The 55,368-nt window shown below is 73.0% G+C and carries 51 protein-coding genes (1 of these 51 cut by a window edge); 13 read left to right on the top strand and 38 right to left on the bottom strand.

The window, feature by feature from the left end:
- The 7 genes from cobA to ACFY2B_RS16295 form a co-directional block, all read right to left on the bottom strand.
- Positions 1-958, bottom strand: partial view of a uroporphyrinogen-III C-methyltransferase gene (cobA, locus tag ACFY2B_RS16325; protein WP_390763782.1) — the 5' portion only. The gene continues 287 nt to the left of window position 1, outside the view; the window shows 958 of its 1,245 coding nt (coding positions 1-958); the start codon lies at positions 956-958; its stop codon lies beyond the left edge, outside the window.
- A gap of 141 nt (positions 959-1,099) precedes the next feature.
- Positions 1,100-5,119, bottom strand: a complete 4,020-nt coding sequence (gene cobT, locus ACFY2B_RS16320) for a nicotinate-nucleotide--dimethylbenzimidazole phosphoribosyltransferase (RefSeq protein ID WP_390763781.1) — start codon at positions 5,117-5,119, stop codon at positions 1,100-1,102.
- A gap of 396 nt (positions 5,120-5,515) precedes the next feature.
- Positions 5,516-6,733, bottom strand: coding sequence for a precorrin-6y C5,15-methyltransferase (decarboxylating) subunit CbiE (cbiE, locus tag ACFY2B_RS16315; protein ID WP_390763780.1), 1,218 nt, complete (start codon positions 6,731-6,733; stop codon positions 5,516-5,518).
- A gap of 158 nt (positions 6,734-6,891) precedes the next feature.
- Positions 6,892-7,530, bottom strand: a complete 639-nt coding sequence (locus ACFY2B_RS16310; RefSeq protein ID WP_390763779.1) for a GNAT family N-acetyltransferase — start codon at positions 7,528-7,530, stop codon at positions 6,892-6,894.
- Between the two features lie 175 nt (positions 7,531-7,705).
- Positions 7,706-8,539, bottom strand: a complete 834-nt coding sequence (locus ACFY2B_RS16305) for a MetQ/NlpA family ABC transporter substrate-binding protein (protein ID WP_390763778.1) — start codon at positions 8,537-8,539, stop codon at positions 7,706-7,708.
- Between the two features lie 91 nt (positions 8,540-8,630).
- Positions 8,631-9,365 (bottom strand): methionine ABC transporter permease, encoded by a 735-nt coding sequence (locus ACFY2B_RS16300; protein WP_390763777.1) that lies wholly within the window; start codon positions 9,363-9,365, stop codon positions 8,631-8,633.
- A complete protein-coding gene (locus ACFY2B_RS16295) occupies positions 9,362-10,405 on the bottom strand; it encodes a methionine ABC transporter ATP-binding protein (RefSeq protein WP_390763776.1) in 1,044 nt (347 codons plus the stop codon). The genes ACFY2B_RS16300 and ACFY2B_RS16295 overlap by 4 nt, the downstream gene beginning before the upstream one ends.
- A gap of 578 nt (positions 10,406-10,983) precedes the next feature.
- Between ACFY2B_RS16295 and ACFY2B_RS16290 the strand changes: the two genes are divergently transcribed.
- On the top strand, positions 10,984-11,343 hold the full coding sequence (locus tag ACFY2B_RS16290; RefSeq protein ID WP_376525149.1) for a hypothetical protein: 360 nt from the start codon (positions 10,984-10,986) through the stop codon (positions 11,341-11,343).
- Positions 11,324-11,770: a hypothetical protein gene (locus ACFY2B_RS16285; RefSeq protein WP_376525151.1), complete on the top strand. Its 447-nt coding sequence runs from the start codon at positions 11,324-11,326 to the stop codon at positions 11,768-11,770. The genes ACFY2B_RS16290 and ACFY2B_RS16285 overlap by 20 nt, the downstream gene beginning before the upstream one ends.
- Here the strand turns inward: ACFY2B_RS16285 and ACFY2B_RS16280 are convergent.
- From ACFY2B_RS16280 to ACFY2B_RS16270, 3 genes are all read right to left on the bottom strand, one after another.
- Positions 11,760-12,257, bottom strand: a complete 498-nt coding sequence (locus ACFY2B_RS16280; RefSeq protein ID WP_390763775.1) for a GNAT family N-acetyltransferase — start codon at positions 12,255-12,257, stop codon at positions 11,760-11,762. The two genes, ACFY2B_RS16285 and ACFY2B_RS16280, sit on opposite strands and share 11 nt — an antisense overlap.
- A gap of 57 nt (positions 12,258-12,314) precedes the next feature.
- Positions 12,315-12,809 carry a sigma-70 family RNA polymerase sigma factor gene (locus ACFY2B_RS16275; protein ID WP_390763774.1) on the bottom strand — a complete coding sequence of 165 codons (495 nt, stop codon included), beginning with the start codon at positions 12,807-12,809 and terminating at the stop codon, positions 12,315-12,317.
- A 74-nt stretch (positions 12,810-12,883) separates the two neighbouring features.
- Positions 12,884-14,056: a glycerophosphodiester phosphodiesterase gene (locus ACFY2B_RS16270; protein ID WP_390763773.1), complete on the bottom strand. Its 1,173-nt coding sequence runs from the start codon at positions 14,054-14,056 to the stop codon at positions 12,884-12,886.
- A 400-nt stretch (positions 14,057-14,456) separates the two neighbouring features.
- Here ACFY2B_RS16270 and ACFY2B_RS16265 point away from each other — a divergent pair, with 400 nt between their 5' ends.
- Positions 14,457-15,128, top strand: a complete 672-nt coding sequence (locus ACFY2B_RS16265) for a lysophospholipid acyltransferase family protein (RefSeq protein ID WP_390763772.1) — start codon at positions 14,457-14,459, stop codon at positions 15,126-15,128.
- A gap of 151 nt (positions 15,129-15,279) precedes the next feature.
- On the opposite strand, the gene ACFY2B_RS16260 is transcribed toward ACFY2B_RS16265, so the two are convergent.
- From ACFY2B_RS16260 to ACFY2B_RS16240, 5 genes are all read right to left on the bottom strand, one after another.
- A complete protein-coding gene (locus ACFY2B_RS16260; RefSeq protein ID WP_390763771.1) occupies positions 15,280-16,803 on the bottom strand; it encodes an MFS transporter in 1,524 nt (507 codons plus the stop codon).
- Positions 16,800-17,351, bottom strand: a complete 552-nt coding sequence (locus ACFY2B_RS16255; RefSeq protein ID WP_390763770.1) for a TetR/AcrR family transcriptional regulator — start codon at positions 17,349-17,351, stop codon at positions 16,800-16,802. Before ACFY2B_RS16255 ends, ACFY2B_RS16260 begins: the two co-directional genes overlap by 4 nt.
- Positions 17,352-17,429: 78 nt before the next feature.
- On the bottom strand, positions 17,430-18,401 hold the full coding sequence (locus ACFY2B_RS16250) for an aldo/keto reductase (RefSeq protein ID WP_390763769.1): 972 nt from the start codon (positions 18,399-18,401) through the stop codon (positions 17,430-17,432).
- Between the two features lie 145 nt (positions 18,402-18,546).
- Complete coding sequence (argH, locus tag ACFY2B_RS16245) at positions 18,547-19,980, bottom strand: argininosuccinate lyase (RefSeq protein ID WP_390763768.1); 1,434 nt, start codon at positions 19,978-19,980, stop codon at positions 18,547-18,549.
- A gap of 115 nt (positions 19,981-20,095) precedes the next feature.
- Positions 20,096-21,289, bottom strand: a complete 1,194-nt coding sequence (locus tag ACFY2B_RS16240) for an argininosuccinate synthase (RefSeq protein ID WP_390763767.1) — start codon at positions 21,287-21,289, stop codon at positions 20,096-20,098.
- A 249-nt stretch (positions 21,290-21,538) separates the two neighbouring features.
- Between ACFY2B_RS16240 and ACFY2B_RS16235 the strand changes: the two genes are divergently transcribed.
- The gene (locus ACFY2B_RS16235; RefSeq protein WP_390763766.1) at positions 21,539-22,126 is read left to right on the top strand and encodes a pyridoxamine 5'-phosphate oxidase family protein; all 588 of its coding nucleotides are present in this window, start codon (positions 21,539-21,541) and stop codon (positions 22,124-22,126) included.
- 3 nt (positions 22,127-22,129) lie between these two features.
- A complete protein-coding gene (locus ACFY2B_RS16230; protein WP_390763765.1) occupies positions 22,130-22,846 on the top strand; it encodes a L,D-transpeptidase in 717 nt (238 codons plus the stop codon).
- A 69-nt stretch (positions 22,847-22,915) separates the two neighbouring features.
- On the opposite strand, the gene ACFY2B_RS16225 is transcribed toward ACFY2B_RS16230, so the two are convergent.
- The gene (locus tag ACFY2B_RS16225; protein WP_390763764.1) at positions 22,916-24,667 is read right to left on the bottom strand and encodes a sensor histidine kinase; all 1,752 of its coding nucleotides are present in this window, start codon (positions 24,665-24,667) and stop codon (positions 22,916-22,918) included.
- A gap of 17 nt (positions 24,668-24,684) precedes the next feature.
- Positions 24,685-25,425, bottom strand: a complete 741-nt coding sequence (locus ACFY2B_RS16220) for a response regulator transcription factor (RefSeq protein WP_376525168.1) — start codon at positions 25,423-25,425, stop codon at positions 24,685-24,687.
- Between the two features lie 171 nt (positions 25,426-25,596).
- Here ACFY2B_RS16220 and ACFY2B_RS16215 point away from each other — a divergent pair, with 171 nt between their 5' ends.
- The 3 genes from ACFY2B_RS16215 (at position 25,597) to ACFY2B_RS16205 (ending at position 28,332) form a co-directional block, all read left to right on the top strand.
- Positions 25,597-26,949: a ferric reductase-like transmembrane domain-containing protein gene (locus ACFY2B_RS16215; protein WP_390763763.1), complete on the top strand. Its 1,353-nt coding sequence runs from the start codon at positions 25,597-25,599 to the stop codon at positions 26,947-26,949.
- Positions 26,950-27,056: 107 nt separating this feature from the next.
- Positions 27,057-27,539 carry an FMN-binding protein gene (locus tag ACFY2B_RS16210; protein WP_390763762.1) on the top strand — a complete coding sequence of 161 codons (483 nt, stop codon included), beginning with the start codon at positions 27,057-27,059 and terminating at the stop codon, positions 27,537-27,539.
- Positions 27,532-28,332: an FAD:protein FMN transferase gene (locus ACFY2B_RS16205; RefSeq protein ID WP_390763761.1), complete on the top strand. Its 801-nt coding sequence runs from the start codon at positions 27,532-27,534 to the stop codon at positions 28,330-28,332. The genes ACFY2B_RS16210 and ACFY2B_RS16205 overlap by 8 nt, the downstream gene beginning before the upstream one ends.
- Before the next feature lie 39 nt (positions 28,333-28,371).
- On the opposite strand, the gene ACFY2B_RS16200 is transcribed toward ACFY2B_RS16205, so the two are convergent.
- From ACFY2B_RS16200 to ACFY2B_RS16165, 8 genes are read right to left on the bottom strand one after another with little or no spacing between them, the layout of a single operon-like run.
- On the bottom strand, positions 28,372-28,935 hold the full coding sequence (locus ACFY2B_RS16200) for an arginine repressor (RefSeq protein ID WP_390763760.1): 564 nt from the start codon (positions 28,933-28,935) through the stop codon (positions 28,372-28,374).
- A 7-nt stretch (positions 28,936-28,942) separates the two neighbouring features.
- A complete protein-coding gene (locus tag ACFY2B_RS16195; RefSeq protein WP_390763759.1) occupies positions 28,943-30,142 on the bottom strand; it encodes an acetylornithine transaminase in 1,200 nt (399 codons plus the stop codon).
- Positions 30,139-31,053 carry an acetylglutamate kinase gene (gene argB, locus ACFY2B_RS16190; protein ID WP_390763758.1) on the bottom strand — a complete coding sequence of 305 codons (915 nt, stop codon included), beginning with the start codon at positions 31,051-31,053 and terminating at the stop codon, positions 30,139-30,141. Before argB ends, ACFY2B_RS16195 begins: the two co-directional genes overlap by 4 nt.
- A complete protein-coding gene (gene argJ / locus ACFY2B_RS16185; RefSeq protein WP_390763757.1) occupies positions 31,050-32,201 on the bottom strand; it encodes a bifunctional glutamate N-acetyltransferase/amino-acid acetyltransferase ArgJ in 1,152 nt (383 codons plus the stop codon). The genes argB and argJ overlap by 4 nt, the downstream gene beginning before the upstream one ends.
- A complete protein-coding gene (gene argC / locus ACFY2B_RS16180; protein ID WP_390763756.1) occupies positions 32,198-33,226 on the bottom strand; it encodes an N-acetyl-gamma-glutamyl-phosphate reductase in 1,029 nt (342 codons plus the stop codon). The genes argJ and argC overlap by 4 nt, the downstream gene beginning before the upstream one ends.
- 54 nt (positions 33,227-33,280) lie before the next feature.
- Entirely contained in the window at positions 33,281-33,739 is a 459-nt protein-coding gene (locus tag ACFY2B_RS16175; protein WP_390763755.1) for a GtrA family protein, read from the bottom strand.
- Positions 33,739-34,689: a glycosyltransferase family 2 protein gene (locus ACFY2B_RS16170; protein ID WP_390763754.1), complete on the bottom strand. Its 951-nt coding sequence runs from the start codon at positions 34,687-34,689 to the stop codon at positions 33,739-33,741. The genes ACFY2B_RS16175 and ACFY2B_RS16170 overlap by 1 nt, the downstream gene beginning before the upstream one ends.
- A 23-nt stretch (positions 34,690-34,712) precedes the next feature.
- Positions 34,713-37,349, bottom strand: coding sequence for a YfhO family protein (locus tag ACFY2B_RS16165; RefSeq protein WP_390763753.1), 2,637 nt, complete (start codon positions 37,347-37,349; stop codon positions 34,713-34,715).
- Positions 37,350-37,816: 467 nt separating this feature from the next.
- Here ACFY2B_RS16165 and ACFY2B_RS16160 point away from each other — a divergent pair, with 467 nt between their 5' ends.
- The gene (locus ACFY2B_RS16160) at positions 37,817-38,290 is read left to right on the top strand and encodes a DUF6314 family protein (RefSeq protein WP_390763752.1); all 474 of its coding nucleotides are present in this window, start codon (positions 37,817-37,819) and stop codon (positions 38,288-38,290) included.
- Here ACFY2B_RS16160 and ACFY2B_RS16155 read toward each other — a convergent pair.
- The 3 genes from ACFY2B_RS16155 to ACFY2B_RS16145 all read right to left on the bottom strand — a co-directional run bounded on the left by ACFY2B_RS16155 (position 38,272) and on the right by ACFY2B_RS16145 (position 40,924).
- Positions 38,272-38,865 carry a histidine phosphatase family protein gene (locus ACFY2B_RS16155; RefSeq protein ID WP_390763751.1) on the bottom strand — a complete coding sequence of 198 codons (594 nt, stop codon included), beginning with the start codon at positions 38,863-38,865 and terminating at the stop codon, positions 38,272-38,274. The genes ACFY2B_RS16160 and ACFY2B_RS16155 overlap by 19 nt on opposite strands.
- 75 nt (positions 38,866-38,940) lie before the next feature.
- On the bottom strand, positions 38,941-39,378 hold the full coding sequence (locus tag ACFY2B_RS16150; RefSeq protein ID WP_390763750.1) for a GNAT family N-acetyltransferase: 438 nt from the start codon (positions 39,376-39,378) through the stop codon (positions 38,941-38,943).
- 112 nt (positions 39,379-39,490) lie between these two features.
- On the bottom strand, positions 39,491-40,924 hold the full coding sequence (locus tag ACFY2B_RS16145) for a PLP-dependent aminotransferase family protein (RefSeq protein ID WP_390763749.1): 1,434 nt from the start codon (positions 40,922-40,924) through the stop codon (positions 39,491-39,493).
- Here ACFY2B_RS16145 and ACFY2B_RS16140 point away from each other — a divergent pair.
- A complete protein-coding gene (locus tag ACFY2B_RS16140; protein ID WP_390763748.1) occupies positions 40,923-41,870 on the top strand; it encodes a DMT family transporter in 948 nt (315 codons plus the stop codon). The two genes, ACFY2B_RS16145 and ACFY2B_RS16140, sit on opposite strands and share 2 nt — an antisense overlap.
- Before the next feature lie 12 nt (positions 41,871-41,882).
- The gene (locus tag ACFY2B_RS16135) at positions 41,883-42,086 is read left to right on the top strand and encodes a DUF1918 domain-containing protein (RefSeq protein ID WP_376525193.1); all 204 of its coding nucleotides are present in this window, start codon (positions 41,883-41,885) and stop codon (positions 42,084-42,086) included.
- A gap of 1 nt (position 42,087) precedes the next feature.
- Here the strand turns inward: ACFY2B_RS16135 and ACFY2B_RS16130 are convergent, their stop codons facing one another.
- Positions 42,088-43,353 carry a glycoside hydrolase family 10 protein gene (locus ACFY2B_RS16130; protein ID WP_390763747.1) on the bottom strand — a complete coding sequence of 422 codons (1,266 nt, stop codon included), beginning with the start codon at positions 43,351-43,353 and terminating at the stop codon, positions 42,088-42,090.
- A gap of 170 nt (positions 43,354-43,523) precedes the next feature.
- Between ACFY2B_RS16130 and ACFY2B_RS16125 the strand changes: the two genes are divergently transcribed.
- Together ACFY2B_RS16125 and ACFY2B_RS16120 are read left to right on the top strand one after the other, a co-directional pair.
- Positions 43,524-44,393, top strand: a complete 870-nt coding sequence (locus tag ACFY2B_RS16125; RefSeq protein ID WP_390763746.1) for a 3-hydroxybutyryl-CoA dehydrogenase — start codon at positions 43,524-43,526, stop codon at positions 44,391-44,393.
- A gap of 193 nt (positions 44,394-44,586) precedes the next feature.
- Positions 44,587-44,844: a hypothetical protein gene (locus tag ACFY2B_RS16120; RefSeq protein WP_376525197.1), complete on the top strand. Its 258-nt coding sequence runs from the start codon at positions 44,587-44,589 to the stop codon at positions 44,842-44,844.
- Between the two features lie 99 nt (positions 44,845-44,943).
- Here ACFY2B_RS16120 and ACFY2B_RS16115 read toward each other — a convergent pair whose 3' ends face one another.
- The 9 genes from ACFY2B_RS16115 to rpmI all read right to left on the bottom strand — a co-directional run bounded on the left by ACFY2B_RS16115 (position 44,944) and on the right by rpmI (position 55,363).
- Positions 44,944-45,480, bottom strand: coding sequence for an NUDIX hydrolase (locus ACFY2B_RS16115; RefSeq protein WP_390763745.1), 537 nt, complete (start codon positions 45,478-45,480; stop codon positions 44,944-44,946).
- A gap of 57 nt (positions 45,481-45,537) precedes the next feature.
- The gene (locus ACFY2B_RS16110; protein ID WP_376525200.1) at positions 45,538-46,878 is read right to left on the bottom strand and encodes a transcriptional regulator; all 1,341 of its coding nucleotides are present in this window, start codon (positions 46,876-46,878) and stop codon (positions 45,538-45,540) included.
- A 193-nt stretch (positions 46,879-47,071) separates the two neighbouring features.
- A complete protein-coding gene (locus tag ACFY2B_RS16105; protein ID WP_390763744.1) occupies positions 47,072-48,190 on the bottom strand; it encodes a PP2C family protein-serine/threonine phosphatase in 1,119 nt (372 codons plus the stop codon).
- 323 nt (positions 48,191-48,513) lie between these two features.
- Positions 48,514-51,069 (bottom strand): phenylalanine--tRNA ligase subunit beta, encoded by a 2,556-nt coding sequence (gene pheT / locus ACFY2B_RS16100; protein WP_390763743.1) that lies wholly within the window; start codon positions 51,067-51,069, stop codon positions 48,514-48,516.
- On the bottom strand, positions 51,069-52,193 hold the full coding sequence (gene pheS, locus ACFY2B_RS16095) for a phenylalanine--tRNA ligase subunit alpha (RefSeq protein ID WP_390763742.1): 1,125 nt from the start codon (positions 52,191-52,193) through the stop codon (positions 51,069-51,071). The genes pheT and pheS overlap by 1 nt, the downstream gene beginning before the upstream one ends.
- A 204-nt stretch (positions 52,194-52,397) precedes the next feature.
- Complete coding sequence (locus ACFY2B_RS16090; protein WP_390763741.1) at positions 52,398-53,555, bottom strand: ATP-binding protein; 1,158 nt, start codon at positions 53,553-53,555, stop codon at positions 52,398-52,400.
- A gap of 65 nt (positions 53,556-53,620) precedes the next feature.
- Positions 53,621-54,481, bottom strand: a complete 861-nt coding sequence (locus ACFY2B_RS16085) for a TrmH family RNA methyltransferase (protein WP_390763740.1) — start codon at positions 54,479-54,481, stop codon at positions 53,621-53,623.
- A gap of 202 nt (positions 54,482-54,683) precedes the next feature.
- Positions 54,684-55,067 (bottom strand): 50S ribosomal protein L20, encoded by a 384-nt coding sequence (rplT, locus tag ACFY2B_RS16080; protein WP_055492778.1) that lies wholly within the window; start codon positions 55,065-55,067, stop codon positions 54,684-54,686.
- Positions 55,068-55,168: 101 nt separating this feature from the next.
- On the bottom strand, positions 55,169-55,363 hold the full coding sequence (gene rpmI, locus ACFY2B_RS16075; protein WP_121888283.1) for a 50S ribosomal protein L35: 195 nt from the start codon (positions 55,361-55,363) through the stop codon (positions 55,169-55,171).
- Between the last annotated feature and the right edge of the window lie 5 nt (positions 55,364-55,368).

The raw sequence follows: 55,368 nt of genomic DNA, 5'->3' as shown, positions 1-55,368 counted from the left end.
GGGACCGCTCGTCGTCCGGGGCGACATGACCGCTGACCACGGTGAACTCATGGGCGACGCCCCGGTGGGTGACCGGGATGCCGGCCACGCCGGGCACCGAGATCGAACTGGAGATGCCGGGGACGACCGTGCACGGTATACCGGCCTCGGCGAGCGCCTGGACCTCCTCCATGCCGCGGCCGAAGACGAACGGGTCACCGCCCTTGAGGCGGACCACCGACTTGCCCTGCCGCGCGTGCTCGACGAGCGCCTGGTTGATCGCCTCCTGGGCCATGGCGCGGCCGTAGGGGATCTTCGCCGCGTCGATCACCTCGACGTGCGGCGGGAGTTCGGCGAGCAGGTCGCGCGGCCCGAGCCGGTCGGCGACGACCACGTCCGCCTCGGCGAGCAGCCGGCGCCCGCGCACCGTGATCAGGTCGGGGTCGCCGGGTCCGCCGCCGACCAGGGCCACGCCCGGGGTGCGGGTGCGGTGGTGCGGGGCGACCAGCGTTCCGTCGCGCAGGCCCTCGACGACCGCGTCGCGGACGGCGGCGGTGTGCCGGGGATCGCGGCCCCGCGCGTCGGTGGTGAGGACGGCGACCGTGACGCCTGCACTGTGGCCGGTGGCGGGGGTCCAGGCGGTGGCCGCATCCGCGTCGTCGGCGCGGACGCACCAGACGCGGTGCCGCTCCGCCTCGGCGGAGGCGGCGGCGTTGGCCACCGGGTCGCTGGTGGCGATGAGGGCGTACCAGGCGTCCGCGAGATCGCCGTCCTCGTACCGCCGCCGCACCCAGGTGATCTCCCCGGCGTCCGCCATCGCCTCGACCGAGGGGGTCGCCCCGGGGGACACGAGGAGGATCTGCGCGCCGGCCGCGACGAGCGCCGGGAGACGGCGCTGGGCGACCTGGCCGCCGCCGAGGACGACCACACGGCGGCCGACGAGGCGGAGACCTACGGGGTAGGCGGGATGTACGGCCATGGCGGACGGCTCCTCGGGCGGGCGGTGCGGTGGGCACGCTGCGACTCCGGAGCGGCCCTGACGTGCGGATTTTAAGGCGTCGGCGGGGTGTACGGCACGGGTGGTCCGGCAGCCGGGCGCCGGACCACCGCGCGGGGGCGCCTACTTCTCAGTTACGCCCGCCGAGTCGAACGTCGCCACCTCGTGCATCGCCCGTGCGGTGCTCTGCACCAGCGGCAGCGCCAGCAGGGCGCCGGTGCCCTCGCCGAGCCGCAGATCGAGGTCGACCAGGGGACGCAGGCCCAGCTTGTTGAGGGCGGCCACATGACCGGGCTCGGCGCTGCGGTGACCCGCGATGCAGGCCGCCAGCACCTCGGGGGCGATGGCGCGGGCCACCAGGGCGGCGGCACCCGCGCTGACCCCGTCCAGGATCACCGGCGTACGCAGCGAGGCGCCGCCGAGGAGCAGGCCGACGATGGCCGCGTGCTCCAGGCCGCCGACCGCGGCGAGGACCCCGATCGGGTCGGCCGGGTCCGGCTGGTGCATGTCCAGGGCGCGGCGGACGACCTCGGTCTTGCGGGCCAGCGTCTCGTCGTTGATGCCGGTGCCGCGGCCGGTGACCTCGGCCGGGTCGGCGCCGGTGAAGACGGCGATCAGGGCGGCCGAGGCCGTGGTGTTCGCGATCCCCATCTCACCCGTGAGCAGGGCCTTGTTGCCTGCCGCGACCAGGTCGCGGGCGGTCTCGATGCCGACCTCGATGGCCTGCTTGACCTCCTCGCGGGTCATCGCCGGACCGGTGGTCATGTCGGCCGTGCCGGCGCGCACCTTCCGGGGGAGCAGACCGGGCGTGGCCGGCAGGTCGGTGGCGACGCCGACGTCGACCACGCAGACCTCGGCGCCCACCTGGCCCGCGAAGGCGTTGCAGACCGCTCCCCCGCCCAGGAAGTTGGCCACCATCTGGGCGGTGACCTCCTGCGGCCAGGGGGTGACGCCCTGGGCGTGCACGCCGTGGTCACCGGCGAAGACCGCGACGGCGGCGGGCTCCGGGATCGGCGGCGGGCACTGCCGGGACAGGCCGGCCAGCTGCGCGGAGATGATCTCCAGCATGCCGAGCGCGCCCGCGGGCTTGGTCATCCGCTTCTGGCGCTCCCATGCCTCGCCGAGCGCCTTGGCGTCCAGCGGCCGGATGCCGGCGACGGTCTCGGCGAGCAGGTCGTGCGGGTCCTCGCCGGGCAGGGCGCGGCGGCCGTACGTCTCCTCGTGCACGACCCAGGACAGCGGGCGGCGCTTGGACCAGCCGGCCTGGGCCAGCTCGGGCTCGTCCGGGAACTCGTCGACGTAGCCCACGCACAGGTAGGCCACGACCTCCAGGTGCTCGGGCAGGCCGAGGGCGCGGACCATCTCGCGTTCGTCGAAGAAGCTGACCCAGCCGACGCCCAGGCCCTCGGCCCGGGCGGCGAGCCACAGGTTCTCCACGGCGAGCGCGGAGGAGTACGGCGCCATCTGCGGCTGGGTGTGCCGGCCGAGGGTGTGCCGGCCGCCGCGGGTGGGGTCGGCGGTGACGACGATGTTCACCGGGGTGTCGAGGATGGCCTCGATCTTCAGTTCCTTGAACTGCTTCGCCCGGCCCTTGGGCAACGACTTGGCGTAGGCGTCGCGCTGACGCATCGCCAGCTCGTGCATGGTGCGACGGGTCTCGGCGGACCGGATGACGACGAAGTCCCAGGGCTGCGAGTGGCCGACGGAGGGCGCGGTGTGGGCGGCCTCCAGGACGCGCAGCAGCACCTCGTGCGGGATGGGGTCGTCGCGGAAGCCGTTGCGGATGTCGCGGCGCTCGCGCATGACCTTGAGGACGGCCTCGCGCTCGGCGTCCGCGTAGCCGGGGGCGGCCGGTCCCGCGGGCGGACGCGCCGGCTCCGTGGCGGTGTCCTCCTCCTGGTCGGCGGCCCTGGTCTCCAGGTCCGCCGCCTGCTGGACGACGTCGGGGGCGTCCGGCGCGGACTGCGCGGCGGCGGGTTCGGCCTCGCGGGGTCCGGGGACCGAGGCGACCGGCTCCGGCTCCTGCGGGGCCGCCGGGACCGGCTGCGGTTCGCCCTGTTCCTGTGCGGGCAGGACGACGGGCTGCGGCGGCGCGGGCGCGAGGTGCGGGGGCGTCGGCACGGTGCCGTCGACCGGCACGAACTGTCCCTGGGTGTGCTCGGTGTCCGGCTCGGCCGCGGCGCCCGGCGGGGGCGTCGGCTCGCCCGGCGACTCGCCGCCGGAGAGGCCGGCGGGGGCCCCGGCCGGGGTCTCGGCGGCGGGTTCGTCGGGACGGGCGGGCTCGGCCGGGACGGCCTCGTCGGGCGTGGGCGCCGGGACGGTGCCGGGCTCGGCCTGCGCGGGCGTCCGGAGCTGCGCGCCGGGCGCGGTCTGCGGGCCCGGTACGGTCTGCGGCTCAGCGGTCTCGGGCGCCGGGGGCGCGGCCTGCGGTCCGGTGGCCTCGTGCGCCGGGGCGGCCGGATCCGACGGGGTGGCCGCCGTCGGGTCCTCGGGTGCCGTGGGCACCGGGCCGGCCGGGGCCGCGCCGTGCGGGTCCGCCGCGGCGGCCTGCTGCGACGGCTGCCCCTGGGGTCCGTCGGTCGCCTGCTCCGGTACGGGCGCGCCGGGCGGCGCCTGCTCGGGATGCGGCCCCTCGGCCGGTGCGGGAGCGCCGGCCTCGGCCTGCTGCGGAGCGCCGCCGGGCACGGGGACGCCGGCCGCGGGCGTCGGCGTACCGGGGGCCGCGGTCGGAGTGCCGGCCGCCGGCGTCGGCGTGCCGAGGGCCGCCGTCGGGGTACCGACGGCGGGTGTCTGGGCCGCGTCGCCGGTGGGTGCCAGCGGCGCGGGGCCGGTGGCGGGCGGCACGGACACGACGCCGGGCTGTCCCGCGGTGGTGGCCTGCGGGTCCTGGACGGCGTGCGGGGCGGCCTCGGGCGCGAACACGGCCTGGGCGGCGTGCGGAGCCTGGGCGGCCGGGGTCCGGGCACCGTCCTCGGGACGGGCCTGCGCACCGTGGGCGGCGGCCGGGTCCTGCGGGGCGGTCTCCTGGGGCACCGTGCCCTGGACCGTTCCCGGGGCCGGAGTCGCCTCGGTACGCGGCGCGTCGGGTGTCACGAGGACGGCCTGACCACCCTGGGTGCCGTCCGGACCCGGTGCGGGGGCTGCGGGCGGCGCCACGTCCGGACGGGGACCGCCGTCCGGGCCGTACCCGCTCCCCGGACCGCCCGGCGCGGCCACCTGACCCTGCGCACCCACGGCCACCGGACCCTGCGCACCCACGGGTGCCGGGCCGTGCGCGCCCTCGGGTGCCGGGCCGTCGGTGGCGGCGTGCGTCCCGTCGTGGGCAGGTCCCTGGCCGTGCTCTGGCCCGTGGGCGGTCCTGAGGTCCGGAGGTCCCTGCGGTTCGGGTCCGCTTCCCGGTGCCTCGACGGTCGCCAGGGCGGGCCCGGCCGGCTGGGCCGGGCGGGCCGCCACAGCGGTGCCGCCCGCCACGACCGCACCCGGCGCGAGCCTGGGCACGGCCGGCGGGGCGACGCCGGAGAGGCCGGGTCCCGGGAGGTCGGCCGGAGCAACCGTCTCCGCCACCGACGCCCGGGTGTTCGCCTGGGCCACGGGTGCCTGCGGCGCGCTCCACGGGGCCGCGCCCTGCGGGGCCAGGTCGCGCAGCGGCTGGACATCGAGGTACTCGGGTCCCGCCGCGGGCGCTCCCTGCTGCCGTACCGGCGCGTCCGCGGGACCGCGGTCGGCCAGGGAGCGGACCGGGCTCGCGGAGGCGTCCGGGGTCGGCGGGCCGAGGTGCAGCGGACGGCGCGAGGCCGCCGCCTGGTCGTGCGGGGACGGCGGCGCCGACAGGACGGGGGACGCCGCGGCGGACACCGAGGCGGGGTCCGGCAGGCGCACGCCGCTGAGGTCGACGGAGCCGGTGTCCCGGCCGGCCGTCTCGTGCGGCCCCGGCTCGTGGACGGCCTCGACTACGGGCTCCGGGGCGGGCGGTGGCACTTCGTTGCCCCAGGCGCCCTGGGCGCCCGGCAGCAGCAGCTCGTCGTCCTCGGCGGGAGCACCGGAGAGGTAGTGGTACGCACCGTGCGCGGGGACGCCCGGCTGTTCCACCATGCCTGCGCTCTCCGGCAGTCCCTCGCCCGGGACCTGGCCGGTGTCGGTCATGCGTATCCCTCGCCCATCGGTTAGTGCTCCCTACGACCAGCTCACCCGGAGCGGCGCACCGACCGCTCACAGTGAAGAACGAGCGTGCGTGCCCAGCGGCACGAACGACCGCCCGGAAAAGGCGACAAAGCCATTCGGTGGCATTGTCCCGGCTGTTCCACCGTCGCGACAGCATGATCCGCGACAGTCCGCTGTGGACTGCGCCACGTTGCGCGCCCTCCGGGTCCGCCCTACCACACTTGCCCCCAAAACCGGCGCGTTTTCCGGACATTGACGAACGAATTTCCGGGCCACCGAGTGCGGTACAACGATCGGCCAGCCTACCGCGCGCAGTACGACAACAGGATCACGGGGCGCGGTGCGGACGGGGTCGTCCGGCCACCCGCCCACCGCTTCTCAGCGGGGCGTTTCGCGCGCCGGCAGCTCTCCGGTGAGCAGGAACACGACGCTCCGCTCCGTCTCCGTCCAGGCCCTGGTGTCGAGTTCGACGGACTGCAGCAGGGCGCACTCGACCCGGTATCCGTGCTCGGTCAGGTCACGGCCGACGAGTTCGGCCGCGTCCCGGGTCGCGGCGTGTGTGACGATGCGCTGCGGGCGGCGGTCGGCGACCGCCGAGACCACGGCCGCTCCGCCGCCGCCGACCCGGACGACGTCCGGCTCGGGCAGGTTCTCCAGGGCCAGCGGGGCGGTGCCGTGGACGAGCTGGAGCTGCACGCCGAAGGCGCGGGCGGCGGCCTCAGTGCGGGCGCACGCCCCGGAGCTGCGGTCCACGGCGATGACGGCGGCGCCGGCGCGCGCGGCCTCGGTGGCGAACGCCCCGCTGCCGCAGCCGATGTCCCACACCAGGTCGCCGACGCGCGGGCCGAGCCGGGCCAGTTGGGCGGACCGCAGCAGTTCCGTCTCGCCTTCGCCGAGTCCGCCGCCGTACGCCTCGTCGGGCTGGACCCAGCCGCGCCGGCCCTGGCCCGGATCGCGCCCGGCGATCCAACCGCCGCTGTCCGCGGTGCCGGCCGGGCCGCCGATGACGATGACGATGTTGGGGTCGCGCCAGGCGTGGTCGGCGGCGTTGTCGGAGGTGACGACGGTGACCCGCTCGCGTTCGGTGCCCAGTTCCTCGCAGATGACGAAGGTGCGGTGCACCCCTTCCAGCAGCAGCCCGAGTTCGGCGGGCCCGGCTCCGGGTGAGGTGAGCACGGCGACCTTGGTGTGGGCGCGGCACACGTTCACCGCGCGGCGCAGGGTGCGCCGGTGTGCGACCACCACCTGGGCGTCGTCCCAGGGCATCCCGGCGCGAGCGAAGGCCGCGGCCACGGCGGAGACCGCGGGGACGACTTCCACCTCCAGCCCGAACTCGGGTGCGCGCAGGCTCCGTACGACCCCGAAGAACCCTGGGTCGCCGTCGGCGAGCACCACCGCGGTGCCGCGGTGGGCGGCGATGCGGCGGGCGGCCAGGGCGACGCTGCCGAGGCGGATGCGTTCGGCGCCGGGGGGCACCTCGGGCAGGGCCAAGTGGTGGGCGGCGCCCGCGACGAGGGTCGCGGCGCCCAGCGCGGAGCGCGCGGCTGCGGTCAGCGGCGAGCCGTCCCAGCCGATCACCGTGACCCGGTCGGCCATGTCCTCTGTCTCCCGTGTTGTCGCAGGTTGTTCTTGCGGGCCGGCAAGGAGCGGGCGCCCGCACGCGGGCTTGGTGAGAGTACCTGGTGGACCGGCCGGGCGCGCGGCGGGGCGGTGCCGGGGTCAGGTCCCGGTCGGGCGCGGTCGCGGAGGCCGGGTCAGTTCCAGTCGGGGAACCTGGTGAAACCGCTCGTATCGGCGAGTTGCTCGCCCGCGCCCTCCAGGTCCTCCGGGAGGAGGCTCCACACGATGAAATCGGTGCGCAGGTCGGTCCAGGTGCCGTCCTCGGCGCGGACACGGGCTATGCAGGCGTTGCGCAGCACGCCCTCGCTGATGCAGCCGATCTTCTGGGCGACCTGCTGGGACGCGGTGTTGCCCGCGGCGGTGCGCAGTTCGACGCGCTCGAACCTCTGGTCGTTGAACAGCCATCGGGCGGTGGCCAGGGCGGCCTCGGCGGCGTAGCCCTCGCCGCGGGCCCAGGGGGCGATGACGTACGTCAGTTCGACGGAACGGATGTGCCAGTTGGCCTTGGTCAGCTGGACGACGCCGACCAGGCGCTGGGTGAGGAACTCGGTGACCGCGAAGTCGAGCCCGCGGCCGGCGGCCCGCTCGGCCGGCGCGTACGAGGTGATCCAGCCGCGGGCGCCCTCCTCGGTGAACGGCTGCGGGACATGGGTCCAGGCCGCGACCTGCTCGTCGTTCATCATCTCGGCCAGCTCGCGCACGTCGTCCTCGTCGAGGGGCCGCAGCACCAACCGCTCCGTGCTGATGGAGATGTTGGGGAAGGTGCTAGTCATGCGCCGCTCCGTAACCGTCGGATGAGCCTTCAGGGCCTGCTGAACTGCCCAGCATGCAGCATGGGAGCACCGAACCGCACCACGGGGGTCCGCACCCGGTGCGGGTGCGGACCCCCGTGCGGGCGATACGCGGTGTACGCACCACCGTCCGCGGCCGGCCGGCGGCGCCGGCCGCTCAGAAGGACGGGATGACGGACCCCTGGTACTTGTCCTCGATGAACTTCTTGACCTCGGGCGAGGTGAGGAGCCCGGCGAGCTTCACCACCCGCGGGTCCTTCTCGTTGCCCTTCTTGACCGCGAGGAAGTTGCCGTACGGGTTGTTCTTCGCGGACTCCAGGACGAGCGCGTCCTTGGCGGGGCTCAGCCCGCCGGAGATGGCGTAGTTGCCGTTGACGACCGCGGCGTCCACGTCGTCCAGGGAGCGCGGCGTCTGGGCCGCCTCGACCTCCTTGAACGTGAGGTTCCTGGGGTTCTCGGCGATGTCCCGCGGGGTGGCCTCGTTGCCGACGCCGTCCTTGAGGGTGATCAGGCCGTTCGCGGCGAGGAGTTTCAGGGCGCGGGCCTCGTTGACGGTGTCGTTCGGGACGGCGACGGTCGCGCCGGACTTCAGGGCGTCGGCGTCCTTCACCTTGTGCGAGTAGAGGCCGAGCGGTTCCAGGTGCACGGTGACGACGGGCACGATGTGGGTGCCGCGCTTCTTGTTGAAGTCGTCGAGGTAGGGCTGGTTCTGGAAGTAGTTGGCGCCCACCGAGCCGTCCTCGGTCGCCGTGTTCGGCGTGATGTAGTCGGTGAACTCCTTGACCTCCAGGTCGAGGCCCGCCTTCTTCGCCAGGTTGTCCTTGACGTAGTTCAGGATCTCGGCGTGCGGGGTGGGGCTCGCGGCGACGACCAGGGGACCGTCGTGTCCGGCGGAGGAGGAGTCGTCGTTGCCCGAGCCGCAGGCGGTGAGCCCAAGGGTGAGGGCTCCGGCGGTGAGGAGGGCGGCGGTGATCTTTGCGCTGTTACGCACGAAAAGTGCCTTTCCTTAGGGCGATACGGCCCCGCTGTCGGGTGTGCGGGGAGATCTGGGCGGGATCGGGTGACCGGGCGGCGCCGCCGGGTCAGGCGGCTTCGCCGTCCGCGGCCGGGTCCTTGAGCAGGCGCAGCTTCGGGGCCGGTCCCGACCTGCCGCCGCGCCGGTGCAGTCCGCGGGCCGCGTAGTCGCCGGCGAACTGGATGACGGAGATGACGACCGCGAGGACGGCGACCGTGATCCACATCAGCTGGGTCTCGAAGCGCTGGTAGCCGTAGCGGATGGCGATGTCGCCGAGGCCGCCGGCGCCCACGGTGCCGGCCATGGCGGAGTAGCCGATGAGGGCGACGACCGTGGTGGTGGTGCTGGAGACCAGCGAGGGCAGGGACTCCGGCACCAGGACCTTGCGCACCACGGTCCAGGTGTTGCCGCCCATCGCCTGTACGGCCTCGACCAGTCCGCCGTCCACCTCCCGGACGGCCGTCTCGACGAGCCGGGCGAAGAACGGGATCGCGCCGACGGCGAGCGGCACGATGGCCGCCTCACGGCCGATGGTGGTGCCGGTGACCCAGCGGGTGAAGCCCATCAGCGCGACCATCAGGATGATGAACGGCATCGAGCGGGCGATGTTCACGACCTGCCCGATCACCTTGTTGGCGACGACGTTCTGGGCCGGACCGCCGCGGTCGGTGAGGACGAGCAGGACACCGAGCGGCAGCCCCGCGACGACGGCGATGAGCGTGGACCAGCCGACCATGTAGAGCGTGTCCCAACACGCCTGGGACAGCAGCGGCTGCATCTCCGACCAATCGGACCCGGTCATTCGGCACCGTCCTTCACCAGCGTGGACTTCTGGCCCGCGGGGCCGACGACATCGATCTGGAGGCCCTGTTCGCGCAGGAACCCGATCGGTACGACGTTGTCCTCGTAGCGGCCGGGCAGTTCGATCCGCATCCGGCCGGTCTGCAGGCCGCCGATGGTGTCGATGGCGGCCCCGAGGATCGATATGTCGATGTTGTAGGTGCGCGACAGCTGGGAGACGACCGGCTGGGTGGCGGCCTCGCCGTGGAAGGTGATGTCGAGGACGGTACGGTCGGCACCGGAACTCTCGCCGCCCACGGGGAACAGCGCGGCGGCCAGTTCGGAGCCCGGGGTGGCGAGGATCTCGCCGACCGTGCCGGACTCGACGATGCGGCCCCGCTCCATGAGGGCGGCCGAGTCGCAGATCGACTTCACCACGTCCATCTCGTGCGTGATGAGCAGGACGGTGAGGCCGAGCTGCCGGTTCAGGTCGCGCAGCAGGTGCAGGATCGAGCGCGTGGTCTCCGGGTCGAGGGCGCTGGTGGCCTCGTCGGAGAGCAGCACATCGGGGTCGCCGGCCAGCGCGCGGGCGATGCCGACGCGTTGCTTCTGACCGCCGGAGAGCTGGGCGGGATAGGCACGGGCCAGGTCGGCGAGACCGACCAGGTCGAGGAGTTCGAGCGCCTTGCGGGTCCGCTCCTTCCCGGACCTGCCGAGGATTTCGAGGGGCAGTTCGACGTTGCCCTGGACCGTCCGGGAGGACAGCAGGTTGAAGTGCTGGAAGACCATGCCGATCCGGCTGCGCGCCCGGCGCAGCTCGCGGTTCGCCCTGGCGCCGCGCCCGGCCAGGGCGGTCAGCTCCTGGCCGGCCACGGTGACCGTCCCGGACGTGGGGCGTTCCAGCAGGTTGACACAGCGGATGAGGGAGGACTTGCCGGCGCCTGACTGGCCGATGACGCCGTACACCTCGCCCTCGCGGACGTGCAGATCGACGCCGTCGAGGGCGGTGACCTCGCGGCCGCGGGTGCGGTAGACCTTGGTCAGGCCCGTGGTGGTGATCACGTGGGTTTCCGTCACTGTCGGGGGCGTGGGTGTGCCCTCAGGGCGCGTTCGAGCGAGGACGCGATGCGGTTCTCGCGGTGGCGTGGGGAGAGATGGACCGGGTGCGCGGGGCCGGGCCGCTGCGCGGGCCGCACGACGACGCGCGGCCGTGCCGCGCTTCGGGGCGCGGGGCTCAGGCGGTGCGAGGGTGCGCTAGCAGGCACACATTCGACACATACAACGAGCACCGGGCGTGCGGGTCGCCTCGGTCGCAAGGGTGCGGCTGCTCGTCATGGTCATGCGGCCAGTTAATCAGACCTACGGTGCTGACAGGCCGCCGCCGTCCGTATGCCGGACAGCGGTGGACAGCGGCGGACGGTGGGCGGCTGAAGCCGAAGGGCTCCGCTGCACGGTCGGTGACCAGCGCGGAGAGGGCCGGCGGGGGTTCGCCGCCCGGCCCGCGGCCGGCTCGTGCGCGGGGCGGGTTGTGGCCAACGCCACGGTGCCGGGGCGGACCGCGCCACCGTCTCCCCGGCTCCACCGCAGGCGGCACCGGGCCCGGACGCGGCCGGGCACCCGCACCGTAATAGGGTCACCGCATGCTCAATCCCCTGACGCTGGTGACCGGGGTCGCCGCGCTGCTGCTGGCCGCCTGGTGCGGCTGGGCGGCCTACCGTGACCAGCCGACCAAGGACTGGCACTTCATCGGGATGGCCGTGGTGTCGCTGCTGGCCGTGGTGCAGTTGGTGGCCGGGATCGTGCAGCTGGCCCGCGGCGAGCACCCCGAGCAGGGGACGACGATCTTCGTGGCCTATCTGCTGGGCGCGTTCGCGTGCATCCCGGCGGCGGGTTTCATGTCACTGACCGAACGCACCCGGTGGGGCTCGGTGACGGTCGCCGCGGGCGGCGTGGTGCTCGCCGTCCTGGAGGTACGGCTCTATGACATCTGGGGAGGCTGAGTTGACCACGACCGAGGGCAAGCCGGCGAAGGCACGGCTGATCAGCGGGCCCGGGATGCTGCTCGTCTGGTTCTACGGCGTGATGGTCGTCGGAGCCGTCTCGCGGTCCGTCTACCAGATCGCGACCGAGTTCGACCGGGCGCCGCTCGCCTACTCGTTGTCGGCGGTGGCGGGCGTGGTCTACGGATTCATCACGTACTCGCTGGTGCGCGGCGGCGAACGGGCCCGCAGGGCGGCGCTGGTGTGCTGCGCCGCCGAACTCGCGGGTGTGCTGACCGTCGGGACCTGGACGCTGGTCGACCCGTCCGCCTTCCCGGACTCGACGGTCTGGTCCGACTACGGCATGGGGTACGTCTTCATTCCGGTGCTGCTGCCCCTGACGGCCCTGTACTGGCTGCGCCGGGCGCGGGCCGGTGTCACGCCGTAGTCGCGTAGGTCCCGGCCGGCTTCTCCAGGACGATCATCGGCACGCCGTCCGAGCCCTCGGAGGTGCCGACCGTCTGGTAGCCCACCCGCCGGTACAGCCGCAGGTTGCTCTCGCTGCGGTGACCGGTCTGCAGCCGGAACGTGGTGGCGCCGCGCTCACCGGCCAGCGCGGCCTCGGCGGCGCGCAGCAGCCGGGCGCCGATGCCGTGGCCCTGCAGCCGCGGGTGGACGCAGAGTTTGCCGATGACGGCCGCGCCGTCCTCGCTGATCGTGCCGCGGACCGAGCCGACCACCTCGTCGCCGAGCCGGGCGACGAAGACGCAGTCGGCCGCGACCTCCTCACGGACCGAGTCGAGGGTCTCGACGAGCGGGTCGATGCGGTAATTCCCGTACAGTGCCGCCTCGCTCTGAAAGCACAGGTACTGGAGCCTGAAGATCTGCTCCGTATCCCGCTCGGTCGCCGCCGAGATGGTCACGCTCATGCCCATGTGCGCACGCCTCCCGCTCACCTGATCGCCAGTGGTTCCCCACTCCTATCCCCGCGCTCAACGGCCCGCAATCTCCGCCGACAGCAATCGCCGCAGACATCCCAGACATCTGGAACGTTCCGGCCCCAGGCTGCCCTGTGAGATACCCAACTCCCCCGCGATCTCCCGGTAGGTGAGGTCCTTCGGGGACAGCAGCGCCTCCAGCAGCCGCGGGCAGCGGCCGGGCAGCCTGCGGACCGCCTCGCGCAGCGCCCGGTGGCGTGCCGCGGTGAGCGCCATCTGTTCGGGCCCGTCGGCCGCGCCGTCGGCGGGCTCCGTCTCGTACGGCCGCTCCACGCGGGCCCTGTGCCTGCTGCGCCGCGCCTCCGCACGCACGGCCCGGCGCAGCCAGCCCTGCGGGTCCGGCGGTGGCCCGGCGGCCGCCAGGCGCTCCAGGAGGCGCAGCCAGACCGCCTGCTCCAGATCCGCGGGTTCGGTTCCCGCGGCATGTGCTTCGGCACCGGCTTCGGCGGTGAGGAGCGGGCGCAGCGCGGCAACAAGATCGTGCGTCATACGCGCAACGACGTGGCCGCCCCGGCACCAGTTGCCGGGGCGGCCGGGGATCGACCCGAACGGGCGTCGGGCGCTCAGCCGTTGACGAAGTCCGCGCGGGCGAGCAGGCCGGTGTCCGTGTTGTCAGTGAACACACCGTCGATGCCGGTCGCGAAGTACGCCTTGAACGCGCCGAACGCGTCTCCGTAGGCGTCCGCGTCGGTGCCCTTGCGGAACTCCTTCGGCAGGAAGGGGTTCTCGTTGCGCATGGTGTAGGGGTGCAGGATCAGGCCCACCTTGTGCGCGTCCGCGACGAGCGTGGTCGTCCTGTCCAGGCTGCCGTCGGCCTTCTTCGTGATGATCAGGTCCAGGGTCGGACCGATGCCCTGCGCGTAGCCGGCCAGCTCCCGCAGGCCCTTCGGGGTGATCAGGTCCGCGGTCGTGCGCGGGTCGCCCGCGTCGACGAAGTCGTAGGGGCGGCTGTCCGCCGACGAGAGCAGGACGACCAGTGGGTTGTCGACCAGCTTGTTCAGCCGCTGGATGCTGGTCGGCTCGAAGGACTGCAGGATGACCGGCGAGTTCCGCTTGTCCTTGCCGTACTTGCGCAGCAGCTTGGCGACCCGCTCCTCCAGGCCAAGGCCGAGCTTGCGGAAGTAGGTGGGGTGCTTGGTCTCCGGGTAGATCCAGACCTGCTTGCCGCGCTTGCGCGTCTGCTCGTCCTGCCACTGCAGGACCTCTTCGAACGTGGGGATCTCCCAGCGTCCGTTGTAGAGGGTGTTGTGCGGGCGGTTGGCCGGGATGCGCTCGACGGCACGCAGGGTCTTCAGCTCGGCGAGGGTGAAGTCCTCGGTGAACCAGCCGGTGGTGGAGACGCCGTCGAGGACCTTGGTGGTCTTGCGGGCGGCGAACTCGGGGTGGTCCGCGACGTCCGTGGTGCCGCCGATCTCCGGCTCGTGCCGGCACACCAGGTGGCCGTCCTTGGTGGGCACCAGGTCACCGGCCTCGACTATGTCGGCGCCGAGGTCGAGGGCCAGCTGGTAGGAGCCGAAGGTGTGCTCGGGGCGGTAGCCGCTGGCACCCCGGTGGCCGATGACCGTCGGCACGGGCAGGCTCTTCAGGCCGCCGCCCTGTCCGGCGGACCGGGAGTCCGCGGCCCGGGCGGCGCCGGGCAGTCCGAGGACCGCTCCGCCCGCGCCGAGCACCGCGGCGCCGAGGAGCGCTCGCCGTCCCGTTCCCTGCGTCTGACCGTTCGACTCGTGCGTGTTCATGAACGCCTTCCTGCCATCCACTCGGCCGCTGTGTCCGGCGCCCCGCCGCGGGGCGCCCGGCCGGAATCATCGTCGGTGCGCGCCGATCGTAGGGGCGTGGACATGACGCAGGGGAGACTCCAGGCCCAACACCCGGGTGATGTCGGATGTCACCCGGGAACCCGGGGGTGACGGGCCGTCCGGGGCGGGACGAACGGGTGTCCAGCGGACGACCGGGCGATGTCCGTCACATCGACACGCGCGCGTCGCCCGGTCCCGTCGCGCGCCACCGCAGGTAAACCCACGTCAATTGTGAGTAAGACATCGGTGAACGGGACACACGTGATGTGCGCTTCGCCCATGCCACGAGTATCGTCCTCACCTGCAAAGACTCATACCGCCCTCGACATCGGAGGACCCGTTGTCCCGCTTCGCGCTCATCAAGGCAGTGCTCGGACCGATCATGCGCCTGATGTTCCGCCCACAGGTGGAGGGCGTGGAGCACATCCCGGGGGACGGTCCGGTCATCATGGCGGGCAACCACCTCACGTTCATCGACTCGATCGTGCTGCCGCTGGTGTCCAAACGGCAGGTGTTCTTCATCGGCAAGGACGAGTACGTCACCGGCAAGGGGTTCAAGGGCCGCCTGATGGCCTGGTTCTTCACCGGTGTCGGCATGATCCCGGTGGACCGGGACGGGGCGAGCGGGGGCGTGGCCGCGCTGATGACCGGGCGGCGGATCCTGGAGGAGGGGAAGGTGTTCGGCATCTACCCCGAGGGCACCCGCTCCCCCGACGGGCGGCTCTACCGCGGCCGTACCGGCATCGCCCGCCTGACCCTGATGACGGGCGCGCCGGTGGTGCCGTTCGCCATGATCGGCACGGACAAGCTGCAGCCGGGCGGGCGGGGTATTCCGCGTCCGGGGCGGGTGACCGTGCGGTTCGGTGAGGCGATGGAGTTCTCCCGGTACGAGGGGATGGACCGGGACCGCTATGTGCTGCGGGCGGTGACCGATTCCGTGATGACGGAGGTCATGCGGCTGTCGGGGCAGGAGTACGTGGACATGTACGCCACCAAGGCGAAGGCCGCCTGACGGGGGCCTCCGGCGGTTGGGGGCGGATTTGATGGGGGTGAGGACTGCGGGTGTTCGGGTGCGGGTTCGTTGTGGTTGCTCGCGCAGTTCCCCGCGCCCCTGACGGGGTGTCGTGCTGGGGTTTGCTGGTGCACAGGGTGGGGTGTTGTTCTCAGGGGGAGTTTTCCAGTTTCTGGTTCTTCAGGAGGAACCAGGCTGCCGCCGAGGTGGCCAGGAGGACCACCGCTCCGGCGCCGGCGGCCAGGTGGAGCCCCTGCACGAAGGAGTCGCGGGCCGCGGTCAGCAGGGCCTGCGCGGTGTGGGCCGGCAGGTCCGACGCCGCCTCCACCGCGCCGCCCAGTGACTCGTGGGCCACGGCCGGGGTGTCCGCCGGACCGGTGAAGCCCCGGTAGACGCCCGTCACGATGGAGCCGAGCAGCGCGATGCCGAGGGCGGCGCCGAGTTCGTATGCCGTCTCGGAGACCGCGGAGGCGGCGCCCGCCTGCTCCTTGGGCACGCTGGAAAGGATCACGTCGGCGGTCACCGTGAAGGAGAAGCCCGCGCCCACGCCGACGACCAGGAGCGCGGCGCCGAGGAGCGGATACCCGGTCGTCCGGGTCAGGGTGGTCAGCGCGGCGAGCGCCAGGCCCACCGCGGCGAGGCCGCCGGAGACCACGGCCCGCACCGAGAAGCGCCGCGCCGCCCGGCCGGCCACCAGTCCGGTCACCACCGCGCCGACGGCGGCCGGCAGCTCGGCGAGGCCCGCCTCGAACGGGCGTCTGCCCTGGACCAGTTGCAGGTACTGGGAGAGGAAGAACACCAGCCCGGACATGCCGAGCACGGTCAGCAGGTCGGCGAGGACCGCCCCGCTGAACCCGCGCCGCCAAAACAGCCGCATGTCCAGCAGCGGGACCGGCAGGGTGAACTGGCGGCGCACGAACCCGGACAGCGCGGCCACGCCCAGCAGGCCCGTGCCGAGGACGGCCGGGGAGAAGCCGTGCGAGGCGGCCTCCTTGATCGCGTAGACGACGCCGATCATGCCGACCAGTGACAGCACCACGCTCGCCAGGTCCCACGGGCCGGGGTGCGGGTTGCGGGACTCGGGCAGCGTCCTCGCGCCGACCAGGACGAGCACCGCCATCACCGGCAGGTTGATGAGGAAGACCGAGCCCCACCAGAAGTGCTCCAGCAGGAACCCGCCCACGATCGGGCCGACGGCCGTACCGGCGGAGGCCATGGCGCCCCAGATGCCGACGGCGAGGCTGCGCTCGCGCGGATCGTGGAAGAGGTTGCGGATCAGGGCCAGCGTGGCGGGCATCAGGGTGGCACCCGCGACACCGAGCAGCGCCCGCGCCAGGATCATCAGCTCGGGGGTGGTGGCGTAGGCGTTGAGCACGGAGACCGCACCGAACGCCGTGGCACCGCCGAGCAGGATCCGCTTGCGGCCGATACGGTCGCCGAGGCCGCCCATGGTGACGAGCAGACCGGCGATGACGAAGGAGTAGACGTCACCGATCCAGAGCAGCTGGTTGCCGGAGGGCCTGAGGTCCTCGCTGATGAAGGGGGTCGCGAGGCCGAGGACGGTCGCGTCGACGGCCACCAGCAGCACGGCCAGTACGAGGACGGAGAGCGCGAGCCAGCGGCCTGGGCGCCGCTCCGTCTCGGTCGGCGGGGCAGCCCGCAGGGTGGTGCTCATGATTCCGCTCTCCGTACGGCACCGCCGAGCAGCAGCTCGACGATCATGTGGGCGAAGTCCTTGGGGGCGACCCGGCCGGCCAGGACCGCCCAGGCACCGGAGGCCAGCAGGCCGTACAGCGCCTCGGTGAGCCAGGCGGGGGTCAGATCGATGCGGAACTCGCCTTCCGCCTGGCCCCTGCGGAACAGGGCAGCGATCCGCTCGTCGATCCCGGCCCAGCCCTGGTTCTGGTCCTCGCCCTCGAACAGCTGGTTCTCGGAGTAGAGGAAGGCCAGCAGGCCCGCGGCGGGCTCGATCTCCCGCACCAGCCGCCGTACCGCGTCGCTCGCCGGGCCCTCGTCCGGGCGGGCCGCGTCCAGTGCGGCCCGGCACTCCTCGATGCCGAGCGTTTCCAGCGCGCGCACCAGTGCGTCGCGCCCGGCGAAGTGACGGTGCAGGGTGGCCCGGCTGATCCCGGCGGCCTTGGCGACCTCGTCCATGGTCGCGGTGGATCTGCGGGTCAGCAGGGCGGCTGCGCTGCGCAGCACACGGTCGCGGTCCAGAGCCATGAGACGAGGGTAAATCATGTGAGACGAAAATGTCTCATCGAGGGCGTGGCGGTATCAGGAGTGCGGGGTCGGTGGGGCTCAGTGCCAGGGGAGCTGTCCGCGCCGCTCCCAGTAGACGGCCGGTTCCTCGGCGAGCGCGGCGAGCCGGTCCAGTTGCTCCTCGTCCAGGTCGCCGGCCGCCGCCTGGAGATTGGAGGCGAGCTGGCCGGCGGTCGCGGCGCCGGACAGGACGACGCCCGCCCATGGCCGGCGCAGGATCACCGCGAGGGCGACGGCGTCGCACCCCAGGTTCGTCTCCTCGGCCACGGCCCGCAGCGCCCGCGGTGCCTGCGCGGCGGCCAGCCGCCCGTTGGCCATGCCCTCCTTCACGATCACCGTGAGCCCGGCGTCGTGCGCCTCGGCGAGGGCCGCAGCGGCCGACGTCTCCAGGAGGTTGTACGTCGACTGGACGGTACGGAACAGGGGCTCGCCACCGACCGTCACGGCGAGGGCGGCGCGGACCGCGTCCGCCTGGGCCGGGCCGCTGGTGGAGAAGCCGATGGTCAGACCGCCGGCGGCGGCCTCGGCGAGCCTCGCGTGGAGTTCCTTGTCGGCGAGGGCCGGGCTGTGGGGGGTCACCGAGTGGATCTGGTAGAGGTCGAGCCGGTCGCCGAGCAGCGTGTCCGTCTCGGCGCGCTGGCGCTCGTACGTCCACAGGCTGTGGTCCTTGACCTCGTGCTGCGCCGCGTCGGTGGACCAGTCGGCGGTGTAGGTGTAGCCCCACTTGCTGCCGACGACCACGTCGGTGACGTCCGGACGGGCGCGCAGCCAGTCGGCGAGGAACTCCTCGGAGCGGCCGTAGGAGCGGGCGGCGTCGACATAGCGCACGCCCTGGGCGTAGGCGGCGTCGAGGAGTTCGTGGGTGCGCTCGCGCAGGGCGCCGACGGTGCGGTCGGCCGGGAGGTCCCGCTCCCGGCCGAGGTTGATGTACCCGGGGCGTCCGACGGCGGCGAGCCCCAGGCCGATGTGGCACGTGGCCGTCGTCGCTGAGGCCAGTCGGGCGAAGGACATCGCGGGCTCCGTTCGGTCGGCTGTGACACGCGTGCACGACCAACGTAACCGCGACGGCCGGGCCGCACGCGCGCGTGGTGGCCATGATCACGCGCGCGGGGCCGGTGAACCGCCGTGCGCCGGGGCGGGCCTGCCCGCCCCGGTGTCACTTCGCGTTCTTGGCGACGGCCCACGCGTGCTGGGCCGCCACGTCCGCCTTGACCTCGGCCAGCTGGACGGCGACCGCGGCCGGTGCCGTACCACCGCGGCCGTCGCGGGAGGCGAGGGCGCCGGGGACGTCGAGGACCGTGCGGACCTCGGGGGTGAGGTGGGCGGAGATCTTCGCGAACTGCTCGTCGGTCAGTTCGTCCAGCTCCTTGCCCTCGGCCTCGGCGGTCTTCACGCACTCGCCGGCCACCTCGTGCGCGACCCGGAAGGGCACGCCCTGCTTGACCAGCCACTCGGCGATGTCGGTGGCGAGCGAGAAACCGGCCGGGGCCAGCTCCTGCATGCGCTCGCGGTTGACCGTGAGGGTGGCCATCATGCCGGTGAAGGCGGGCAGCAGCACTTCGAGCTGGTCGCAGGAGTCGAAGACCGGCTCCTTGTCCTCCTGGAGGTCGCGGTTGTAGGCCAGCGGGAGCGCCTTGAGGGTGGCGAGGAGGCCGGTCAGGTTGCCGATCAGCCGGCCGGACTTGCCGCGGGCCAGCTCGGCGATGTCCGGGTTCTTCTTCTGCGGCATGATCGACGAGCCGGTGGAGAACGCGTCGTGCAGCGTCACGAAGGAGAACTCCTTCGTGTTCCAGATGATGACCTCCTCCGCGATCCGGGAGAGGTCGACCCCGATCATCGCGGTGATGAAGGCGAACTCGGCCACGAAGTCGCGGGAGGCCGTGCCGTCGATGGAGTTGCCCACGCTGCCGTGCTCGAAGCCCAGGTCCGCGGCCACCGCCTCCGGGTCGAGACCGAGCGAGGAGCCGGCCAGGGCCCCCGCGCCGTACGGCGACACGGCCGTCCGCTCGTCCCACTGGCGCAGCCGCTCGGCGTCCCGGGACAGGGCCTGGACGTGCGCGAGGACATGGTGGGCGAACAGCACCGGCTGGGCGTGCTGGAGGTGGGTGCGGCCGGGCATCGCCACGTCGGGGTGGGCCTCGGCCAGGCCGATCAGCGCGTCCTGGAGCCCGGCGATCAGGCCGCCGATGATCCGGGCGTGGTCCCGCAGGTACATCCGGAACAGCGTGGCGATCTGGTCGTTGCGCGAGCGGCCCGCGCGGAGCTTGCCGCCGAGGTCCGGGCCGAGCCGCTCCAGCAGGCCGCGTTCCAGGGCGGTGTGGACGTCCTCGTCGGCGACGGTGCCGACGAAGGAGCCGTCCGCCACGTCCGCCTCCAGCCGGTCGAGACCGGCGGTCATCCGGGTCAGCTCGTCCTCGGTGAGGAGCCCCGCCTTGTGCAGTACGCGCGCGTGGGCCCGCGAACCGGCGATGTCGTAGGGGGCCAGCCGCCAGTCGAAGTGGACGGACGCGGACAGCTTCGCCAGGGCCTCGGCGGGACCGTCCGCGAACCGGCCGCCCCAGAGCCGGACGTCACCGCTGTTGCTGCTCACTTGCGTTGCTCCTAGGAGAGACCTGTGGGAGAGGTGGATGTGCCGCCGCCTCCCCACTCGGACACAAGTGAGGAGGCGGGTGTCAGGCCGGTGCGGCTGAGGTGCCGTCAGGCGGTCACGCCAGGTCGCGCCTGGCCGCGATCTTCGACGACAGACTGTAGATGTCGATGAAGCCCCGGGCGGCGGACTGGTCGAACGAGTCGCCCGTGTCGTAGGTCGCCAGGTTGAAGTCGTACAGCGACTGGTCGGAGCGGCGGCCGGTGACCACCGCGCGGCCGCCGTGCAGGGTCATCCGGACATCGCCGGAGACGCACTGGTTGGCCTCGTCGATGAAGCCGTCCAGGGCGCGCTTGAGCGGGGAGAACCACTGGCCGTCGTAGACCAGCTCGCCCCAGCGCTGCTCGACCTGGCGCTTGTAGCGGGCCAGTTCGCGCTCGACGGTGACGTTCTCCAGTTCCTGGTGGGCGGTGATCAGGGCGATGGCGCCCGGAGCCTCGTACACCTCGCGGGACTTGATGCCCACGAGCCGGTCCTCGACCATGTCGATCCGGCCGATGCCCTGGGCGCCGGCGCGCTCGTTGAGCTGCTGGATGGCCTGGAGGACGGTGACGGGCTTGCCGTCGACGGCGACCGGGACGCCCTCCTTGAAGGTGACGATCACCTCGTCGGCCTCGCGGGGCTCGGCCGGGTTGGAGGTGTACTCGTAGATGTCCTCGATCGGGGCGTTCCAGATGTCCTCCAGGAAGCCCGTCTCGACGGCGCGTCCGAAGACGTTCTGGTCGATGGAGTACGGGGACTTCTTGGTGGTGGCGATCGGGAGCTGCTTCTGCTCGCAGAAGGCGATCGCCTTGTCGCGGGTCATCGCGTAGTCGCGGACCGGGGCGATGCACTTGAGGTCGGGGGCGAGGGCGACGATGCCGGCCTCGAAGCGGACCTGGTCGTTGCCCTTGCCGGTGCAGCCGTGGGCGACCGTGGTCGCGCCGTGCTTCTTGGCCGCGGCCACCAGGTGCTTGACGATCGTCGGCCGGGACAGCGCGGACACCAGCGGGTAGCGGTCCATGTACAGCGCGTTGGCCTTGATCGCCGGGAGGCAGTAGCCGTCGGCGAACTCGTCCTTGGCGTCCGCGACCTCGGCCTCGACGGCGCCGCACGCGAGGGCGCGCTTGCGGATGACGTCCAGGTCCTCGCCGCCCTGGCCGACGTCGACCGCAACGGCGATGACCTCGGCGCCCGTCTCCTCGGCGATCCAGCCGATGGCGACAGAGGTGTCCAGACCGCCTGAGTAGGCGAGTACGACGCGCTCGGTCACGGGTTTCTCCTCACAGTGCACTGGCTGACATGCATGAGTATGCAGCACTCTGCATGATTCGTCAATCCGGGTGGGGAGCGGTGGCGCGTCGCACGGCTCGGGGCACACCGGCGAGCGGATGCCGGGCACCGTGCTGCCGGCTCCGGGCCCCCGTGCGCCGGAACCGCGGCGGCCACACCATCCACTCCCGGCCGGATGGCGCGTATTTTTCTTCGACCTCCGAAGGGATTGGGGCAATACTCGGCAGACATGGGAAAGACTTATGAACGCATCGACGGCAGACTCCGCACGTTCATCGAGGAACAGCCCCTCTTCTTCACCGCCACCGCTCCCCTCTCCGGCGAGGGCACGGTGAACCTCTCCCCCAAGGGCCTCAAGGGCTCCTTCGTGGTGGTCGACGCGCACACCGTCGCCTACCTCGACTTCGCCGGGTCGAGTGCCGAGACGGTCGCCCACCTGCGGGAGAACGGCCGCATCACGCTGATGTGGTGCGCCTTCCAGGGCCCGCCGAACATCGTCCGGGTGCACGGGCGGGGCGAACCGGTCTTCCGCGACGACCCGCGGTTCAAGGAACTGCTCGGGCACTTCCCGGACATCGACCCGACCCCGCACGGCCTGCGCGCGATCATCGTCGTGCACGCCGAACTCGTCCGGGACAGCTGCGGCTACGCGGTCCCCCTCATGGCGTACGAGGCCGACCGGGATCTGCACGAGCGGCGCTTCGCGCGCGAGGACGACGCCTCACTGAGCGCCTACTTCACCAGGAAGGACCACGTGGCGAGCAGCCTGGACGGCCTGCCCGGGCTGCCGTTGCCACTGCCGCCGTCTACCGTCTGAGCCATGCGCCCAGGTGTCGTCGCCACCCTCGTCTCCGCGTCCCTCCTCGCGCTCGGTGCGGCGCCCGCCACCGCCGGGACGCGCCCGCTGCCGGCCCGCATGGCCGACACCGGGGGCGGCACCCAGCTCATCACCGCCGAGGCGCCGCGCACCGGCGCGACCACGGGCACCGTCACCTGGTGGGACCACCGGGGCGGGCGGCGGGGCGGCCGGTGGGTGCGGGCCGGGTCGGCGCCGGCCCGGTTCGGCGCCGGGGGACTCGTCGAGGGCACGGCCCGCAAGCAGGGCACGAACACCACCCCGACCGGGCTGTACGACCTGCCGTTCGCCTTCGGCGTGCGGCCGGCACCGGCCGGCACGTCCGTGCGGTACCGGCGGGTCCACGAGGATTCCTGGTGGTGCCAGGACACCGCGTCCCGCGCCTACAACCGCTGGACCGAGCCCCGGCCGGCCGACTGCCGCGCCGCCGAGTCGGAGCACCTGATGGCGTACGGCACGCAGTACGCGCACGCGCTCGTCGTCGGCTTCAACTACCGGCATCCCGTGCGCGGCCGGGGTGCCGGGATCTTCCTGCACGTCAACGGGGCGGGAGCGACCGCCGGCTGTGTGTCGGTGCCCGCCGACGCCATGCGCCGGATCCTCCGCTGGGCCCACCCGGCGGCCCGGCCGCACATGGCGATCGGCACGACGGGCGGGGCCACGGCGATCACCCGGTACTGACACCGGCCCGCGCGGTCCCCGACGGTCAACCGGCACCGGCGCCGGCCCGCGCGGCCGAGGGGACATGCCTCACCGCCGCTGGTCCGCCGGATCACGGGCCGGGCGGAGGACACCGGGCGGCGGTGCCGAATCGGGGACCTGGTCAGGAGCATCGGACGACGGTGCCGCGTCGCGGACCGGACCGGGGGCACCGGACGAGGACGCCGAGTCACGGACCGGACCGGGAGCCGCGTCGCGGACCGGACCAAAAACTCCGGACGATCCAGCCGCGTAGGCACCACCTCCCCCGGGCGCATCACGGACCGCACCGGAAACACCAGCCGGCCCTGCCACGGCGCCCCCCTGGCCCGCCGCAGGCAGCCGTACCGTGAACGTCGTGGCGCCCGGCCCGCTCTCCAGGTCCACGCTGCCGCCGTGCGCCTCGGTCACGGCCGCCACGATCGAGAGGCCGAGACCGGCGCCGCCGCCCGTGGCGTCCGTGCGGCGGCGGTGCTCGGCGCGGGTGAAACGTTCGAAGACACCGGGGCGGATCTCCTCGGGCACACCCGGCCCGGTGTCGTGGACGTGCAGCCGGACGGTCTCACCGTCGGTCCGCAGGGACACCGTCACCTTCGTGCCGACCGGTGTGTGCGACCGCGCGTTGGCCAGCAGGTTGGCCAGCGCCTGGTGCAGGCGGTGGGCGTCGCCGGTCACCGTCACCGGTTCCTCGGGCAGCTCCAGCGCCCAGCCGTGGCCGGGGCCCGCGGCCCGGGCGTCCGCGACGGCGTCCAGGACGAGGCGGGTGAGGTCGACGGGACGGCGCTCCAGGGGCCGTCCGGCGTCCAGCCGGGCGAGCAGCAGCATCTCGTCGACGATCTCGCCCATGCGCGCCGACTCGGCGGCGATCCGTTCCAGCGCCCGCGTCACTTCCGGCGGCACCGGTCCCGGATGCAGCAGGGCGAGTTCGGCGTGGCCGCGCACCGAGGCGACCGGGGTGCGCAGCTCGTGGCTGGCGTCGGCGGCGAAGCCGCGCAGCCGTTCCTCGCTCGCCTGCCGCTTGGTCAGCGCGTTCTCGACGTGGCCCAGCATGCGGTTGAAGGCGGTGGCGACCTGCCCCACCTCGCCGTGCGGGTCGGTCTGCGGGGCCCGCGCGGGCAGGGCGACCTCACCGCTGGCCAGCGGCAGCTCGCTGACCCGGGTGGCGGTAGCGGCGACCCGGGTCAGCGGCCGCAGCGACCAGCGCACCCACAGGGCGCCGGCCACGCCGGTGATCACCAGGGCACCGCCGAAGACGATCCCGGCGGCCAGTTCGAGCCGGTGCACGGCGGACTGCAACGGTTCCATCGGCAGCCCGGTGACCAGTACGTCGCCGTCCTGGCCCGAGCAGGCGGCGACCCGGTAGGCGGCGTGCAGGGAGCCGAGGTCGACGGTGCGGGCCCGGCTGTCCAGGGGCAGGGCCGCGAGCCGCGCCTGGTCCGCGCCGGACAGGACGACCGGGCGCAGGTTGGCGGTGGCGCTGCCGGAGGTCACGACGGCCGCGTTGGTGACGTGGCCGTCGACCAGGCGGGCGCCGAAGGTGCCGGTCGCCTGGCGCCGGGTGTCGCCGTACTCGTCGCCGTCGTGGTCGTCGCGCGCCAGGCCCTGATGCTCCAGGCTGGCCGGGAGCCGGCTCCCGACATCGGTCAGCTGCTGATCGAGGCGGCGGGTGAGAAAGCCGTCCAGTTCGACGACCGCGGCCACCCCCACGGCGGCGCAGCTCACGGCGAGCAGCACCACGAGTCCGGCGCTGAGCCGTGCCCGCAGGGTGCGCGGCCACGACAGCCGCCGCAGCCCGCGTGCCACGCCCCGCGCGATGGGCCTCACGGCAGCGCCGGCTTGATCAGATAGCCCGCACCGCGCACGGTGTGGATCATGGGCGCGCGGCCCGCGTCGATCTTCTTGCGCAGGTACGAGATGTACAGCTCGACCACATGGGCCTGACCGCCGAAGTCGTAGGACCACACCCGGTCGAGGATCTGCGCCTTGCTGAGCACCCGGCGCGGGTTGCGCATCAGGAAGCGGAGCAGTTCGAACTCGGTCGGGGACAGTTCGATCAGTTCACCGGCCCGGGTCACCTCGCGGGCCTCCTCGTCCATCACCAGGTCGCCCACGGTCAGGCGCGGGCCCTCCTCCTGCTGCCGGGCCATGCCCGCGCGGCGCAGCACTCCGCGCAGCCGGGCGACGACCTCCTCCAGGCTGAACGGCTTGGTGACGTAGTCGTCGCCGCCCGCGGTGATCCCGGCGATGCGGTCCTCCACGGCGTCCCGCGCGGTGAGGAAGAGCACACAGACGTCGGGCTTCACCTCGTGCAGCCCGCGCAGCACGGCGAAGCCGTCGGTGTCCGGGAGCAGCACGTCGAGGACGACCGCGTCCGGCCCGAGGTCGCGGGCCGCCGCGAGCGCCGAGGCGCCGTCGCCGGCCGCGCGGACCTGCCAGCCCTCGTAGCGCAGCGCGCCGGTGAGCACCTCTGCGAGATCGGGGTCGTCGTCGACGACGAGGACACGCAGGGGTGTGCCGTCGGGACGGGTCAGGGCGGGGCGGCCGGAGCGGGTGGTGTTCATCTCGCCCTCCAGCATCGCCGGTGCCGCGCGGCGGCGGAAACCGGTGAAGCTCTGAGTTTCCTCTGAGTCCACCGGTCGCGGCCCGGCTCTCAGCAGGCTCAGAGGTTCGGGCGGCATAGTGACGGCCCCGGCGGGAGAGCACGCTCGGCCCCGCGGACGAGAGGACGCAGCATGGCAGCGGTGCACGAGCGGCGGACGGCACGGCCGGCTCCGCCCGCTCACCGGCGCTCCCCCGCGGTCCGGGTCCTGGTGCCGCTGTGGGCCGGCGCGGCGGCCGTGCTCGCCCTGTGGTGGTCGGGCACGGGCTCGGTCATCGGCGCGGCGGGCTGGCTCACCGGAGGCGGGCGGATCGCCGGACTGCTGTGCGGTTACACCTGCGCGGTGCTGGTAGGGCTGATGGCGCGGGTGCCGTTCCTTGAGGTGCGGGTCGGCTCGGACCGGGTGGCGCGCTGGCACGCGATGGCGGGCCGGTACACGGTCTGTCTGCTGGTCGCGCACATCGTGCTGGTCCTGGCCGGGTACGCCGCGCAGGACCACGCCTCCCTGGTCAAGGAGGCGGTCGGCGTCGTCCTCGACTACCCGGACATGCTGAAGGCGACCACCGGCGGGGTGCTGCTGTGCGCGGTGGGTGTCGTCTCGGCCCGTGCCGTGCGCCGCCGCACCGGATACGAGTTCTGGTACTACACGCACCTGCTGACGTACGCCGCCGTCTTCCTCGCCTTCTTCCACCAGCTGACGCTGGGCGACGCGTTCATCGGCAGGCCGGCGGCGGCCGCCGCCTGGTACGTGCTCTACCTGGGGGTGGCCGCGCTGGTGGGGTGGTACCGGATCCTCACCCCGGTCCGGCTCAACCTGCGGCACCGGCTGCGGGTGGAGTCGGTGCACAAGGAGGCACCGGGTGTGTACTCCGTCGTCGTCCGCGGCCGGCGGCTGGACGAACTGGGCGCACGGCCCGGCCAGTTCCTGCGCTGGCGGTTCCTCGGCGCCGGTCTGGGCTGGACGTCGACGCCGTACTCCCTGTCGGCGCCGCCGCGCCCGGACCTGCTGCGGGTCACGGTCAAGGCGCTGGGCGGGCACAGCGGCGCGGTACGGCGGCTGCGTCCGGGCACCCGGGTGTGGGCGGAGGGTCCGTACGGCTCCCTGACCGCGGACCGGCGCACCGCGCACCGGTCGCTGCTGATCGCCGGCGGCGTCGGCATCACCCCGCTGCGGGCGCTGTTCGAGACGCTGCCCGGTGAGGTCACGCTGCTCTACCGGGCGCGCACGGCCGAGGACCTCGCCCTGGGCGGCGAGCTGGAGGCCATCGCACGGTGGCGCGGGGCGACGGTGCACTACGCGCTGAACGGGGCCGACGGCGCCCGCCCCGGACTGACCGCGGACGCGCTGCGCACCGCGTATCCGGGGCTCGCCGGGCACGACGTGTACCTGTGCGGTCCACAGGGCTTCGCCGAGGACGTGTACGCGCAACTGCGTGCCGCGGGGGTGCCGGACCGGCGTATCCATCACGAGTCGTTCGAGCTGTGAGAAGAGTGCGTGAGGGGAGTGCGTGAGAGGAGTGGGAGGACAGTGAGCGACACGAGGGCACCCGGAGTCATGGGGACCGTGCGCGCCCCAGGTGCGGTGAGGCCGCCGTGCACGGGCTGAGGAGGACCTGGCCGCTGCGCCGCGTGGTGCTGGCGAGCGTGGCGACCGTGTGCGGCACGGTGCTGCTGCTGGCCCTGAAGCCGCACTCGAACCACCCGGTGGCGGCCGGTGCCCCGGTGGCAGGCGCCCCGGCGCCCCCGGCGCCCGTGCCGTCGGGCGGCGCGAGCGGGTCGGCGACGGCTCCGGCCACCGGCGGCAGGACCGTCACCGGTGACACGGCGCAGACCCGCTACGGCCCGGTCCAGGTGCGTGTCGTCGTGCGGGGCGGCCGGCTCACCGACGTCACGGCCGTCGTGTACCCGCAGGAGAGCCCGCGCGACGCGCAGATCAGCGCCGACGCCCTGCCCCAGCTGCGGCAGGAGGCGCTGGCCGCGCAGAGCGCGCAGATCGACACCGTCTCGGGCGCGACCTACACCAGCGACGGCTACCGGCAGTCCCTCCAGTCGGCGCTGGACAGGGCCGATGGCTGACCCGGCGGAGGGACCGGCACAGGCTCCCGCCGCGGTACGGCACGCGGAGGAGGTCATGGGCACGGTCTTCTCCTTCGACGTCCGCGGCGGGCGGCCCGGTGCGGTACGGGCGGCCCTGGGCGAGGCGGTCGCCGGGCTGCATCAAGTCGACGCGGTGTTCAGCACGTACCGCGAGGACAGCCAGATCTCCCGGCTGGCCCGGGCCGAGCTGGCCGTGGCCGAGTGTGCTCCCGAGGTCGCCGAGGTGCTGGAACTGGCGGCCGAGGCGGAGCGGTTGAGCGCGGGGTGGTTCAGCCCGACGTACCGGGGACCGCTCGATCCGACCGGGATCGTCAAGGGCTGGGCCGCCGAACGGGCCGCGCGGCGGATCGCCGCGGCCGGTGTGCACGGGGTGAGCGTGAACGGCGGCGGGGACGTCCAGGTCTTCGGCACGCCCGCACCGCACCGGCCCTGGCGGGTCGGGGTGGCCGATCCACTGCGGCCGGGCGGACTTGCGGCGGTCGTGTCCGCCGCCGGGGCGGACCGGCTGGCGGTGGCGACCTCCGGGACGGCGGAGCGCGGGGCGCACATCACCGATCCGCGGACCGGAGAGCCCGCGGTGACCGACCTGGTGGCGGTGACCGTGGTGGCCCCCCGTCTGACCTGGGCGGACTGCTGGGCCACCGCGGCCTTCGCAATGGGCTCCCGGGCCGCTCTGCCGTGGCTCGCATCCCTCCCGCGGGTGGAGGCCCTGCTGATCACGGCCGACGGGGAGGCACACCGCACGGAGGGTCTGGCAGCACACCTCGACTGACAACGAGGATCGGCCAGGGCATCGCCCCGCCCGAAAACCTCAGTGCCCGTTCTGCGCCAACCGCAGCAAGTGCCCCGCGAGGGCCTGTCCCCCGGTCGGCTCCCGGCTGATCAGCAGCACCGTGTCGTCGCCCGCGATCGTCCCGAGGATGTCGTGCAGTTCGGCCTGGTCGATGGCGGACGCGAGGAACTGCGCGGCCCCCGGAGGGGTCCGCAGGACCACGAGGTTGGCCGATGCCTCAGCGGAGATCAGCAGCTCCTGGGACAGGCGCCGCATCCGCTCCTCCTTCGCCGACCCCCCGAGCGGCGCGCGGGGCGTGCGGAACCCGCCCTCGCTCGGCACCGCGTAGATCAGGTCGCCGTCGGTGTTGCGGATCTTCACCGCGTTCAGCTCGTCCAGGTCCCGGGAGAGCGTCGCCTGGGTGACGCTCAGCCCGTCGTCGGACAGGAGCTTCGCCAACTGGCTCTGCGACCGCACCGGCTGCCGGTTGAGGATGTCCACGATCCGGCGGTGGCGTGCGGTGCGGGTCTGTGGCACGGCGGGCCCGGCGGCCTGCTCGGTGTCCCGCCCCTGGTCCTGCCCGTGGTCCTGCTCCTGACTCATCGTCGTCTCATTCTCCGGATCGTCCGTCCCCGCCCACTGCGTCGAGGATGCCGGGAAGCACCCGGAGGAACGCCTGCACCTCCTCGTCACCGACGATCAGCGGCGGCATCAGCCGCACAATGTCGGGGACGGGCGCGTTCACCAGGAGACCGGCCTCCTGAGCCGCCTGCTGGACCTGGGGCGCGAGCGGCTCGGTGAGCACGATACCCAGGAGCAGTCCGGCCCCCCGGACGTGGGCGATCAACGGGTGGCCGAGCGCCTCGATCCCGTCCCGCAACCGCTCGCTCTGCCGCTTGACGTTCTCCAGCAACCCGTCGTTCGCGATGGTGTCGAGGACGGCGAGCCCGGCGGCGCAGGCCACCGGGTTGCCGCCGAAGGTCGTGCCGTGCTGGCCGGGCCCGAGCAGGTCGGCGGCGCGGCCGAAGGCGACGGTGGCGCCCAGCGGCAGCCCGCCGCCGAGTCCCTTGGCGAGGGTGACGACGTCCGGCAGCACGCCTTCGTGGGCCTGGTACTCGAACCAGTTCCCGGTGCGGCCGACACCGGTCTGCACCTCGTCCAGGACCAGCAGCGCGCCGGTGGCCGCGGTGATCGCGCGGGCGGCCTTCAGATACCCGGCGGGCGGGACCACGACGCCGTTCTCGCCCTGGATCGGTTCGATGACGACGAGGGCGGTCTCCTCGGTGACCGCGGCGGCCAGTGCCTGCGCATCGCCGTAGGGCACATGGGTGACGTCGCCGGGCAGCGGCCGGAACGGGTCCTGCTTGCCGGGCTGGCCGGTGAGGGCGAGGGCGCCCATCGTCCGGCCGTGGAAGCCGCCGTCGGTGGCGACCATATGGGTCCGTCCGGTGCGCCGGCCGATCTTGAACGCGCCTTCGTTGGCCTCGGCGCCGGAGTTGCAGAAGTACACCTTGCCGTCGCGGCCGAAGAGGTGCAGGAGCCGTTCGGCGAGGGCGACGGGCGGCTCGGCGATGAACAGGTTGGAGACATGGCCGAGGGAGGCGATCTGCCGGCTCACCGCCTCGACGACGGCCGGGTGGGCGTGGCCGAGCGCGTTGACCGCGATGCCGCCGACGAAGTCCAGGTACTCCTTGCCGTCGGCGTCCCACAGCTTGGCGCCGGCGCCGCGCACCAACGGCAGCCGCGGCGTGCCGTAGTTGTTCATGAGCGCGCCCTGCCACCGCGCGGTCAGTTCCTGGTTGCCCGTCATGAGGCGTCCCCCTCCTGCTCGTCGGGCACGACCATGGTGCCGATGCCCTCGTCGGTGAAGATCTCCAGCAGGATCGCGTGCTGGACCCGGCCGTCGATGACACGGGCGGTGCGCACACCGCCTCGTACGGCGTGCAGACAGCCCTCCATCTTCGGCACCATGCCGGCGGAGAGTTCCGGCAGCAGCTTCTCCAGTTGGGAAGCGGTGAGGCGGCTGATCACCTCGTCGGAGTTCGGCCAGTCCTCGTACAGTCCCTCGACGTCCGTGAGGACCATGAGGGTTTCGGCGCCCAGTGCCGCGGCGAGCGCCGCGGCCACCGTGTCGGCGTTGACGTTGTAGACGTGCCCGTCGTCCTGGCTGCGGGCGATGGAGGAGACCACCGGGATCCGGCCGTCAGCGAGCAGGGCCTCGATCGCGCCCGTGTCGATCGCGGTGATCTCGCCCACCCGTCCGATGTCGATGCGTTCGCCGTCGATCTCCGGCCAGTGCTTGGTGGCGGTGATGGTGTGCGCGTCCTCGCCGGTGAGTCCCACGGCGAGCGGCCCGTGCTGGTTGAGCAGCCCCACCAGTTCGCGCTGCACCTGCCCGGCGAGCACCATGCGGACGACGTCCATGGCCTCCTCGGTGGTGACCCTCAGGCCCGCCTTGAACTCGCTGGCGATGCCGTGCTGGTCGAGCGCCGCGCTGATCTGCGGGCCGCCGCCGTGCACCACGACCGGCCGGAGGCCGGCGTGCCGCAGGAAGACCACGTCCTGGGCGAACGCGGCCTTCAGCTCCTCGTTCACCATGGCGTGCCCGCCGAACTTGACGACGATGGTCTTTCCATGGTGCCGGGTCAGCCAGGGCAGTGCCTCGACGAGGATCCGTGCCTTGGGCAGCGCACTGTGTTTGCGGTTGCTTCCGGTGCTCATGAGCTGTAGGCGCTGTTCTCGTGGACGTAGTCGGCGGTCAGGTCGTTGGTCCAGATGGTGGCGGTCTCGGTGCCGGCCGACAGGTCGGCGACGATGTGCACCTCGCGGTAGCGCATGTCGACCAGGTCGCGGTCCTCGCCGACGCCGCCGTTCTTGCACACCCATACGCCGTTGATGGCGACGTTCAGCCGGTCGGGCTCGAAGGCGGCGGCCGTCGTGCCGATGGCGGACAGGACGCGGCCCCAGTTGGGGTCCTCGCCGTGGAGGGCGCACTTCAGGAGGTTGTTGCGGGCGATGGAACGGCCCACCTCGACGGCGTCGTCCTCGGTCGCGGCACCCACCACCTCGACCTTGATGTCCTTGCTCGCGCCCTCGGCGTCCCGGATGAGCTGCCGGCCGAGGTCGTCGCAGACCTGCCGTACGGCCTCGGCGAACTCCGCGTACCCGGGGGTGACGCCGGAAGCGCCGGAGGCGAGCAGCAGCACGGTGTCGTTGGTGGACATGCAGCCGTCGGAGTCGACCCGGTCGAAGGTGACCCGGGTGGCGGCGCGCAGCGCGCGGTCCAGGGTCTCGGCGTCGGCGTCGGCGTCGGTGGTGAGGACGACCAGCATGGTGGCGAGGCCGGGGGCGAGCATGCCGGCGCCCTTGGCCATGCCGCCGACGGTCCACCCTCCCTGGGTGACGACGGCCGTCTTGTGCACGGTGTCGGTGGTCTTGATGGCGATGGCGGCCTTCTCGCCGCCGTGCTCGGACAGCTGGGCGGCGGCGGCCTCGACGCCCGGCAGGACCTTGTCCATGGGCAGGAGTTCGCCGATCAGCCCGGTGGAGCAGACCGCCACCTCGACGGCGCCCCGGCCGAGGACCTCGGCCGTCTTCTCGGCGGTGGCGTGCGTGTCCTGGAAGCCCTGGGGACCGGTGCAGGCGTTGGCGCCACCGGAATTGAGGACGACGGCCGACACCTGGCCGCTCCTGAGGACCTGCTCGGACCAGAGCACCGGTGCGGCCTTCACGCGGTTGGAGGTGAAGACGCCCGCGGCAGAGCGGCGGGGCCCGTCGTTGACCACGAGGGCCAGGTCCGGGTTGCCGTTCTCCTTGATCCCGGCGGCGACACCCGCCGCCGTGAATCCTTTGGCTGCCGTGACACTCACGGTGCGACTCCGATCGTGGAAAGCCCCGTGGTCTCGTCGAGCCCCAGGGCGATGTTCATGCTCTGGACGGCACCGCCCGCGGTGCCCTTGGTCAGATTGTCGATGGCGCTGATCGCGATGATGCGTCCCACGGCGGCGTCGTACGCGACCTGTACCTGAACGGCGTTGGAACCGTGGACGGACGCGGTGGCCGGCCACTGTCCCGCGGGCAGCAGGTGGACGAAGGGCTCGTCGGCGAATGCCTTCTCGTAGACGGAGCGCACCGACTCGGCGGTGACCCCTTCGTGCGCCTTCGCGCTGCACGTGGCGAGGATGCCGCGGGGCATCGGCGCGAGGGTCGGCGTGAAGGAGACGGCGACCCGCTCGCCCGCCGCGGCGCTGAGGTTCTGGATCATCTCGGGCGTGTGCCGGTGGCCGCCCCCGACGCCGTACGGCGACATGGACCCCATGACCTCGCTGCCCAGCAGGTGCGGCTTGGGGGTCCGGCCCGCGCCGGAGGTGCCGGAGGCGGCGACGATCACGGCCTCGGGCTCGGCGAGGCCCGCCGTGTACGCGGGGAAGAGGGCGAGGGAGACGGCGGTCGGGTAGCAGCCGGGCACCGCGATCCGCTTGGACCCGGTGAGCGCGGCGCGGGCACCCGGCAGTTCGGGCAGTCCGTAGGGCCAGGTGCCGGCGTGTTCGGAGCCGTAGAACCGTTCCCAGTCGGCGGGGTCGTGCAGCCGGAAGTCGGCGCCCATGTCGACGACGAGGACGTCGGGTCCCAGTTGCTCGGCGACGGCGGCGGACTGGCCGTGGGGCAGGGCCAGGAACACCACGTCGTGTCCGGCCAGGGCCGCCGGGGTGGTCGCCGTCAGCACCCGGTCGGCCAGCGGCAGCAGGTGCGGCTGGAGCGCGCCGAGCCGCTGGCCCGCGCTGGTGTTGGCGGTCAGGGCACCGATCTCGACCTCGGGGTGCGCCAGGAGCAGCCGCAGGACCTCTCCGCCCGCATACCCGCTCGCTCCGGCCACCGCCGCACGTACCGTCATGTCACCCTCCTCTGGATGGCATGACTATACGTTTCGTTGCACGTTTATGCAATCCTATGCAGGGGCGTCGCCCTCGGACGCCCGCGGCATCATGACCCAGCGGGAGACCACGAAGGTCACCGGAATCGCCGCCATGGAGGCGAGCAGGGGCGCGAACCGGCTGCCCGCGTGCAGCACGTCGACGATCACGTACACACCTACCGTGGTGATCACGAAATTCGTGGCATTGGTCAGCGGGAACAGCAGGAATTTCCGCCAGGTCGGCCGCGTCCGATAGGTGAAGCGGGCATTGAGGAAAAAGGACCCGACCATGCTGAGCAGGAATGCCAGCACATGGGCGAAGAGGTAGGGCAGACGCATGAGGAACAGCAAATAGAGGCCGTAGTACGTGCCCGTGTTCACGACGCCGACGGCGGCGAAGGTGATGATCTGCCGCGGCAGCGGCCGGGCGGCGGTGCCGGTTCCGGGCCGGGGCGCCGGACGGGGCGTGCGGCGGGTCGTCGCGGTACGCATCAGGGGATGAGGTCTTTCGTCCGTTCCACGTTGGTCGCCTTCACCAGGAAGTGCGGGCGCCGCTTGACCTCGTAGTAGATCCGGCCGATGTACTCACCGATGACCCCGAGCATGATCATCTGTACTCCGGCGAGGGCGGTCACGGCGGTGATCGTGGTGACGTAGCCGGGTGCGGTCACGCCGTTGACGAGCGCGGAGCCCACGATCCACGCCGTGTATACACCCGCCAGCAGCACCAGGCCAAGCCCGAGGTAGAGAGCGGCCCGCAGCGGACGGTTGTTGAAGGACAGCAGGCCGTCGAGACCGTAGTTGAGCAGGCTGCGCAGCGTCCAGGAGCTGCGGCCGTGCTCGCGCAGCGCGTTCTCGTACTCGAAGGTGGTGCTGGGGAAGCCCACCCAGGCGAACAGGCCCTTGGAGAAGCGGTTGTACTCGGTGAGGTCCAGCACCGCGTCCACCACACGCCGGGACATCAGCCGGAAGTCGCCGACGCCGTCGACGAGTTCCACGTCGACGAGCCGGTTGATCAGCCGGTAGTACAGGCGGGCGGTGAAGGTGCGGGTGAACCGGTCACCGGCTCGGGTCCGCCTGGCTATGACCTGGTCGTAGCCCTGGCCGCGCAGCTCCACCATGCGCTTGATCAGCTCCGGCGGGTGCTGGAGGTCGGCGTCCATGACGATCACGCAGTCCCCGGTGGCGTGCCGCAGACCGGCGAGCAGCGCCGACTCCTTGCCGAAGTTGCGGCTGAAGGAGACGTAGCGCACCCGGGCGTCCAGGTCGGCCAGTTCCTTCAGGACGGTGAGCGTGCGGTCGCGGCTGCCGTCGTCGACGTACACGAACTCCATGTCGTGGCCGAGCGGCAGCAGTTCCTCCGCGATCTTCTGGACCGCCTCGTGGAAGCGTCCGAGGACGTCCTCCTCGTTGTAGCAGGGCGCGACGATCGAGATGAGCATGGGTTCTTTCCCCCTGGTGCGGGTCACAGAGCGTGGGTGAGGGGCTCGGACGGTCGGACGGTGGCCGGCTGCGGTGCGGTGGCGCGCCGGCGGCGGACGGCGCCGAAGACGCCGAGGACGATCAGGCCCAGCAGCGCGGCGCCGCCCACCGCCGAGCCCAGCCGCAGTCCCGGCGGGTGGAACGTGCAGGTGAGACTGGTCGCGGAGCCGTCCAGGGGCACCGCGATCAGCCCGTAGTACTCGCCCGCCGGCCGCTGCTCGGCGTCGCCCGCCGCACACCGCCAGCCGGCGATCCGGGGCGCCGCGACGACGGCCGTCCCCTTGCTGCCCGCGGGGAGTTCGGCGTGGACGGTGCCGTCGTCGAGGGTCACCCCGGTGGCGGCGGTGGCCCGCAGCCCGTCGACCGCGGCGCGCAGGGCGGCGGTGTCCAGGCAGCCGACCGCGCCGTCCGGTATCCGGCTGGGCCGGTCCGGGGACAGCTCGATCTGCACCCGCCCGGAGGCCGGGACCCGGCCGAGCGGCTGCATGGCGGCGATCTTGGCGCCCTGGGCGTCGGACCGGTACAGGGAGTCCGGGCCGCCGGTCAGCCGCGCCATGCCCGAGAAGTGCGGCGCCCACAGGAACACCTGGTCGCCGGGCGCGCAGCGGGCGGTGATCGCGGGCGGCGGCACGTCGGAACCGCGGGCGGGGGCGGCGACGAGCAGCCCCGGCTGCGCGCCTCCGTGCTGCGGCGGCTTGCCGGTGCCGGTGCGCACCGTCTGGCGGGGCAGGGTGTAGACACGGCTGCCGAGCAGGCGTTCCTGGTTGCGGTACGGCGACGGCCCGAAGGCGGAGACATCGGCGCGCGCGGAGGTGCCGACAGGACGCACCGTCACCAGGGGCGGCACCTCCTGGCGGGAGACGGTCACCGGGCCGCCGCCCTTCGGCAGCCAGTGCTGGTGCGGGTCCGGCGGGTTGTGCACCCGCGCCCCGACGGAGAACACCGCGTCCGTGACCGGGTTGTCCAGGCTCTGCACGCTGCGGGCGTGCGAGGTCCAGCCGTCGCCGAGGGCGGTGAGCATGCGGCTGAGGACGTCGGAGGTGAGGCTGCTGTAGTACTGGGCGCCCTCGCCGCCCACCATCAGCGCGTCGTTGCCGACGGTCTGGTAGCGGCCCGGCTCGGTGCGGTAGCGGGGCCAGGCGTCGACGCTCGCGACGGCGTCGGCCTCCCGCTGCTGCCGCTGACCCCAGGGCGTGTAGTCGTCCAGGTGGTTCAGGCGCAGCCTGGTGGCCACGGCGGAGGTGGCGGCGGTCTCGCCGAGCTGCCCGCCGACGAGCAGGACGACGGCGCAGCCGGCCAGCACGGTGCGGCGGCGGGCGGCGGCCGCGCCCCGGTCCGCCAGGACCAGCAGGGCGAGTCCGCCCAGCGCGCCCACCACGGCGAGCAGCAGCACCGCCCAGGTGTAGGAGTGCACCAGTGCGCTGCCGCTCGCGATGGCGCAGATCAGGGCGAGCAGCGCGCTCGCCGCGCCCAGCGCGCGCCAGTCCGGCAGCCCGTGGGAGAGCGCCTGCCAGGCGGCCAGCACCAGCAGGGCGCACACGACGAACGCCTCCCGGTACGCGCTGCCCTGGGGGGTGGCGAAGGCGTGCCAGACCAGTTGCGTGGGGGCCCATTGCAGCGACAGGGTCACCGCGACCACCAGCACCGTCCACCCGGCGCGCACCCGGCGGGGCACCCCGCGGTGGAACGGCAGGGCGAGGGCGAGCAGCAGCGCGACGGCACTCACGTACAGGGCGGGGCTGCCGAAGCTGTACGTCGTCGGCAGCAGCCGGGCCAGCAGGTCCCGCAGCGCCACCGGGACGAACTGTCCCTCCTGGCCGGGGTAGGCGTGCTTGGTGCCGAAGTAGACGACCGCCACCAGCGGTGCGGCCAGGCCCACGCCGAGCGCGACCGTGCGGACCGCCCGGCCGGCCGCGGCGAGGGCCTGGCGGCGGTCGAGTCCGGCGAGCAGCAGCCGGAGCAGCAGCACCAGTCCCGCGGCGAGGGTGGCCATGTAGGCGGTGTAGAAGTTGGCGATCCAGGCGAGCGCGACGATCACCACGCCGAGCAGCGGGCGTCTGCGCTCCAGCGCCCACTCGCCGACCAGGCACAGCAGGGGCAGCGCGATCAGGCCGTCGAGCCACATCGTGTTGTAGTTGGCGACGGCGACGGCCCAGCCGCACAGGGCGTAGGAGGCGCCCAGCAGGCCCGCCGTCCACCAGCGGCCGCGGCGCAGCGCGAGCAGCAGGCAGGTCATGGCGGCGGCCGCGGCGGCCGTCTTCAGCACGGTGACGACGTACACCGCGAGATCGATCCGGTCCCGCGGGAACAGGCCGACGAGCAGGGCGAACGGGCTGCCGAGGTAGGTGCCGAGGTCGGGCAGGAAACTCGCGCCGAAGCCCGACTGCCAGTTGATGAGGAGCCCGCCCTGGGCCCGGCCGTGCAGCAGGTCCCAGAGGTGGGCGTGGAAGGGCACGTACTGGTTGCCCAGGTCGTTGACATTGCGCGTACGGGGGCCGAACGGATAGCTGCGGGCGATGGTGTCGGCCGCGCAGAGCGCGGTGACGGTGATGGCCGCGGCTAGCAGGGCTGCGGTGCGCCCGGTGACACGGCTGTCACCGGGCGGGGTCGGGCGGTGCATTCTCGGGAGGCCCCCAGGGCAATGACGGGACGCACGCAGCGTCTCGGCCGGGGGCAGAAGTCCCCCGTATCTCGCTGATTCGCCGACTTAGACGGTCCCGGATTCCGGATGGTTGTGTCACTCCCGAAAAGTTATGCACAGAATTCTGAAAGCCCGCGCTCAGGGAAATCATTAGCGACTTTCGATAAAACTATGGTTTTCGTAATGGTGTAGGGCAGGTGAATAAGGGCGTCGAGGTGCGTCGGGTCCGAGACGGGTCCGCGGGGATGGAGCCCCTCGATGGGAACGGCGCCGCGGACGTAGGGTCGACGGCGCGGCCACGCCGCCGCCGCGCCGCCGGGGCCGCCTGAAAATCGCGAGGCGCGGCACGGCTCGTGGTGCGCGGTACGGCTCGTGGCGGGCCCGGCGAAGGCAGGAGACCCGACGAGGGCAGGAGGCCCGGCGAAGGTACCGGGCCCGACGAAGACATGACCGAGATCGAGGACGGTATGACGACGGGTGACGGGTTCTGGCCGGTGCCGGACGTGCTGGCGTATCTGGCCGGGCGCTGGCACGTGGAACGCACCGCGCGGGATCTGGCCGGCGGCGACGAGGGGCGCTTCGCGGGGAGCACCGTCTTCAGCGCGCTCCCCGACGGCGGGCTGCTGCACGAGGAGTCCGGCACGTTCACCTGGCGCGGGGTGTCGCGGCCCGCCGAGCGGACCCTGCGTTTCCTGCCGGGCGCCGCCGCGGGCACCGCGGACGTCCGCTTCGCCGACGGACGGCCCTTCCACGACCTGGACCTTGGCTCCGGCCGCCATGTCGCCGACCACCCGTGCGCGGCGGACCTCTACCGGGGCGAGTTCACCGTGCGGGACCACGACCACTGGCGCACGGTGTGGCGGGTCGGCGGGCCCGCGAAGGAGCTTCTCCTCGTCACCGACTACAGGCGCGACGGCTGAGCCGGCGGGCCGTCGACACGGAGGTTCCAGCGGCCCGCCCGGCCCGTGACCGTGGTCGCGGACAGCGGGCGGACGTCGATGTTCCAGTAGGTCGCGGGCGGCGCCTTGACCACGTAGACGAGGGCCGCCCGGATCACGGAGGGTTCAGCCACGGCGACGATCCGGCCGCCGTCGTCGGCGGGGCGGGTGTCCAGCCAGCCGCCGACCCGGGAGATGAAGGCCAGCAGCGACTCGCCGCCGTGCGGGGTGGAGCGCGGATCGGCGAGCCAGGAGTCCACCGCGCCGGGCTCCCGGGCCATCGCCTCGCCCAGGGTGAGCCCGCGCCAGCGGCCCATGTCGCAGTCGCGCAGGGCGAGTTGCACGAGCGGCGCGTATCCCAGGGCGTCGCCGGTGGCCCGGCTGCGGGGGGTCGGCGAGCAGTAGCGCAGCTCGGCCAGGGCCAGCGGGCTCAGTTCCCCCGCGGCCCGCAGCACCTCGTCCCAGCCCGCCCGGTCCAGCGGCCGGTCGTCCTCGAAGCGCTCCGCCAGCAGCGATGAGCTGCGCGCGGCGGCGACGAACGTGACCCGAAGCGGCATGCCGTGATGGTGTGCCGTTCGCGCACCCGGGTCAAGGGGGGGCTCACCTGTGAGATACCGAGGGTGTCCGGGTCCTCACTCGAAGCCGTGCGCCATCCAGTGGTCCGGCCGGTCGAGCGGGGCGAAGCCGAGCTTCGCGTAGACGCCGTGCGCGTCGTGGGTGGCCAGCAGCAGACGGCGCAGGCCGTACGGGCGCAGGTGCTCGACCACGGCCCCGGCCAGTGCCGTGCCGACGCCCTTGCCGCGCACCGACGGCTCGACGTAGACGTCGGCGAGCCAGCCGAACAGCGCCTGGTCGGTCACCACGCGCGCGTACGCCACCTGCTCGCCCGAGGCGGTGTCGTACACCCCGAAGTTGAGCGAGGTCGCGACCGCGGTGTCGTGCTTCTCGCGGGAACGCCCCTTCGCCCAGTACGCGTCGGTCGACAGCCACCGGTGCACCCGGTCGACGTCGATGCGCGCGCGGTCCGCGGAGAACTCGTATCCCTCGGGCATCCCGAATACATCGCTCATGCGTCGATGATCCCAGCGCTCCGGACGGGCCCGGACGCGCCCTCCCCCGCCGTGGCAGGTGTCCGGGCAAGGCGGCGTGAGCGCCGGGGTGGTGGTCGCCGCCGGCCCTCGATCAGAGGACTTCGTCGCAGGCCGTGCGCAGGCGGCGTACGCCCTCCGTGATGTCCGCGGTCCCGGAGACCGCCGCGAAGCTCACCCGCAGGTGTGCCGCGGGGGGTTCGGCGCTGAAGTAGGGGCGGCCGGGGATGACGGCGACGCCCGCGCGCAGCGCCGCGGTGGTCAGGGCCGACTCGTCGGTGCCGTCGGGCAGCCGGAGCCAGAGGTGATAGCCGCCGGACGGCACATGGGGCAGGGCGAGTTCGGGCAGCCGCAGACGCAGCGCGGCCGTCATGGCGGTACGGCGGGTGGTCAACTCGGCCGACAGGGCCCGCAGATGACGCGGCCAGGCCGGTGAGCCGACGAGTTCGAGCGCGGCCTCCTGGAGCGGGCGGGGCACGAAGAACGTGTCGACCACCTGGATCGCGCGCAGCCGTTCCAGCACCGGCCCGCGGGCGGCCAGCGCGCTCACCCGGAAGCTCGGCGAGGTCGCCTTGGTCAGCGAGGCGACGTGCACGACCACGCCGTCCGGGTCGTCCGCGGCCAGCGGCAGCGGCAGCGGACCCGAGTCCGTGTGCGCCAGCCTGCGGATGAAGTCGTCCTCGATCACGAACGCGCCGGCCTCCCGGGCGATCCGCAGCACCTCGGCCCGCCGGCCGGGGCCGAGCACGGCGCCGGTCGGGTTCTGGAACAGGGGCTGGCAGACGAAGACGCGGGCGCCGCTGCCCCGGAACGCGTCGGCGAGCAGCGCGGGCCGCACGCCGTCCTGGTCGACCGGCACGGGCACGGGCCGCAGCCCTGCCGCGCGGGCGAGCGCCAGCATCCCGGGGTACGTGGGGGACTCGACGAGCACCGGCGCGCCGGGCGGCGCGAGCGCCCGCAGCGCGGTGGCCAGCGCGGTCTGCCCGCCCGCCGCGATCAGCACCTCGGCCGCCGTGACGCCGCCGCCGATGCCGCGCGCGAACCACTCCCGCAGCTCGGGCAGTCCCTCCAGGGGCGGGCGCTCCCAGGCGCCGGGGCGCCGTCCGGCGCGGGCGAGCGCCGCCGCCATGGCCCGCTCGGGCTGTAGCGAGGGGTGCGGGTAGCCGCCGCTGAACTCCAGCACACCGGGTGGCGGCGCGGCGAGACAGATCGTGACACCGGAGGCGTCGACGGTGCGCGGTACGAGGTCGGCGGAGCCGTCGGCGCTCAGCGCCACCTCCTGCCAGGAGGTGTCCCCGGCGGGCGGGGCCGCGGTGCGGGGCCGGGCCCGGAAGGCTCCGGCGCCGGGCCGGGTCACCACCAGCCCCTCGGCGGCCAACTGCGCCAGGGCCCGCGACACCGTCACCGGGCTGACCCGGAACCGCTCGACAAGGGACCGACTCGACGGAAGCTTTCCGTCCGGAGAGTAGCGGTCCAGCTCATCTCTCAGCTGTTTCGCCAGCTCATCGACACTGCTACGCTCTTGCATGAGAACACAGAGTAGCGCTACTACTCCAACGGGGATAGCGGTCACCGCTCCCCGCGAGCGCGTCCGCCTCGGCACGGCCCAGGCCGCCCTGGGCGTCGTCGTCTTCTCGCTCACCTTCCCGGCCACCGCCTGGGGCCTGGAGGGCTTCGGCCCCTGGTCGCTGGTGGCCGTCCGCAGCGTCCTGGCGGCGCTGATCGCGGGCTGCTGTCTGTGTGCGGCGGGTGCCCCCGGGCGGCAGGGCCCGCTACCGCGCATCCCGCTGCCCGACCGCCGCCAGCTGCCCGGCCTCGCCGTGGTGGCCGCCGGAGTGGTGATCGGCTATCCGCTGCTGTCCACGCTCGCCCTCAAGACCTCCACCACCGCGCACGCCGCCGTCGTCACTGGCCTGCTGCCGCTGGTCACGGCGCTGGTGGCGGCCCTGCGCACGGGTATCCGGCCCTCCCGCACCTTCTGGGCGGCGGCGCTCGCGGGCGCAGCCGCGGTGGTCGCCTTCACCGTGCAGCAGAGCGGCGGGGCGCTCACGGCCGCCGACGGCTATCTGTTCGCGGCGCTGCTGGTGTGCGCGGCCGGCTACGCCGAGGGCGGCCGGCTTGCCCGGGTCATGCCGGGCTGGCAGGTGATCGGCTGGGCGCTGGTGCTGTGCCTGCCGCTGTCCGTACCGGCCGCCGCGCTGGCCCTGGCGTACGAGCCCGTGCGGCTGACCGCGCACAGCGTGGCCGGGCTGCTGTGGGTCGCGGTGGGCTCGCAGTTCCTCGGCATGGTCGTGTGGTACCGGGGCATGGCTGCCATCGGCGTCCCGAAGGCCAGCCAGTTGCAGTTGGCCCAGCCGCTGCTCACACTGGTGTCGTCGGTACTGCTGCTGGGCGAGCACCTGACGGTGGCTGCTCCGGTGACCGCCGTCGCGGTGCTCGTGTGCATCGCCGTCACCCAGCGATCACGATCGTGAGGAGGCCCGCAGATGCGTGCAACCGTGGGCGACCAGCTTGTTCAGCACGGCAGGGTGGTCGGCCAGCACGACCAGGTCTCGGAAGTCGTCGAAGTGATGGGCACGGAGGGCAACCCGCCCTACCGCGTGCGCTTCCCGGACGGCCACGAGGCCGTGATGGCTCCCGGCCCCGACTGCGAAATCCGCCACCGGAGCCAGGAACCCCAGGTCCAGTAGGTCAGCGCGGGGGATCCACCGGCCGCCCGTAGTGGTCGGCGACGACCCGCGCCATGGCCCCGATCGGGTCCTTCGCCACCTCCCGACCGGCGAAGAAGACGTGCCCGCGCACCTGCGCGTGGCGCGCGGCGAGGGTGAGGTGCCGGGACAGCTCGGCCGGGTCCTGCCACTCGGCGGGCTGCCCGGCGGCACCCGCCTTGTAGAGGGCCTCGCCGATGTAGAGCCGGGTCCTCGACCCCTGGGCCACCGCCGCCCACCAGGAGACCAGCTCGGCGTAGTCGGCGGCGGCGAAGCCGATGTTCCAGTACAGCTGCGGGACGATGTAATCGATCCAGCCCTCCCGCACCCAGGTGCGGGTGTCCGCGTACAGGTCGTCGTACGTCTGCACGCCCGCCCGGGTGTCGGAGCCGCGGTTGTCGGCTGCGGCGTTGCGCCACACGCCGAACGGGCTGATCCCGAACTGGGTGCCGGGCCGGATCCGCCGGATCCGCTCGGCCGTCTCGCGCACCAGCTTGTCGATGTTGTCGCGGCGCCAGGCCGCCCGGTCGTCGAAGGCGCCGCCGTACCGGTCGTACGCGGCGTCGTCGTCGAAGCTCTGCCCGGCGACCGGGTACGGGTAGAAGTAGTCGTCGAAGTGGACGGCGTCCACGGGGTACCTGGCCACCGCGTCCAGCATCGCGTCCTGCACGAAGGAGCGGACCTGCGGCAGGCCGGGGTTGTAGTAGAGCTTGCCGCCGTAGCGCACCACCCAGTCGGGGTGCTTGCGGGCCGGGTGCGAGGCGGTGAGTCTCGCCGGGTCGGAGTGGTTGGCGATCCGGTACGGGTTGAACCAGGCGTGCAGTTGCAGCCCGCGGGCGTGGGCCTCGGCGACGGCGGTGCCCAGCGGGTCCCAGCCCGGGGACCTGCCCTGGGTGCCGGTCAGGCACCGGGACCAGGGTTCGTGGGGCGAGGGCCACAGCGCGTCCGCCGTGGGCCGCACCTGGAGGATCACCGTGTTGAGGCGGTCGCGGACGGCCCGGTCCAGGTGGGCGATCAGTTCCTTCTGCTGTGCGGCGGCGCTCAGGCCGGGCTTCGACGGCCAGTCGCGGTTGTCGACCGTCGCCAGCCAGACGCCCCGCAGCGCGGTGCTGTACCGCCGGCCCGGTGCCCCGCCCGCACCCACGGCGCCCAGCGGTGACTGGGCACCGGGAGCCGCCGCCGCGCCCGGCGCCGTCACCAGTGCTGACAGCGCCGCCGCCGCGAACGTCCGCCGTGACACTCGCCTCATCTGTATGTACTCCCCCACGCCCGGTGGATCCTTGCCGTCGTCGGATCGTACGGGCCCCGGGGGGCCCGCCCGCACGATCGATCATCGATACTTGGGGGTAACGTGCACGATCGGAGCAGGCGCGCGACCGGCGGGCCGCGCGCCGGCCGTGGAACAGCGAAAGGGACGATGTGACGGGCAGCTCGGATATCGCACGTGTCGGGGTGGTCGGCTGCGGTCAGATGGGGGCGGGCATCGCCGAAGTCTGTGCCCGCGCCGGACTGGACGTCAAGGTCGCGGAGACCACCGGAGAGGCCCTGGAGATCGGTCGCACCCGGCTGTTCAACTCCCTGGCCAAGGCCGCCGAGCGCGGCAAGATCAGCGAGGCGGACCGGGACGCCGCGCAGGCGGCCCTCGACTTCACCACCGACCTCGGCGAGCTGTCGGACCGCGACCTGGTCATCGAGGCCGTCGTGGAGAACGAGCAGGTGAAGACGGAGATCTTCCAGGTGCTCGACCAGGTGGTGACCCGGCAGGACGCGATCCTCGCCTCCAACACCTCCTCCATCCCGCTGGTGAAGCTCGCGGTCGCCACGTCACGCCCCGACCAGGTCGTCGGCATCCACTTCTTCAACCCGGCCCCGGTGCAGCAGCTCGTCGAGCTGATCCCGGCGCTCACCACCTCCGAGGGCACGCTCAGCCGGGCGCAGCTGTTCGCGGAGAAGGTGCTGGGCAAGCACGCCATCCGCGCCCAGGACCGGTCCGGTTTCGTCGTCAACGCGCTGCTCGTGCCGTACCTGCTGTCCGCGGTCCGCATGTTCGAGTCCGGCATCGCGGGCCGCGAGGACATCGACAACGGCATGGAGCTGGGCTGCGCCCACCCGATGGGCCCGCTGAAGCTGTCCGACCTGATCGGACTGGACACCATCGTCTCCATCGCCGACTCGATGTACGAGGAGTACAAGGAGCCGCTGTACGCCGCTCCCCCGCTGCTCCAGCGCATGGTCGAGGCGGGCCGCCTCGGCCGCAAGACCGGCTCGGGTTTCTACACCTACGGCTGATTACCCGCAGCGACGGCGTACGGGCCCGGCACCGGATTCGGTGCCGGGCCCTCGCGTTTCACACACCGTGTGCGTACCGGACCCACGTATGCCCTTCACACACGCTCCCCACGCGCCCACCAGGCGAGTTGACTCCTCATGCGCATGCAAGGGATGCGGAACCCCCCGTTCGACTACGGAAAGGAGTGGACCCGTGACCGCCGATCCGAAGCATCCCGTGGTCCATGGAGAACTCGCAGAGTTACGGCGCCGCCTCGACGTGGCCTACGCACGTGTCGAGGGCGGCCTGGCGCTGCTCAGCCATCGCACCGAGGAGACCGCCAAGGAACTGGACGATCTGAACACCCGGATGACCTCGCTGGAACACACCCGCTGGCCGGTGTCCTCGGTCGCCGCGCTCACGTCCCTGGGCGCGCTCGTCGTGACGGTCTGGCAACTGCTGTCCCGCTGAGCGGACCGGACGCCGTCCGCTGCCGCCGAGGCCGGAGCGGGGACCGGGCGCTCCGCCGGAGGGACGCTGCCGGACCGAAGGGGGCGTCGCCCGGTCGGCTCAGGCACCGGCACTCCTGAGATGGTGCAGCAGCAGTAGCGCGGCCGCCATGTTGGCGGCCGGGACCTCGCCGCGGGCGATCATGTCGGGGACGAGCTTGAGCGGGACCCACTCCCGGCGGTCCGACTCGAAGTCGTCCACGGGGTGTCCGACGTACTCGCCCTCGTCGGCCCAGTAGACGTGGTGCCGCGCGTCGGTGAGACCGTTGGACGGCTCCACGCTCATCAGATGGTGCAAGGGTCCCGGCCGCCAGCCCGTCTCCTCCTCCAGTTCCCTGGCGGCCGCGTGGGCGATGTCCTCGCCGTCCTCCACGACTCCCGCGGCGAGTTCCCAGCCCCAGCTGTCCGTGATGAACCGGTGGCGCCACAGCAGGAGCACCTCGCCCGCCTCGTTCACGACCGTCGCCACGGCCACGGGCCGCAGCCTTATCAGGAAGTGGTCGAGGTGCCGGCCGTCCGGCAGCTCGACATCTGCGAGATTGACGCTGAACCAGCGGTTTGCATACACAGTTTGTTCGTTCTGTTTCATCCACTGCACGGTTCTGCCACCTTCCGCCGAGTAAGTGGCAATATCGCAGCAGTGGCGTGGAGCGGCCTACAGGGGCACGCGCAGCGCCCCGTCGATGAGTTCGGCTGCTTCGGCGGTTCCGGCGCAGCCGCTGCGCGCCAGGTGCTCGCGCACCGCGCGCAGTCTGTCCCGCAGCCGCTGGGACTCCATGCCCCGGGCCTGCTCCGCCATCTGCACCGCCGTGGCCACCGCGGTGTCGGCATTGCCCCGGCGGAGTTCGATCGTGCTGAGCATGGCCAGCCGGTGCACCCGGCCCCGGTCGTGGGCCGGGTTGCCCACGGCGGCCGCGGCATGCTCCCGGGCCGCCGCCAGCTCACCCAGGCTGAGCAGCGCCTCGGCCACCTGTACGTTGACGAGGCCCGGCTGGACATAGCCGGTCTCGTCGGGTTCGTGTCCGCGCCGGATGCGTTCAGCGGCCGTCTCGGCCCGCCGGATGCAGGACAGGGCACTCGTGCCGTCGCCCAGGTGGGCGTACGCCTTGGCCTGCATCGCGTACAGGTCGGAGGCCAGGGCGGGGGTGATGTGCTTGCCCGCGGCGCGCAGCGCGGCCTCCGCGAAGGCCACGGCCTGCCGGAACTCCCGCATGAACAGCGCCTGGTTGACCAGCAGCGCGATGACGTACGCCCCGAGTCCGCGGTCTCCGCTGGCCTTCGCCAGCCGGAGCGCCTGGTGGAAGTAGCGCTGGGCGAGTCCGTGCGCGTCGGAGTCGTAGGCGCAGATGCCCGCGATCGCCACCAGTCCGCCGGTGGCCCGGTGCAGTTGACGGCCGGTGGCGTCGGCGTAGCTGCCGCGCAGCAGCGGGGCCGCCTCGGCGTTCAGGAAGCCGACGATGCGGGTGCGGGTCGCGATGCCGCCGGCCTTGCGGTACATCTGCTCGTAGTGCGCGCGGGCGGCGCGCAGCGTGTCGAGGTCGCCGGCGGTGACCCGGTGCCTGCCGCCGCGTGAGACGTCCACGTCCTCGGGCGGGTTCTCCCACTCCCAGACCGGCATCACCGCGGGCGTGCCGGTGACCGCGGGGGCGCCGAGCACGTGCGGGCGCTGCTGTTCGTCGGAGCGCCACAGCGCGGTGGCGCGCTCGACGAAGCCGGACAGCGAGGTGGCGTGCGGGGTCGGGGGCCCGCCCGGGACCCCGAGGCCGATGTCGTCGAGGGTGACGGCCCGGTGGAGACGGGCGGCGAGCACCTCGCAGATCAGGTCGGGCACCTGGCCGCGTGGCCGCTGTCCCTTCAACCACCGTGCGACGGCGGTGTGTTCGTAACGGAGCGCGAGACCCCGTGCCCGGCCCGCCTGGTTGACGTGGGCGGCGAGACCGGCGTGCGAGATCCCGGCCTCGTCCAGGATCGCGTCGAGCAGAGTGTTGGGCTGCATGGATGCCCCCCGGTGGCCTGGTGTCGACAGCGTAGTGCGTACGGGTTCACACGGGGTGTGAACGGAGTGCGCGAATCCGGGCGGTACGCGCGCTGTTGCGGAGAGTGGCGTGCCGATTGACTGAAATGCCTCGCAAGAGGCCGGCCGGGCCGCCGGCTCCCCCTCGTACAGTACGGCGGCCCGGCCCGGCGGCTCATGCGGTGGGCCGGCTGTGCTGGGGCGGCTGCCGGTCGACGCCGCCGGGGCGGGCCCCCTGGGACAGGCTCAACCGGGCCTCGTCCCGGTCGTTGCACAGGACCAGCAGGGCGATGTCGTCCGCCGGGGTGCCGGAGATGTGCCGGTGCAGGGACGTGAGGACCGTACGCAGGATCGACTGGGCGGAGACCGGGCGGCCGCGGGCCGCCTCGGCCAGTGCCCCGGGCAGGGAGAAGAACCGGCCCTGTGCGTCCCGCGCGTCCTCCGCCCCGTCCGTGTACAGGACCAGGGACTCTCCGGCGAGCAACTGACCGCAGGGCACGGGGTCCACGTCGCGCGGCAGCGGGAACGGGCCGAGCGGCGGCAGGGGTTCGGCGTCGGCGAGCGGCTCGACGCCGTGGCCGCCGAGCAGATACGGCCAGGGGTGCCCGCAGCTGAGCGCCCGCAGTTCGCCGTCCCGGCGGATCTCCAGCAGCAGGACGGTGACGAACTCCTCGGCGACCGGGTTTTCGGGGTCCGGACCGGCCGGGAGGTGTTCGGCGCGGGCCCGCTCCCGCAGATGGCGGGCCAGGGCCCGGTCCAGCCGGCGCAGCACCCGGCCGAGGTCCGGCTCGTCGTGGACGGCCTCGCGGAAACTGCCGAGGACGGCCGCGGCGGTGGCGAGGGCGGCGAGTCCGTGCCCGCGTACGTCGCCCATCACCACCCGGACTCCGTGCTCGGTGGCGATCGCCTCGTACAGGTCGCCGCCGATGGCCGCGCTGCGGTCGGCGGACAGCTGGGCGGCGGCGACCCGGAGGCCGTCGAGCCGGGCGGGCGGGGGCCGCAGCAGCGCGCTCTGCGCGGCGCCCGCGACCTTGCGGACCTGGCGCAGCTCCCGCACCAGGGCCCGGCGGACATGGACGATCAGTCCGGTGCCGACCGCGAAGAACACGGCGCTGGTGACGATCCGCGCGCCGAACCCGTTCTGCTGGGCGAGCGGGCAGGCCAGCTTGTACGCGATGGCCGCGCCGCCCCAGAGCGTGGGCAGCGCCAGGGCGCGGGCGCGGCGCAGACCGCACCGCCCGGGCCCTTCGGCGGATCCTCGTCGCGTGGGTGTCCGTGCCTCGATACGGATCATGCCGATGCCCCCATGGAATACCGGACAGAGCAGACGGACCGGCCCCGAAAGGCCGGTCCGATTCTGTCGACGGCATGGCCCGGAAAGACCAGATCACCGGCAGTTCCCACCCGAACGAGTGAGTCCGCTTCCGCCTCCCCGCATTTATGCGGCAAGCAGCGCCCCGAAAGAGTGTGAGGAACCAGGGGCCCCTGTGCGAGCGAAGCCGCGAAGGCCGCGGACCCGAGGGGGAGCGCCCGGCCACGACACCGGGGCAGGCGCAGCACTCCACCGCGCCCGCCCCGGCCGCCGCGCCGAAGCGCACTCAGCCCCCGCCGAAGCACTCAGCCCCGCAGCACCGCCCCCACACGCCCGCCCGCGAGGGCAACCGCCGCGTCCCGCGCGGCCGACGCCTCGTCCACCGTCAGCGTGCGGTCCGCCGCGCGGAACCGCAGCGCGTACGCCAGCGACTTCTTGCCCGCGCCGAGCTGCTCGGCGTTCTCGTAGACGTCGAACAGCCGGATGGACTCCAGGAGTTCACCCGCCCCCTCGCGCAACGCGGCCTCGACGTCGGCGCTCGGCACGCCCGTGTCGACCACCAGGGCGACGTCCTGGGTGGCCACCGGGAAGGCCGAGATGCGCGGGCCCTGCACGAGCGGGGTTCCCGCCTGCTCCAGGACGTCCAGGTCCAGCTCCATCGCGCAGCTGCGCTCGGGCAGCCCCAGTGTCTTCAGTACACCGGGGTGCAGCTCTCCCGCGTACCCGACGACCCGCTCGACGCCGTCGACGACGACCGCCAGTTCGGCGCAGCGGCCCGGGTGCCAGGGACCGTACTGCCCCTTGCGGACGATCAGGTCGGTCCCGGTCTCGCGGGCGAGCAGGCGCGCGGCCTCGACGGCGTCCGCCCAGTCGGCCGGGCGGCCCTTGCCCCACCAGCCGGCCTGCTCGCGGGCCCCGGCGAGGACGACGGCGGCGTGCCGCGGCTGCTCGGGCAGCGCCAGGTCGAGCGAGGCGATCTCCTCGTCGGTGGGCCGCCGGTCGACGGGCAGCCGGACGGCGAGGGCCCGCTCCGCTCGCGGCTCGAAGACCAGCCCGGTCTCGAACAGCGCCAGGTCGTGCGAGCCGCGGCCGTCGTTGCGGCGCAGCGCGCCGAGCAGGCCCGGCAGCAGCATCGTGCGCAGCGCGGGCTCCTCGTCGGAGAGCGGGTTGACCAGCTTGACCACCCGGCGGTTCGGGTCGTCGGCCGCGAGGTTGAACTGGTCGAAGACCTGCTCGCCGATGAACGGGTAGTTCAGCGCCTCGACATAGCCCGCGCCAGCCAGCGCGCGCCCGGCCCTGCGGTACATGCGCTGCCGGTCGGTCAGGCCGAGGCCCGCCGGGGGCTTGGGCAGCGTCGAGGGCAGGTTCTCGTAGCCTTCGAGGCGGATGACCTCCTCCGCCAGGTCGTTCGGGTCGGTCAGGTCGGACCGCCAGGACGGGACGGTGACGACCAGCTCGTCCGGCCCGCCCGTCTCCCGGCCGACCCCCGACGACGCGTCCCACGCGGCGGAATCCCCGAAGACGTCGCAGCCGATCTCCTGGAGCCGGCGGACGACCGTCGCCCGGCCGTAGTCGACGCCCGCGACCCGGTCCGGGTGGTTCGCCGGGATGGTGATGGTGCGCGGTGCGGACGGCGCGACGACCTCGGTGACGCCGGCGTCCGCGGTGCCGCCCGCGAGCAGCACCAGCAGGTCGACCGTGCGCTGGGCGGCGGCCGACGCGGCCTGCGGGTCGACACCCCGTTCGAAGCGGCGGGACGCCTCGGAGGACAGCTTGTGGCGGCGGGCCGTGCGCGCGACGGAGATCGCGTCGAAGTGCGCGGCCTCGACGACGACCTCGGTGGTGGTGCCGTCGGTGTCGTCGATCTCGGTGTTGGCGCCGCCCATGACACCGGCCAGGCCGATCGGACCGCGGTCGTCGGTGATGACCAGGTCCTCCGCGTCGAGGGTGCGGGTCACCCCGTCGAGCGTGGTCAGTTCCTCGCCCGGCTCGGCCCGGCGCACGCCGACGGTGCCCTGGACACGGGAGCGGTCGTACGCGTGCAGGGGCTGGCCCAGCTCCAGCATCACGTAGTTGGTGATGTCCACGGCCAGCGAGATCGGGCGCATGCCGGCCTTCTGGAGGCGCCGCTGGAGCCAGATCGGGGAGCGCGCCTCCGGGTCGAGGCCGGTCACGGTGCGGGCGGTGAAGCGGTCGCAGCCGAGGCTGTCGGCGACCTGGACCGGGTAGCCGAAGGCGTTCGCGGCGGGTACGTCGAGCAGCGCGGGGTCGAGCAGCGGCAGGCCGTAGGCGATCGCCGCCTCGCGGGCGACGCCGCGCAGGGACAGGCAGTAGCCCCGGTCGGGCGTCACCGCGATGTCGAGGACCTCGTCGACCAGCTGGAGCAGCTCGATGGCGTCCGAGCCGACCTCGCACTCCGGCGGCAGCACGATGATGCCCTTGGAGTTGTCGTCGCCCATGCCCAGCTCGTCGCTGGAGCAGATCATGCCGTGCGAGACCTTGCCGTAGGTCTTGCGCGCGGCGATCGCGAAGCCGCCGGGCAGCAGGGCGCCGGGCAGCACCACGACGACCTTGTCGCCGACGGCGAAGTTGCGGGCGCCGCAGACGATCTCCTGGGGTTCGCCGGTGCCGTTGGCCTGGCCGACGTCGACGGTGCAGAACCGGATCGGCTTCTTGAAGCCCTCCAGCTCCTCGATGGTCAGCACCCGGCCGACGACGAGCGGCCCCTTGAGGTCGGCGCCGAGCTGCTCGACGGTCTCGACCTCCAGACCGACCGAGATCAGCTTCTCCTGGACGTCACGGCCGGTCTGAGTCGCCGGCAGCTCGACGTACTCCCGCAGCCAAGAAAGCGGGACCCGCATCAGATCTCCATCCCGAACGGCCGGGTGAACCGGACGTCACCCTCGACCATGTCTCGCATGTCTTCGACGTTGTGGCGGAACATCAGCATCCGTTCGATGCCGAACCCGAAGGCGAACCCGCTGTACTTCTCGGGGTCGACGCCGCAGGCGACGAGCACCCGCGGGTTGACCATGCCGCAGCCGCCCAGCTCGATCCAGCCCTCGCTGGAGCAGGTGCGGCAGGGCCGGTCGGGGTTGCCGACGGACTCGCCCTTGCAGACGTAGCAGAGCATGTCCATCTCGGCGGACGGCTCGGTGAAGGGGAAGTAGTTCGGCCGCAGCCGGGTCTTCATGTCCGCGCCGAACAGGGAACGGACCATGTGGTCGAGGGTTCCCTTGAGGTCGGCCATGGTCAGGCCCTCGTCGACGGCCAGCAACTCGATCTGGTGGAAGACCGGGGTGTGCGTGGCGTCCAGCTCGTCGGTGCGGTACACCCGGCCGGGGCAGACGATGTAGACGGGGGGCTCGCGGTCGAGCAGGGAGCGGGCCTGCACCGGCGAGGTGTGGGTGCGCAGCACGACCCCGGACTCGCCGTGGTCGCCCTCGGGGCCCGCGACGAAGAAGGTGTCCTGCATCTGCCGGGCCGGGTGGTCCGGGGTGAAGTTCAGGGCGTCGAAGTTGAACCACTCCGCCTCGACCTCGGGGCCCTCGGCGATCTCGTAGCCCATGGAGACGAAGACGTCCGCGACCCGCTCCATGAACGTGGTCAGCGGGTGCCGCGCGCCGGCCGGTACCCGGTCGTAGGGCAGCGTGACGTCGACCGACTCCTCGACCAGGACCCGGGCGTCCCGCTCCACCTCCAGTGCGCTCTGGCGGGCGGCGAGCGCCTTGTTCACGGCGCCGCGGGCCTGGCCGACGCGTTTGCCGGCGTCGGCCTTGGCGTGCGGCGGCAGGGCGCCGATCTCGCGGTTGGCGAGGGCCAGCGGGGAGGCGGGGCCGGTGTGGGCGACCTTGGCCTCGTGGAGGGCGTCGAGGGAGTCCGCGGCGGCGAAGGCGGCGAACGCCTCGTCCCGCATGCGCTCGATCTCTTCCGGTTTCAACGCCTCGACCTCGACCGGGTCGTACGACTTATTCGGTGCCGACATCTCTTCCCGTGCTTCCGATTGGCTGGCTGGAGGTCCCCGTCACGGCTCGTGGCGGAACCGTCCCGGCGATCCTGGGAGGGATCGGTACGGTCCCCGGGACACAAAGGTGCCAAAGGCCGAGTCTAACGGGGCCGGGGATGACGGATGCGCCCGCGGGCGCACCGGGCCCACGGCAGCTGAGGTTCCCCGTCCCTCACCACCGTCCTATCCGACACCGCGCGGCAGCTCGAATGCGAAGGCCGGGGTGCCCGCGGGCAGGATGAATCGGAATTCCGCGCCGCCGCCTGCGGCGCGGCCGACCGTGATGGTGCCGCCGTGGGCCTCGACGATGCCCTTGACGATGTAGAGCCCGAGGCCGGTGCCGCCGCGCTTGCTGCCCCGCCAGAAGCGGGTGAAGACGCGGTTCATGGACTCCTCCGGGATGCCGGTGCCCTCGTCGCTCACGGTGACCGATGTACCGGCGTCCTCTCCTTCGCGGGGGGACGCGGCGGGCGTGATGTCAATCGTGACGGTTCCCTCGCCGTGCCGCACGGCATTTTCGATGAGGTTGCTGAGCACCTGGTCGACCTTGTCGGGGTCGGCCCACAGGGTGGGCACCGGCTGCTCGATGCGCAGCAGGAACCGGTCGGCGGGCTGGCCGGCGGCGACGTACGCCTGGATGTGCCGTCCCACGGCCGCCCCCATGTCGACGGGCTGGCGGCGCAGCTCCAGCCGGCCGGAGTCGATGCGGGAGATGTCGAGCAGTTCGGCGATGAGCCGGGTGACGCGGTTGGCGTCCGCGTCGACGGTCTCCAGCATCAGCCGCTTCTGGTCGTCGGTGAACCTCTCCCACTTGGCGAGGAGGGTGGCGGTGAAGCCCTTGACGGAGGTGAGCGGCGAGCGCAGTTCGTGCGCGACGGTGGCGATCAGTTCGGCGTGGCTGCGCTCGGTGCGGCGCCGGGCCTCGGTGTCGCGCAGGGAGACGACGACGCGGCGGACGGGTCCGGTGGGCTCACCGCGCACGTACCGCGCGGAGACCAGGACCTCCCGGCCGCCGGGCAGCAGCAGGTTCCGTTCCGGCTGGCGCACCCGGATGGCCAGCCCGCCGTACGGATCGGTGAGCTGCCACCAGCGGCGTCCCTCCAGGTCTTCTAAGGGCAGGACCTTCTCCAGCCGGCGGCCGACGGCGTCCTCCGCGCGGACGGCGGTGATCCGGGCGGCGGCCGAGTTGAAGCAGACGACGAGCCCGTGCTCGTCGGCGACCACGAGGCCGTCGGGCAGGTCGTCGGGGTCGATGCCGAGTCCGGCGAGACCACTGTGCCGGGGCGCGGGCACCCGCCGTACGTCCCGCCCTCCCGGAGCGCTGCTCGTGCCGACGCTCATCCCCGTACTCCACCTCTCAGCCGGCCTGGGATACCTCGCCGGGGTGTCCCAGGCGGGCCACCCTACTAGCTCACGGTGACACAGCGGCACCCTCCGGAGGCGCGCTGTGCACGGGCCGAGGCATACAGACAGACGGCTGCGGCCGTCGCCAGGTTCAAGCTCTCGGCCATTCCGTGGATGGGCACGCGGACGACGGCGTCCGCGAGCGCCCGGGTCTCCTTCGGCAGTCCCCATGCCTCGTTGCCGAACACCCACGCCGTGGGTCCGCCCATGGTGCCCTTGTCGAGTTCGTCGTCGAGGTCGTCCGGGCCGGCGCCGTCGGCGGCGAGGACGCGCACCCCGGCGCCCCTGAGCCCGGCGACGGCCTGTTCCACGGGGACGCCGACGGCGACGGGCAGGTGGAACAGGGAGCCGACGGCGGCGCGTACGGCCTTGGGGTTGTAGACGTCGACGGAGGCGTCGGTGAGCACGACGGCGTCGGCGCCGGCCGCGTCCGCGCAGCGCAGTACGGTTCCGGCGTTGCCGGGGTCGCGCACGTGCGCGAGGACGGCGACGAGGCGGGGCCCGGTCGCGAGGATCTCCTCGAAGGGGGTGTCGAGGAAGCGGCAGACACCGACCAGGCCCTGCGGGGTGACGGTGGTGGAGATGTCGGCGATCACCTCGTCGGAGGCGAGGTGCACCCGGGCGCCGGCGGCCCGGGCCGCGGCCACGATGGCGGCGTAGCGTTCGGTGGCCTCGCCGGTGGCGAACAGTTCGACGAGGGTCGCCTGCCCGGCGGTCCGGTGCGCCGCCGCCTCCCGTACGGCCTGCGGCCCTTCGGCGAGGAACAGCCGCTCCTTGCCCCGGAAGTTCCGCCGGGCCAGCCGCCGGGCGGCCGCCACACGGGCGGAACGGGGGGAGATCGGCGCGTCAGCGGCGGGGGCCATGGAGGTTCACCTTCGGTGTGCTACCCGCCGGGCGGCGCTCGGCCGTCAGGGCGGACTGGGATCCCCCGGCGTCCTTCGGGCCGTGCGGGGGGAATGCCGAACGGGTGCCGCGTCGCGCGGCGTGTCCGGTGCGGCAACGGCAGGACCCGCAGGCTCGCGGCCTGCGGGTCCTCAAGTCACGTCGGCCGGTGCCGGCGCGGCGTCAGGCGGCCTTCGGCGCGTTGACGTCCGCCGGGAGCGCCTTCTGCGCGACCTCGACGAGGGCGGCGAAGGCGCCCGCGTCGTTGACCGCCAGCTCGGCCAGGATCTTGCGGTCGACCTCGACGTTCGCGGCCTTCAGACCCTGGATGAAGCGGTTGTAGGTGATGCCGTTGGCGCGGGCAGCGGCGTTGATGCGCTGGATCCACAGCTGACGGAAGTCGCCCTTGCGCTTCTTGCGGTCGTTGTAGTTGTAGACCAGCGAGTGGGTGACCTGCTCCTTGGCCTTGCGGTACAGGCGCGAACGCTGACCGCGGTAGCCGGATGCCTGCTCGAGGATCGCCCGGCGCTTCTTGTGGGCGTTGACTGCCCGCTTGACGCGTGCCACTTGTTAACTCCTTGTAGCGGGGCCGTGGGGGTACGCACACGACCCGGAAACGACTGGGTCCCGGTCCTGGCGCGGGGCGCTCGGCTGCGAGCGCCCGTGCGTCACTTGCCGAGAAGCTTCTTGATCTTCTTGGCGTCGCCCGGGGCCATCTCGGCGTTGCCGGTGAGGCGGCGCGTCACACGGGACGACTTGTGCTCAAGCAGGTGGCGCTTGCCGGAGCGCTCACGGAGCACCTTGCCCGAGCCGGTGATCTTGAAGCGCTTGCTGGCACCGCTGTGCGTCTTGTTCTTCGGCATAGCGC

The organism is Streptomyces sp. NPDC001270 (genome assembly GCF_042896695.1).
In the GTDB taxonomy this organism is placed as follows: Bacteria; Actinomycetota; Actinomycetes; order Streptomycetales; family Streptomycetaceae; genus Streptomyces.
Note: the sequence above shows the minus strand (reverse complement) of the source record. Positions and strands in the feature narration are given on the sequence as shown.

What these genes read in the sequence shown, in the direction of transcription:
- cobT (WP_390763781.1), bottom strand. Translation starts at nt 5,119, where the DNA reads ATGACCGACACCGGCCAGGTCCCGGGCGAGGGACTGCCGGAGAGCGCA.
- cbiE (WP_390763780.1), bottom strand. Translation starts at nt 6,733, where the DNA reads ATGGCCGACCGGGTCACGGTGATCGGCTGGGACGGCTCGCCGCTGACC.
- ACFY2B_RS16310 (WP_390763779.1), bottom strand. Translation starts at nt 7,530, where the DNA reads ATGACTAGCACCTTCCCCAACATCTCCATCAGCACGGAGCGGTTGGTG.
- ACFY2B_RS16300 (WP_390763777.1), bottom strand. Translation starts at nt 9,365, where the DNA reads ATGACCGGGTCCGATTGGTCGGAGATGCAGCCGCTGCTGTCCCAGGCG.
- ACFY2B_RS16290 (WP_376525149.1), top strand. Translation starts at nt 10,984, where the DNA reads ATGCTCAATCCCCTGACGCTGGTGACCGGGGTCGCCGCGCTGCTGCTG.
- ACFY2B_RS16285 (WP_376525151.1), top strand. Translation starts at nt 11,324, where the DNA reads ATGACATCTGGGGAGGCTGAGTTGACCACGACCGAGGGCAAGCCGGCG.
- ACFY2B_RS16280 (WP_390763775.1), bottom strand. Translation starts at nt 12,257, where the DNA reads ATGGGCATGAGCGTGACCATCTCGGCGGCGACCGAGCGGGATACGGAG.
- ACFY2B_RS16275 (WP_390763774.1), bottom strand. Translation starts at nt 12,809, where the DNA reads ATGACGCACGATCTTGTTGCCGCGCTGCGCCCGCTCCTCACCGCCGAA.
- ACFY2B_RS16270 (WP_390763773.1), bottom strand. Translation starts at nt 14,056, where the DNA reads ATGAACACGCACGAGTCGAACGGTCAGACGCAGGGAACGGGACGGCGA.
- ACFY2B_RS16260 (WP_390763771.1), bottom strand. Translation starts at nt 16,803, where the DNA reads ATGAGCACCACCCTGCGGGCTGCCCCGCCGACCGAGACGGAGCGGCGC.
- ACFY2B_RS16255 (WP_390763770.1), bottom strand. Translation starts at nt 17,351, where the DNA reads ATGGCTCTGGACCGCGACCGTGTGCTGCGCAGCGCAGCCGCCCTGCTG.
- ACFY2B_RS16250 (WP_390763769.1), bottom strand. Translation starts at nt 18,401, where the DNA reads ATGTCCTTCGCCCGACTGGCCTCAGCGACGACGGCCACGTGCCACATC.
- ACFY2B_RS16235 (WP_390763766.1), top strand. Translation starts at nt 21,539, where the DNA reads ATGGGAAAGACTTATGAACGCATCGACGGCAGACTCCGCACGTTCATC.
- ACFY2B_RS16230 (WP_390763765.1), top strand. Translation starts at nt 22,130, where the DNA reads ATGCGCCCAGGTGTCGTCGCCACCCTCGTCTCCGCGTCCCTCCTCGCG.
- ACFY2B_RS16220 (WP_376525168.1), bottom strand. Translation starts at nt 25,425, where the DNA reads ATGAACACCACCCGCTCCGGCCGCCCCGCCCTGACCCGTCCCGACGGC.
- ACFY2B_RS16215 (WP_390763763.1), top strand. Translation starts at nt 25,597, where the DNA reads ATGGCAGCGGTGCACGAGCGGCGGACGGCACGGCCGGCTCCGCCCGCT.
- ACFY2B_RS16205 (WP_390763761.1), top strand. Translation starts at nt 27,532, where the DNA reads ATGGCTGACCCGGCGGAGGGACCGGCACAGGCTCCCGCCGCGGTACGG.
- ACFY2B_RS16200 (WP_390763760.1), bottom strand. Translation starts at nt 28,935, where the DNA reads ATGAGTCAGGAGCAGGACCACGGGCAGGACCAGGGGCGGGACACCGAG.
- ACFY2B_RS16195 (WP_390763759.1), bottom strand. Translation starts at nt 30,142, where the DNA reads ATGACGGGCAACCAGGAACTGACCGCGCGGTGGCAGGGCGCGCTCATG.
- argB (WP_390763758.1), bottom strand. Translation starts at nt 31,053, where the DNA reads ATGAGCACCGGAAGCAACCGCAAACACAGTGCGCTGCCCAAGGCACGG.
- argC (WP_390763756.1), bottom strand. Translation starts at nt 33,226, where the DNA reads ATGACGGTACGTGCGGCGGTGGCCGGAGCGAGCGGGTATGCGGGCGGA.
- ACFY2B_RS16175 (WP_390763755.1), bottom strand. Translation starts at nt 33,739, where the DNA reads ATGCGTACCGCGACGACCCGCCGCACGCCCCGTCCGGCGCCCCGGCCC.
- ACFY2B_RS16170 (WP_390763754.1), bottom strand. Translation starts at nt 34,689, where the DNA reads ATGCTCATCTCGATCGTCGCGCCCTGCTACAACGAGGAGGACGTCCTC.
- ACFY2B_RS16165 (WP_390763753.1), bottom strand. Translation starts at nt 37,349, where the DNA reads ATGCACCGCCCGACCCCGCCCGGTGACAGCCGTGTCACCGGGCGCACC.
- ACFY2B_RS16160 (WP_390763752.1), top strand. Translation starts at nt 37,817, where the DNA reads ATGACCGAGATCGAGGACGGTATGACGACGGGTGACGGGTTCTGGCCG.
- ACFY2B_RS16155 (WP_390763751.1), bottom strand. Translation starts at nt 38,865, where the DNA reads ATGCCGCTTCGGGTCACGTTCGTCGCCGCCGCGCGCAGCTCATCGCTG.
- ACFY2B_RS16150 (WP_390763750.1), bottom strand. Translation starts at nt 39,378, where the DNA reads ATGAGCGATGTATTCGGGATGCCCGAGGGATACGAGTTCTCCGCGGAC.
- ACFY2B_RS16140 (WP_390763748.1), top strand. Translation starts at nt 40,923, where the DNA reads ATGAGAACACAGAGTAGCGCTACTACTCCAACGGGGATAGCGGTCACC.
- ACFY2B_RS16145 (WP_390763749.1), bottom strand. Translation starts at nt 40,924, where the DNA reads ATGCAAGAGCGTAGCAGTGTCGATGAGCTGGCGAAACAGCTGAGAGAT.
- ACFY2B_RS16135 (WP_376525193.1), top strand. Translation starts at nt 41,883, where the DNA reads ATGCGTGCAACCGTGGGCGACCAGCTTGTTCAGCACGGCAGGGTGGTC.
- ACFY2B_RS16130 (WP_390763747.1), bottom strand. Translation starts at nt 43,353, where the DNA reads ATGAGGCGAGTGTCACGGCGGACGTTCGCGGCGGCGGCGCTGTCAGCA.
- ACFY2B_RS16110 (WP_376525200.1), bottom strand. Translation starts at nt 46,878, where the DNA reads ATGCAGCCCAACACTCTGCTCGACGCGATCCTGGACGAGGCCGGGATC.
- ACFY2B_RS16105 (WP_390763744.1), bottom strand. Translation starts at nt 48,190, where the DNA reads ATGATCCGTATCGAGGCACGGACACCCACGCGACGAGGATCCGCCGAA.
- pheT (WP_390763743.1), bottom strand. Translation starts at nt 51,069, where the DNA reads ATGCGGGTCCCGCTTTCTTGGCTGCGGGAGTACGTCGAGCTGCCGGCG.
- pheS (WP_390763742.1), bottom strand. Translation starts at nt 52,193, where the DNA reads ATGTCGGCACCGAATAAGTCGTACGACCCGGTCGAGGTCGAGGCGTTG.
- ACFY2B_RS16090 (WP_390763741.1), bottom strand. Translation starts at nt 53,555, where the DNA reads ATGAGCGTCGGCACGAGCAGCGCTCCGGGAGGGCGGGACGTACGGCGG.
- ACFY2B_RS16085 (WP_390763740.1), bottom strand. Translation starts at nt 54,481, where the DNA reads ATGGCCCCCGCCGCTGACGCGCCGATCTCCCCCCGTTCCGCCCGTGTG.
- rpmI (WP_121888283.1), bottom strand. Translation starts at nt 55,363, where the DNA reads ATGCCGAAGAACAAGACGCACAGCGGTGCCAGCAAGCGCTTCAAGATC.